A 57671-nucleotide genomic window follows, 5' to 3' on the forward strand; every position below is an offset into this window, starting at 1 on the left:
CGATGCCCCGGAGAGCGTGCGCCAAGTTGGTGCAGCATATCGATGGAGCCGGCATTGACCTCGATTTTGTCAGCGACCACCCGGTCCAATGTGCTGCGATCAAACACATCGGCGGTAAAGACGATCTCGGCAACACCGGAGGCCTGGCCGGTGACATAACCCGCTCTTCTGGCCCGCTCGATTTCACCCAGCGTCACCGCATCGACGACCACCCCGGCCTCACGCATCTGCCGCAGGATATGGGTATTTGAACAGGCTTTTTGGGCAAAGCGAATGACGTCGAAGGACGACAATTGTGCGATACGGGCGCGGATCGTGTCTGCGTCATAGACCCAGACCGGCGTTCCATAGGTTTGCGCAAGCGTGGTGAGTGTGTCGTTTGAAAGGCGTGTCATGGTGTATGGATCGATCCGGGTTCGAAAATCGGGCGGCACATTTGAGCGCGACATTGGGGGGCCTTGGGATAAAGGCAGGCAAACGATGGCGCGCGCGTGACATATGGCAAAAATACCGGCGAAGCGCTACAGGCGCGCCGCCGGTCATTTGGCAGTTTCAATCAATTAAGCGAGCAAGGGGAGGCGGCTTTTACCGTGCGGCTTGCGCGAGCGCCTGATCCAGATCGGCAATGATCGCCTTTGCCTCATGCAGTCCGACATTGAGGCGGATGGTTCGATCACTGACGCCGAAACGGGCAAAGACATTGGTTTCCGGCGAAATGCTGAGTGCCGCCTTGGCGGGAACGACAAGGCTTTCCGGCCCACCCCAGCTGACCCCGATCCGAACCAGTTGCAAGGCATCGACAAAAGTCGCGACATCGATGTCATCGGTGACTTCGAAGGAAAACAATCCGCCAAAGCCTGTCAATGTGGTGCGGCCTGGATGGTCGCTGAAGACCGGGTGCATGACCCGTCCTACGGCTTGGCTGGCTTTCAGCCAGTGTGCGACTTCGAGACCTGCCTCATGGTGATGGCGCATGCGGAAAGGGAGTGTTTCCAGATTGCGCAATACCAGCCAGGCCTCGAAAGGTGAAAGCTTGGCGCCGGTATAGGGAAAGATTTCGCCGTTGATCCGGGCGATGTGTTCCTTCGATCCGGTGACGAGACCGGCGACGGTATCGCTTTGGCCGCCCAGATATTTCGAAGCGGCATGGATGACAAGATCGATGCCTGCGGCAATTGGTTTCTGATAGAGCGGTGTTGCCCAGGAATTATCGACAATGGTCAAGACGCCATGACGGCGCGCCGCAGCGCCAACCGCGACCAGATCCTGAAGCTCGAACACCATCGAGGTCGGGCTTTCGAGATAGGCAATTTTTGCGCCCGGCAGGGCGGCAATCAGGCTTTCGGTATCCGTGCCATCGATATAATCGACGAGAACGCCGAAGCGCTTCAGCACTTTTTCGAAAAACCGGAACGCATCGCTATAGACATGCCGGACCGTGACAATCCGGTCGCCTGAATTGACGAAGGCGAGAATGGTCGCGGCAATCGCGCCCATGCCGCTGGAAAACGCCCGCGCGGCCTCCGCGCCTTCCATTTCGGCGATCCGGTGCTCGAGGATCTGGACGGTTGGATTATCGCCACGTGAATAGATTGGCTTGTGGGAGCGCCCGGCAAACACATCTTCCAACTCGGCATAGCTGTCGAACAGAAACAGCGATGTCTGATAGATCGGCGGCACGGCGGCATCGAAGGGGTCGTGACCGGTAAAACCGGCAGGAGGCGGAACCGGAATGGTTTTCGCGGCAGGGTCGAATCTGGGTGTCTCGTTCATGATAAACCTCTTGTCTCTGGATGGAGTGCGGACAGGCCGGGGAGTGGGCCGTCGCTGGAAGGAAGGTTGGAAGGGAGGATGGTCGCCCATTCGCGGCGGGCGACGACAATGCCGAGAGCGGCGGTCAGCACCGCAGCAGTGGCAGGCGCAATCGCAACGCCGGTAAAGCCGAGCCAGGCGGGCAAAAGCAAAAGAAGCGGGATCAGCATGTAACCATTCGGTGCCAGCCCGACGAGGGCCGACAGGCCAGCCCGTCCGCGTGATTGCAGCATGACCAGGAGCACCGATTGGAAGGCCGCCAGCGGAAAGACCGGAAACAGCAGACGAAGACAGGCAGCGGTTTGCTCGGCAACCTCAGGGCTTTGCGTGAACAGCCGGGCGATGGGACCTGCTGCGACCAGCAAGAGCGTGGAATAGCAGAGAGCAACGGGAATGGTGATCATCAGCATGAAGCGAATAGCAGCCTTGATGCGCTGGTCATCACCCAGCCCCACGGCATGGCTGACGACGCTTTGCGCGCCAAGGCAGAAGCCGAAGACCGGCAATTGCCCGAAGGCAATCAGCCGGATGGCAATGGCAATGGCGGCAACGCCGGCTTCACCGCCGCTTTGGCTTGCCTGGCGCAACAACACCATGAAGCCAAGGCCGGTGACGATGCTGGTGGCGCAGGCTGGGATGCCAATGCTGGAGATCGGTTTCAGCAGGCGCCAGCGGATCAGGCTCAGATCAATTCTGACATTGCCCTTCCTACGGTAGAAATAAACCGCATAGGCTAGGAGCGCAGCAACGGTCGATACCATGGTGGCAATCGCCGCGCCCGCTTCCCGAAAATCGAGCAGGAAAATGAACACCGGATCAAGCGCGATGTTGAGGGCAAAGCTGGCAATCAACACCGTCATCGAGAAGCGTGAATTGCCCTCGGCAATGGCAATAAAATCACAGATCGCCTGCAACATGCCGAGCGTCACGCCAAAGGCGATCAACCGTCCATAGATCAGGCCCGAGGCGAGAAGATCACCTTCACCGCCCACCGCCTGCACGAACGCTGGCAAGGCGAGATAAATGAGCGTGGACAGCACGATGCCCATCGGCACGGCAGCAACCAGGGCCGTCACCGCAACCGAGGATGCGGCCTTCACATCGCCCTGACCGAGTGAGCGCGCCAGAAGCGTGGCAAGGCCTATGCCCAAGCCTTCCGTTGCGGCGCTAACCAGCAGGAACAGCGGCAGCACGAGGCTGACGCCTGCCAGCGCCTGCGGCCCCAATGCGCCGATGAACATGGCGTTGACGGCGTGGTGGGCGGCGCTGGCTGTCAGCCCTGCCACGGCGGGCAGGGCAACCGTCATCACCAGCCGCTTGATGCGCGGATCGTTGAGATCGGCTGCCATTTTCGTCGTTGACGACGTCATTAAAGGCTGCCTCGCGCCAAGGAACCAGGAATGTTAAGGCCATCCTCATCGACCAGACCGGTCAGGTCGGGTGAAAGCAGCTGGTCGGCAAAGAACCGTTCGCGCAACAGCATGACCAGCAAAGCCTTTTTATGCGGAAATTGGACATGCTTGATCTTGGCGAAGCCGGAACGGTCGAGATTGCGGATCTGCTGGTGATGATGGTGGATGGGCTCGCCGACGATGCGGCGCGTGCGCGGGTCGGCGAGGAACATGTAGTGCATCAGCGAGGGCAGCCAGGCGCTGACATAGGGTTTGCCGCGAAATGTATCCTCGCCGATTGCCACATGCCAGCCGCGATCATGGCTGTCAGCATCGTAATGCGGGCCGAGCCGGTCTTCCTTGGCCCAGTACAGCTCAAAATAGCCGAAAGGCACGCCGTCGAACGTGCCGATCAGCGGCAAGGTGCGGGGGTCGGCAAGCCGGTTTTCGATAAAGTTGCGATGTTGGGAAAGCGTGCCGTTGTCTTCCCAGATCGCGGCCACGCGCGGATCGTTCATCCAACGGTGGAAATGCGGCAGATCCGCTTCTGGTGAGGCGACGTGAAAACCGAGAACCTTGTCCAGCCAGGGGATGAAGCGGCTATAGACCGGCCCAACCGGCTTTGGCGGTCGCATGGGATGCAAGGTGCCATTGGTCATCACCGGAATGTCGGGATAGGCAGGCGGTACTTGGCCGAGCCAGAGCGCCGATTGCTGAAAAAAGCCCTGGGCTTTTGCGATCCAGCCGCCCTCTGTGGGGAGCAGCATGCCGGAAGCGGCAAAGGGTGTGCCATCCACGCTGTCCGGCAGGTCCACGGCAAGCGTATGGATCTCCGGGTGGCAGGTCAGGATCGCCTCCAGCATGGCACCGAGTGTGGAGAAACTGCTGACTTGCTGGGAAACGACCGCCTCTATGGAGAGTGTTTCAACGATCAGCCGGGGCGTATCTGACCAGACGATATGGCCTCCGGCAATGACGGAACCGCTCTGCTCGATCCGCAAAGTATCATCATGCGCGATTACAATCAAAGATTGTAAATTGTTGAAGGAATAACTGCGGAAGCCGCCTGCTGGAAAGCGCAGGCTGGAGCAAGGCGTGCCGGTGTTTGCTTGCACGGTTGCGAGAGAGGCGTCCATATCTATGTCTCCGTTTGCATCGTGGCCAAACCTGCACGGACATGGATCATGCCCGCGATAAAATAGTGCCACTCCCAGCAGGACGAATGAGCGCTTCGCGAATTCACATGTATCGCGAAATTTAATTTCCGAAAATTTTCTTCTGAATTTTCCAACCTGTCATTCGTCATCAAGCCAATAGATTTGACGAGATCTGTTTCAGAAAATGAATAATAAAAAATCTGATTTTCTTTGGTGTTGCTTTAAAAATATATCAGAATTTTATTGAAGTAGAAAATTATAAATAAAAACTCAGATGAAAACTGCAAAAGCGCGAGGCTCTGGAAGCAATGACAATTCATGATCGGGCAACGACGGCCGCATCAATCGCCAAACCCGGATTCGATGAGGGGCGTGCATGGCCATTATCATCGCAGCAATCACGGATCTGGCTGTTGTCGCAGGCGGGCCATGAGGCGGTCTATGGACGTCAGTCGATCGGCTTTCGCTTCGCGTCCGTCGGGATTGGTCGTGCACACGCTGGAATTGAAGCGCTGATGCGTCGTCATCCCCTGTTAAATCGTCGCTTTGAGGTCCGGGCGGGTGGGATCGTTTATCAGTTGCTCGGCCAAAAAACCTTGCCTGTTGTTGAGTGTGTTCTGGCAAGGGATGAGGATCTGGAGGTAGCCTTAAAGCAGGCGTCCGCCGCTTATTCCGGAAGGGCGCTCGACCTGGAAAAGGATGCCGCCGGTCAATTGACGCTATTTACGGCTGGGGGGCAGGCGGTTGGTGTGCTGTTGTCCTTGCATCCTCTTATCGGCGACCGGTCGGCACTCGACCGGTTGGCGGTCGATTTTCTTGTTGGACTAGATCGGCAGGTTGATCTGGTGGGCGAAGAGGCGGGTTTGATCGAGGCCTCACATTGGTTGGCCCAGGGCGCAGCAATGCCCCAAACCTCAGATGCTGACGCCGATTTCTGGTTTCACCGGTTGGCTGCACAGGAGACGGTGGCGATGCTGCCAACCCAGGCTCCAGCGGTAGGCGTGACCAGTTCTGATCAGCAGGCATGGCGCGAAAAACGCGTCGAGGTCGCATGCTCTGCCTCCGCATCCATGGCCGATGTGACACATGACAGTCTGGCGGCGCTTTCCATTGTGCTTCGTCGCTATAGCGGCTGCGGTACCCAGCGGATCGGGCTGGTAACGCGGCAGGCTGATTGCCCGGTTGTGACCCGCACCGAAGATCTGTTGCTCGTCACCAGCGAGATCGACGGTCGTTTGGCTCTCAGCGCGGTGCGCGAACGGCTGGGCGAGGGGGTTGCCACCGCGCTGTCCCACCGCTTGCCGTTCGAAGCGCTGACGAATGCCCTGGCGCGGCGCGACGATGGATTCGAGGCAACCAGCCTGGTTGCAACGGTGCTGGATGTGCGGCCCGCCCTGCAGGTGGAGGCCCAGGTTTTGGCCGGTCAGCCGGTCGCCGTTCTGGTGGAGCCGCCTGCGCGGCGCGATGCAGGTCTGGTGGTTACCGTTTCCGGTCTGGGTACGCAGACATTGGCGATCCGGCTGGGCTATGATCCGCAGAGCCATAGTGATGCAATAATCGAGCGGTTCGCCCACGATCTCCGTCTGGCGTTCGAGGCTCTGCGGGGGCAGCCGGAGCAGCTGGTCAGAGCGATTGCCTTCATGCCGGCTGAAGAGCTGGATCGGCTGTCAGCACCCTATCCCGACCAGCCGGAGACTGATGATGGTACGCCGATCCATCAGGTGATTTCAGCGCAGGCGCAGCGCAGGCCAGACGCTTTCGCGGTGGCTCAGGGCGATACGTCAATTACCCATGGCGCGCTGGAGGCCGCCGCCAACCGGCTCGCCCATCGGCTGGTCGCCATGGGAATCGGCCCGGAAGACCGGGTCGCCGTGGCGCTGAACAAATCCATTGATGCGATTATCGCCATTTTGGCGGTGCTGAAAGCCGGTGGCGCTTTTACCCCGGTCGAGCCGGATCATCCCGAGGCCCGCAATCGCCATATCCTCAGCGCGCCGGGTCTGGCGCTGGTGATTTCGCGCAGCCGCTACATCACCGATCTGCCGCGTGACATCGGCACGCCGATCCTCAATCTCGACAAGCTCGATCTATCCTCGGAAAGCACCGAGCCGCCGGTCATCGCCATTGCACCGGCCCAGCTTGCCTATGTGATTTATACCTCCGGCTCCACCGGTATCCCCAAGGGGGTGGCCGTTGAGCATGGTCCGTTGGCGCATCATTGCAAGGCGACGCTGCGCATCTATGAAATGGATGAGACTTCCTGCGAATATCCGGTCTTGCCCTTCACCTCGGATGGCGGGCATGAACGCTGGATGGTGCCGCTGATGGCGGGTGGCGGTGTGGTGCTAACGGCGGATAAGCTGGCGACGCCGGAAGATGCTTTCGCGCTGATGCGCAGGCACGGCGTCAACAATGCCAGCCTGCCGACCAGCTATGTCAGGGGTCTTGCCGAATATGCGGCGGAAAAGGGCGGAATACCGCAGCTGCGGCTCTATTCCTTCGGCGGTGAAGCGCTATCCCAGGCGGTCTTCGATCTGCTGACCGACAATCTCAAGGCGCAGATGCTGATCAACGGATATGGGCCAACCGAAACCATCATGACGCCGATGGTGTGGAAAATCCCGGCGGGAACCCGGTTTGAGGGAACGGTTGCGCCGATTGGCCGGGGCGTCGGCGACCGTCGCATCTATGTGCTGGATAGCGATCTTGTGCCGGTGCCGGTCGGGGTGATCGGCGAGATCCATATCGGCGGCAGCGGCATTGCCCGCGGCTATCTCGGCCAGCCGGAGCTGACGGCGGAGCGTTTCATTGATGATCCGTTTTCCGCCAATAGTGGGCGGATGTACAAGTCCGGCGATCTGGGCCGCTGGCGCGAAGATGGCACGGTAGAATTTGCCGGTCGTGTCGATCACCAGATCAAATTGCGCGGCTATCGCATCGAGCCGGGCGAAATCGAGGCGGTGCTGCGGGCTGATCCGAATGTGTCGGAAGCCGTGGTGCTGCTGCATCAGGATAGCGGACGCAGCGCGCTGATCGCCTATGTGGTGGCTCGGGAAGACGAGGATGTGAACGTCAACGACCTTCGTCGCGCCGCCGTCACCGCCCTGCCGGATTACATGGTGCCACAGCATATCATGGTGCTCGATGCGTTGCCGATGGGGCCGAACAGCAAGCTTGACCGCAGCGCGCTGCCGCTGCCGAAGCTCCAACGTGATATCGTCCCCCCCGCCGACGACAAGGAAGCCGCCATTCTGGAGGTCTGGAAACAGATCCTTGATATCGCAGAACTCAGCGTCACCGAAAACTTCTTCGATGTCGGCGGCCAGTCGCTGGCGGCAGTGCGGATCGTTTCGCGGCTGAAAATGCAGCATCCGAAATGGCCGCTGACCATTGCCGACATGTTCAACTATCCGACCGTGCGGGATCTGGCACTGGCGATGGACGAAAACCGGCAGGAGGACAAGGTCGGGGCGATCTATCTGCGCCGCGACGGCGACCGTCCGGTGCTCTATTGCTTCCCGGGTCTTCTGGTCAGCACGCGGGAATATATGCGGTTGGTGGATTATCTCGGGCCGAACCAGCCGGCCACGGGCTTCGTCTGCTATTCGCTGACGGAAACGCCAGCGCTCAGCACCAGGGTCGAGGATATTACCGCCCGCTACGCCGAAGCGGTGCGCAGCCAGGCCAAGGGACGGCCTTGCGCCTTTCTTGGCTGGTCGTGGGGCGGGCTTCTCGCCTATGAGGCAGCGCAGCAGCTTGGCAATGACGTCGATCTTCGGATGATCGGCATGGTCGATGTCTGCGACATGGGCGATGAATTCGCCATTGGCGTCTGGCCGCATTTCGAGCCTGGGGTGCGTGAGCGCACCCATGACGCCGTGCAACGCTGGCTAAAGGTAGCGCCGATGCGCGAGGCCTGGTTGACGCTGATGGCGGCGATGGATGCGGAGGTTTACGAGCAATTCCTGCATCATATCGTTAAGCATAACGTGCCGCTGCCTGTCGATGGGCCGGATATCGGCTCAGAAGAGCATATTTTCTGGGTTCTGCTCGATAACGCGATGATTTTCCGCAATTATCAGCTGAAAGCCTCGGAGTTCCGCATCCATGCATTTTCCGCTGAAGATTCGGTGACGCGGGGCCTCAGCGTCATCGATTGGCGACGCTATTCGCCCAATGCGACGGCTTGCGAATTGGTGACTGGCACCAACCATCTGTCGATTATCGGCAAGTCCCGTTTCCATCAGCGTTTTGCCCAGCGGCTGGATCTGGCCATTCAAGTCAAGCCGTAATCCGGCTCTTTATTTTCCCTCCCTTTTGTTTTCAAACTCAGTCTGGAGTGCAATCATGACATCCCACGTGCTCGATCTGGCGGGAGCCGGAATTGGTCCGTTCAATCTCAGCCTTGCCGCGCAGCTGGATTCGATCCCAGCGGTCACGGCGCAATTTTTTGACAGCCGCCCGGCGTTTTCCTGGCATCCGGGCATGATGCTGCCGGGTGCCGATATGCAGACCTCCTTCCTGAAAGATCTGGTCACAGGCACCAACCCAACCAGCCCCTGGAGTTTCCTGTCCTATCTGGTGCGCCACAAGCGCTTCTACCAGTTTTTGAATGCCGAATATGAGGCGGTGCCGCGCAAGGAATTTGCCGATTATCTGGGCTGGGTGGCCCGTGGCCTGCCATCGCTGTCCTTCGATCAAACGGTGCGCCAGGTCGATGTGGCGGATCGGCTGTTGTCCATCGATGTCGATGGCACCCGCGTTCTGGCCCGCACCATGGCGGTTGGTATCGGCAAGAAACCATCCCTGCCAGATTGGGCCGAAGGCCTGCCAAAATCGATGATTTTCCACAGCAGCGAGGCCACAGAGCGGCTCGGCGGCATCAAGGCGCGCAGGGTGGCGGTGATTGGCGGCGGCCAGAGCGGCGCTGAAATCGTAGATGCGCTGCTTGACTTGAAAAGCGTGGCTTCGATCCAATGGATCAGCCGCAGGGCGAATTTTGAGCCGCTCGACGCGACGCCCTTCACCAATGAACTGTTCACCCCGGCCTATATGGATCGTTTCCATGGTCTGGCCGAGGACCTTCGCATTACCCATACCCGCCGCCAGCTTCTGGCCAGTGACGGCGTTTCGCCATCGACCCTGAAGAAGCTTTATCGCCGACTGTATGAGCGGCAACTGGAAACGGCAGGCAGGGATGACGGCATGATGCTGCGTCCGCATCGCGATGTGATCGCCGCCAAGCGCAATGGGGCGACAATCGAACTCACCATGCGCAATGGTTTTGACGACGCAATCGAAACGGTTGAGGTCGATATGATCGTCGCTGCCACCGGCTATCGCTTCGAATTACCGGAATTCCTGCGCTCGTTTGAAGATCGGATCGAGCACAACAGCCTTGGGGAACCTGTGCTCAATCGTGATTTTTCGCTCAAGTGGGATGGGCCGGAGGAAAACCGGATTTTTGTACTGAATGCCGGGCGTCATAGCCACGGGATTGCCGAGCCACAGCTCAGTCTGGCTGCCTGGAGAAGTGCCGTTATCGTCAATGCCATGCTTGGCTATGACTATTTCGATTTGGTGCAACCGCAACCTCTGGTGCAGTGGGAAAGCCAGGGGAGGGCATCCGAAATGTCTTCTCGTCTGGGGGAGGCTGCCGAATAAGGCATCCTACGAAAGAGTTGAGGCCGCTTTTCGGACCCTCCGATGAGAAAACAAAGTCCTATTGCATCGTACAGATTCCAACGTTCAGTACGATGCAATAGGCGGGGTCAATGCTGCCGCCGCACCGCAAGGAATAGTGGCGGGCAGGGCGTGGATTGCAACGATGCTAAGGCGTGTTTTGAGTACGCCACTCCTTTGTTTTTCGCATATTGTATATTCAATAAATATTGAAAATCAGTAGGTTGATATTGATCACAGAAATGGCAAGGGTCTCTCGATTTTATCTTGACTCATTAAATCATGTTTTCTAGTGTGCCCCGGAAATAAAGGGGGGAATTCCACGGTTTCAATCTGGGATTTCAAGGCGAGCCCGACATGATAGCCAATATTTCGCAATCGATATGTGACGAACAGATAAAAACTGCCCTGATGAACAAGTCGAAACTCCTGGGGGCCGCGCGGCGGATTACCGGTTGTGCCTCTTTGGCGGAAGACATCGTTCAGGAAGTGCTTTTGCAACTTGTTGCAAAGCCATTGCCGCCGGATATTGCGGTTCCAGCGTCCTATATGATGCGGATGGTGCGCAATCTCGCCACCGACCATATGCGTCGGCTGCGTTATGAGCGGGGCCTGTTTGCCGTTGAGGAGGAGGGCGATAGCACATCCGATTACGGCAGCCCCGAAGAGCATTTGCGCGAGGTGGAAGCCTATCAGGCCTTCTGCTGCACCATCGAGGCTATGCCGCCCCGGACGCGTAAATTCTACGAGGACCATTTTTTCGAAGGGGTGCCGCAAAATATTATCGCCAGGCAGGCAGGTGTCTCCTGCGCCTTGGTCTGCGGTTTGCTGCGTGATGCCCATGCGCAATGCCTGGCTGCCATCTGCCCGGATGGGGTAAAATGCCGAGCCTCGAGCCGCAAAGGTAAACGCGATGCGTTGCCGATGCCCCCTCTAAGCGAGGAGGTGCATCCGCTCTACTGCAATCGTTCGGCGGCTTGACGCCGGGAGACCTCGACCGGGTTTACGATTTTGCCGTTGCGGATTTCTGAAATGCGGGTGGCGTTATGCCTGCATTTTCTGTCTGAAACCGCAATGGCGCACCACGTTTTTACGATAAAAATAATTGAAAAGATGAGTGATTATTGTGCTTGTTATTATCGAATTGACCGCCGACAAGGGTGAAATCTGCCGCGAGATCATGTCGGAACTGTCCGACTGGTTTACGGAGCCTGCGGTGATCGATGCCTGCGCGAATGCAGCAGAGACCTTGCCGATGTTCGGCTGCCTTGACGGGAACACTGTGGCCGGATTTGTCATGCTGAAACCGCATCTGCCCGATGCCGTGGAAATCGTGGCGATCGGTACCCGCCGGGCCTATCACCGCAAGGGGGCAGGCAGGCTCCTGCTGTCAGTGGTGGAGGATTTTGCCCGCAAAGCCGGTTGCCGACTGGTGACGGTGAAGACCCTGGCACCACGTGGCAAACAGGAGCCGCAATACGAAGCCACGCGGGCCTTCTACGACCGGAATGGATTTATTCGCGCTGAGGTGTTTCCGACCCTCTGGCACGAAGATCATCCGTGTCTGATGCTTGTGAAGCCTTTGGCGGACGGGGAGTAATCGTCCCTAGCCGATGGGACTGTCCTGAATTCGCCTGAAATTGACAAACTCTAGCGACGGCCATCGGGCAGGGGGCAGAGGTCGCCACATCCGGGAACGCCCGGCAGGTTATAGCGCAGGCAGCAGACCTTGCGCTGGAAATGATCCATACCGCATTGGCGGCGGGCCAGCTTGATCATTCCAAACAATGGATTGCGACTGCCATCTGGCCAATGCTGGCCCGAGATGATCTCGATGGCTTCTTCCATCAGGTGCGGACCGGCCTGATTGCCGATTTCCTTGATGATCCAGTTGAGATAGACGGCGACATTGTTCCACATCAGCTTCGGCGCAACGCCGCAATGCCCGGCAATGAGGGTAATCAGTGGCGCGGCATGGTCGCGCAGGATCGCGTGGAGATCGTTTATCGCGGGGGCCTGGCCAGCGGGGCGGCCTGGACCTGACAGCAGGAACGCTTTTGGTTCGGCTGTCTGTGGATCGCAGACCAGCGATAGCTGGGAAAGCCCGAGTGATAATTGCCGCCGATGCACCAGACGGTGGACCGTAGGCGCAATGGTCAGGATGCTGAAATAATAGAGCGTCCACATCGAGATTACCGCACGCTTGTCAGCGCCGGGAAACTTGCAAGTGTAGCGGGCGATAATATCGGCAAACACATCCGGGTCGGAAAGCGAGGTGCAAGGGATAATCTCGGCATCCTCAGGCGGGTCCAGCAGCAGTTTGCCGCGGCAAAAGGCAAAGCGCTCGTCGCCCGGCATGTCGGGCGACCAGTCATCGTCGATGGTGGGTAGAACGCCACGCACCAACGGCCTGGACATCTGGATCGTTGAACCCATGGGTTTTTCCGCCGCTTGATCGATTGCTTGCTGCAACCGACCGCAGATTAGAATGGGGATTTCCAGGCGTCAAGAAAACATGATGATAATAATCATATTTAACATCGGCAAGGCGATTATGCGATTGACTGTGCCGCGGTGCCTTTCGCTCGCATCCGGCGGCGATATTGGACCGGTTTTTCCATGAACCGACGCTGGAAGGCCTCGTAAAAGGTCGAGAGCGAGCCAAAGCCTGACTCGTAGGCCACTTCAGTAATCGGCATATCGGAGGAAATCAGCAGGGATTGGGCGGTGTCCAGCCGGTGGCGGATGATCGCCTGGTTGATGGTGGTGCCCACCGCACGCTTGAACAGGCTCATGGCATAATTGGGATGCAGACCGGCGGCGCGGCCAACATCCTCGGCAGAAATCGTGTCAGGTGCGTGCTCGCCGATGAAGCGCAGCATTTTTTCCACATGCAGCATCCAGCCCGCATCGCGTTGACCGAGGCTTGCCAGCGCCGATCCCTGTTCGCGCAGGTCACGCCAGCCGTCCCGTTCGATCCGCATCAGGCGGGCGGTCAGTTCGCTGCGGACGATCTCGATATCGCCTTCATCGCCACCCAGCAATTCGTCACGCCAGCGCAGAAAGATTTCACGGTCCCAGGCCCGCAGGTGCAAAGCCTCGATGACGGCGCCGCGAAACACCGAGTCGCGAAACTGGCTGAGGCTGGCCAATCCCAGAAACACCGACATCGGCACATAAAGACAGATAAAGCGGGTGCCTTCCCGCCGGTCGATCACCTGATGGGGGATCATCCCCCAGAACAGGCAGAGCCGGCCTTCCGAAATCGTCAGCTCCCGGCCATCGAACCAATAGGTCATTGAGCCTTCCAGCACGAAATTCAGCTCGATTTGGCTGTGCATATGCGGCCCAGCCATCTTCTGGACATCCAGCAATTCTCCGGCGCAGAAGCGGTTATCGCCAAATACAACCAGGGGATGGGCGGGATCGCGCTCGGGGTGTACAGGTGTTGCACCAAGTCTGTTGATCAAGGGAGGACGTCGAGTCATTTCGCACCGAAAATCTTAGGATACCGGAATTTTAAGCCTGGATTTCGGAGGTAGATTGCGGCTTTCTGGCGCACGGTCAAGGCGCTTTTGCAGGAGGCAGACGCAAAGAAGCTGAGAGTTGCAGAGAGGGCAGGATGTCTTGGGGCCGTTCGGCTGAGGCAAGACATCATGCTGGAGATATAAAATGTGACAGCGACCTTGAATGCCTTCTGCAGGCGACGAGGTTACTGTCATACCGCAGACAATGATTCCGGGGAGGAATGTGATGATTTGCTTTAAAATGATGCCGAGCTTGGCGCTTGGCTATGCATTGACCATGTCAACGGCGTTTGCTGGTCAGATTGTGCTCAATTCCGATCAGTCGGACCCAACGCCGAAAAAGGCGATGGAAGAGCTGCTGAAGGATTTCCAGGCCGCCAATCCTGACGTGACCGTCAAATGGAATAATTTCGACCACGAGGGCTATAAATCCGCGATCCGCAACTTTCTGACAGCTGACGCGCCGGATGTCGTGTCCTGGTATTCTGGCAACCGCATGGCGCCCTTCGTCAAGGCTGGCCTGTTTGAGGATGTCAGCGATATCTGGGCCAAGGACGATCTCAACAATCAGTTGAAATCCGCCACCAAGTCGATGGAAATCGATGGCAAGAAATGGGGCATTCCCTATTCCACCTATCAATGGGGTATTTACTACCGCAAGGATATTTTTGCCGCTCAAGGTATCACGCCGCCCAAGACCTGGGCCGAGTTGCTGGCGGCCTGCGACAAGCTGAAAAAGGCCGGTATCACACCCTTTACCATCGGCACCAAGGCACTGTGGCCGACGGCAGGCTGGTTCGACTATCTCGACCTGCGCGTCAACGGTTATGAATTCCATATGGACCTGACGGCCGGAAAGGTGCCTTACACCGACCCGCGCGTCAAAGCCGTGTTTGCGAAATGGGATGAACTGATCAAGCCCGGCTATTTCATCGCCAACCATGCCGCACTTGATTGGCAGGATGCCATGCCGCAATTCGTGCAGGGCAAGGCGGCCATGTATTTGATGGGTAACTTTGCCGTGGCCCCGATGAAGGATGGCGGCTTGAAGGAAGAGCAGATCGGCTTCCTGCAATTCCCGGAAATCACCCCCGGCCTGCCGCGGGCGGAAGATGCGCCGACCGAATCCTTCCACATTCCCTCGGGCGCCAAGAACAAGACGGATGCGCGCAAATTCCTGGCTTATCTCGCGAAGCCGGAAACCCAGACCAAGATGAACGCCACCCTTGGCCAGCTGCCGATCAACAACAAGTCGGAAAAATCCAGCGATCCGTTCCTCAGCGCCGGTTTCGATATGTTGTCGAGCGCTTACGCATTGGCGCAGTTCTATGATCGTGACGCGCCTGCCGATATGGCCAAGGCCGGCATGGAAGGCTTCCAGGAGTTCATGGTCAAGCCTGACAAGGTCGATGCCATCCTGGCCCGTCTCGATAAGGTCCGTGCCCGCGTTTACAAATAATCGGTTCTCCCGACGGCCGGATGTCGCGCAAGTGGCATTCGGCCGATTTTCAGTCACAGAACGGCTAGGATGCTTCGCTATCCCTCAGCCCTTGCATTAACGGAGGTGCTGCCGTGAGCACTGCTGCTCCTGTTTCATCCGGATTTTGGAAACGTCACCAGCAACGCATTGCCCCCTGGCTGTTTTTAGCGCCCGGATTGGTGATGTTCGTCATCTATGTCGTTTTACCGATTTTCCAGTCTGTCTGGATCAGCTTTCACGATTGGGACGGTATCGGTGAAAAAGTCTGGATCGGGCTTGGAAACTATCAGGAATTGCTGGGCGACGAGGCCTTTTATACCTCGCTGCAAAACAACCTGATCTGGTTGGTGCTCTACCTTCTGGCCATTCCCGGCGGATTGGCAGTAGCACTGTTTCTCAATCAGACTGTGACCGGCATCCGGCTTTACAAATCGTTGTTTTTCTTCCCCTTCGTTATCAGCCAGGTCGTGGTCGGCCTGATGTTTACCTGGTTCTATGCACCGAATTTCGGATTGTTTTCCGTGCTGATCAAGCATCTGACCGGAATGGATTTCGCGGTTCTGGCCGACGAGCGTTTCGTTACCTATGGCATCATCGTTGCCGGTCTCTGGCCGCAGACCGCCTATTGCATGATCCTGTATCTGACCGGTCTCAACAATATCAATCCTGAGCAGGTGGAAGCCGCCCGCATGGATGGGGCCAAGGGCTGGTCACTGCTCAAAAACATCATCCTGCCGCAACTGGCGCCTGCCACCTTCATCGCCATGGTCGTCACCGTCATCGGCGCGCTACGCTCCTTCGACCTGGTGTCGATCATGACGGCTGGTGGCCCTTACGGCTCCAGCCGGGTGCTGTCCTATTACATGTATGAGGAAGCGCTGTCGGAATACGGGTTCCGCATGGGTTATGGCGCGGCCATCGCCGTCGTCCTGTTCCTGATCATGATGGTGTTCATCACGCTGTTCGTCGTGCGGATGATTGGCCAGGAAAGGAATACCTGATGTTTCCGACCCCGATCCAGAAAGCTTCGCCGATTGTTCGGTATGGCTATAATCTTGTTCTGCCTGTCGCGCTGGTTCTCTGGCTGCTGCCTTTGTTGGGCGTGGCGCTGACCTCGGTGCGTCCTGCGGGCGATCTGGCCGCTGGCAATTATTTCGGCATTCCCTCCGGCTTTGCCGGTGTTGAGAACTATTCCGCGGTGTTTCAGAATTCGCCGCTGGGCTGGTACATCCTCAATTCCTTCAAGATCACCATTCCAACCGTGATCGGTGCTGTGGCGCTGTCCTGCCTGACCGGGTTTGCACTGGCGACCTATAAGTTCAAGGGCAATATCGTCCTGTTCTGCCTGTTCGTTGCTGGCAATTTCATTCCCTTCCAAATCCTCATGGTGCCGGTGCGTGACATGACGCTGAAAATGGGGCTGTATGATACGGTCACCGGCTTGGTGCTGTTTCATGTCGCTTTCCAGACCGGCTTCTGTACGCTGTTCATGCGCAATTTCATCAAGGGCCTGCCATTTGCGCTGATCGAATCCGCCCGGGTCGAGGGCGTGTCGGAATGGCGGATCTTTCGCTATATCGTGCTGCCGCTGATGCGGCCCGCCATTGCGGCGCTGTCAGTGCTGGTCTTCACCTTTGTTTGGAACGATTATTTCTGGGCCACGGTTCTCGTCCAGAGCCAGGCTGCCATGCCTGTCACGGCGGGGCTTTATTCGCTGAACGGTCAGTGGGTCGCCGCCTGGAACCTGGTTTCTGCCGGGTCGATCGTCGCGGCCTTGCCACCGGTCGCCATGTTTTTCCTGATGCAGCGGCATTTCATTGCCGGGCTGACACTTGGAGCAACCAAGGGATGAATGATATTGTAAAGATTGGCGCGGACGGGCTCGTCTTGAGCCTGCGGATGCCAGAGATCGGCATGCCGGAAATCATCGGCTTTGGTGAGACGCCTGTTGCTGACTCGGCTTTGTCCGAGGTCGAACGCTCCAGCCGTATCAACGGCATGGATGAGGCCGTGCCTTCGGCGGTGCTGCTGCCGGTGGGTGGCATGGGCTTTTTCGGCTGGCCTGCCATTTCAGGGCATCGATCCGGCCGCGACTTCATCCTGCAATTTGCCGATTGGACGGTGGAAAAGACCGGGCGGATCACGCTGCTTTGCGCTCAGGATGCCGTGGCGGGCATGGCGATCACGCTGCGTTTCGAGACTTTTCCGTCGGGCGTGATCGGTGTCTCCACCGATCTTAAGAATATCGACGGTGAGGATTACATCCTGGACCGCTGCATGGCAGCGAGCTTCCTTGCTCCTGCTGGACAGGTCGATGTGGTCAGCTTTACCGGCATGTGGGGCCGTGAATTCCAGACCTGGCGTGAGACGTTGGGAACCGGCCTCTGGGCACAGGAAAGCCGCCGGGGCCGCACCTCCCATGACCGGTTTCCGATGCTGACAATCGAAGGCGAGGGGCAGAGCTTCGGTGTAACGCTGGGCTGGAGCGGCAACCACCAGACCGTCATCGACCGGCTGGACGATGGCCGTCGCCTCGTGCATCTCGGCGAACTGTTTGAGCCGGGCGAGACGATCCTTGCGCCGGGCGAGAACTATCGCAGCCCGGTTGCCTATGCCGGTGCGGACCGGGCGGCGTTCCATGCCTTTGTTCGCAATGACCTGATGCATTGGCCTGATGGTGCGATGTCGCCGCGTCCGGTGACATTGAATACCTGGGAGGGCAATTATTTCGACCACCAGATGGGATCGCTCAAGGCGCAGGCGACCTCCGCTGCCGAACTTGGCATTGAGCGTTTCGTTCTGGATGACGGCTGGTTTGGCAAGCGGGATGACGACACGACCAGCCTTGGCGATTGGGATATCGATGCCCGCAAATATCCCGACGGCCTGTCGCCGCTGGTCGATCACGTCACCGGCCTTGGCATGCAGTTCGGCATCTGGTTCGAGCCGGAAATGATCAACCCGGTCTCCACCCTCTATGAACTGCATCCCGACTGGGTCTTGCAGGTCAAGGGGCGCCCGCTTCTTACATCGCGCAACCAGCTGGTGCTGGATCTGACACGACCGGAGGTCAGCGACTATCTATTTGAGAAGATCGACGCGGTGCTGGCCAATCATGCTGTCTCCTATGTCAAATGGGACATGAACCGCGACCTGACCCATGCAGGTGGGCGCGATGGGCGGGCGAAAATTTCAGCCCAGACCCGCGCCGTCTACGCATTGATGGACCGGGTGCGGGCAGCCCATCCGCAGGTGGAGATCGAAAGCTGTGCGTCCGGCGGTGGCCGGATTGATTATGGTGCGCTTGCCCGCACCCACCGGGTCTGGACCTCCGATTGCACTGATGCGCTGGAGCGGCTGGAAATTCAGCGCGGCGCCTCGGTTTTCGTGCCACCGGAAGTGCTTGGCAGCCATATTTCGGCCTCGCCAAACCACCAGACGGAGCGCCGCCATACGCTGGCCTTCCGGGCGCTGGTGGCACTGGCCTATCACCTTGGCGTCGAGTTGAACCCGCTGGAACTGGAAGGCGAGGAACGCGCTGAGCTGAAGACCTGGATTGCCATCCACAAGCGGCTGCGGCCTTTGCTGCATGCGCCAAGCGCCAATTTTTCCAAGGAGCCGCGCGATGGGCGCTATGTCTGGGGTGCGGCGGACAGCAAGCGCATCGCCGTCTTCGTTGCTCAAGGCCCGCAGATGGGGGGCGAACAGCCTGAGCCGCTGACCCTGCCTGATGGTGTGACCCGCATCGGCGGACGTTGGAAAATTGCCGCCACGCATCCGGCTCAGCCGAATTTCATTCGTATATCCGAAGGGCAGAAGCGCCTGTTGGCTGGCAAGGTCACGTTTGAGCTTGCAGATCTCAAGCTTGGCGGCTTGCCGCTGCCGATGCTGCGGCCGGAAAGCGCAATCCTGCTGGAACTGGAACCTGTTGAGGGAGGAGACCACCATGGCTGATGTAAGCCTGCGGGGCGTCAAGAAACAATTCGGCGCGCTGAGCGTCATCAAGGGTGTCGATCTCGACGTCAAGGACGGCGAATTCTGCGTGTTCGTCGGCCCATCCGGCTGCGGCAAATCCACCCTGCTGCGGATGATTGCCGGGTTGGAGGATATTACCTCCGGTGGGCTGACGATTGGCGGCAAGGATATGACCCGGATCGGCCCGTCTGAGCGCGGTGTTGCCATGGTTTTCCAGTCCTATGCGCTTTACCCACATATGACGGTGCGCGACAATATCGGCTTTGGTCTGAAAATGACCGGCCATCCCAAGCCGATGATTGAGGCACGGACCAAAAAAGCAGCCGAATTGCTGCAACTGGATGCGCTGATGGAGCGCAAACCGGGCCAATTATCCGGTGGTCAGCGCCAGCGTGTCGCCATTGGCCGCGCCATCGTGCGGGAACCGGAGGTCTTCCTGTTCGATGAGCCGCTGTCCAATCTGGATGCCGCCCTTCGGGTGCAGATGCGCACGGAATTGTCCAAGCTGCATCAGGATTTGAAGGCGACGATGATCTACGTCACCCATGACCAGGTGGAAGCCATGACCATGGCCGACAAGATCGTCGTGCTATCGGCTGGCCTGATCGAACAGGTCGGCACGCCGCTGGAGCTTTATCATCGCCCCAATAACCTGTTTGTCGCAGGCTTTATCGGCTCGCCGAAAATGAATGTTCTGCCTGTGACCGTCGCGCCCGCCGACGGCGGCAAAGTGGTGGTGACGCTGGCCGATGGCGCGGCAATCACGCTAGATGCGCAGGGCAAGGCAATCAGCCCGGGCAAGATGACTTTAGGCATTCGCCCCGAACATATCGATGCGACGGGCAAGGGGGACCTTGTTCTGTCGCGGCCCGTTCGGTTGGCCGAATATCTCGGCTCCGAAACGCTGTTTTTCGTCACTCTGGCCGATGGGACCGAATTATCCGTCAAGGCGGATGGACTGGCGACGGCCAAGCCGGGTGAAACCCTGTCTATCGGCATTCCCGCCGCCGCGTGTCATTTGTTTGACGAGGCCGGCAAGGCGGTGATCAACGGGGACCTGACACGATAATGCTGGGCGTTTGCTATTATCCCGAACATTGGCCGGAGAGCCAATGGCATATCGATGCGCAAAACATGCGCAAGCTTGGCATTTCCTATGTGCGCATCGGCGAATTCGCCTGGTCGCGGCTGGAGGCGAGGCGGGGTCAGTTCACCTTCGAATGGCTGGACCGGGCCATCGATATTCTGCATGAGGCGGGCCTGAAGGTGGTGCTTGGCACCCCGACCGCCACACCGCCGAAATGGCTGATGGACGAGCATCCCGACATTGCGCCCTATGATGCCGACGGGAATGTGCGCGGCTTCGGCTCGCGTCGCCATTATAGTTTTTCGAGCGAAATCTGGTGGGCCGAAAGCGCTCGAATCGTTGAAGTCATCGCCAAGCGCTACGGCACCCATCCGGGCATTGCTGGCTGGCAGACCGATAACGAATACGGCTGCCATGACACCACCGTATCTTGGGGGCCTGAAGACCTGAAGGCCTTCCGCCGCTGGTTGCGGATGCGGTATCAGACCACCGACCAGCTCAATGAGGCCTGGGGCTCGGTGTTCTGGTCGATGGAGGTCAACAGTTTTGATGAGGTCGAGCTACCCACCCGCACCGTGACCGAGCCGAACCCGGCGCAGCGGCTGGATTTCTGGCGCTTCTCCTCCGATCAGGTGGCCGCCTATGATAAAATGCAGGTGGACATCATCCGCAAGCATTCACCGGGCCGCTGGATTACCCATAACTTCATGGGTTTCATCAATGATTTCGATCATTTCCAGGTGGGCGACAATCTCGATCTCGCCAGCTGGGATAGCTATCCGATCGGCTTCGTCGAAAAATTCCCGTTTACCGAAGACGAGCGCAATCGTTGGGCGGAAACCTCCCATCCCGACATCGCGCCCTTCCACCATGATCTCTACCGCGGTGTTGGCCGTGGCCGGTTCTGGGTGATGGAGCAGCAGCCCGGTCCGGTCAATTGGGCACCGTGGAACCCGGTTCCCAAGCCCGGCATGGTCAGGCTGTGGACCTGGGAAGCGCTGGCGCATGGGGCAGAGGTGGTCAGCTATTTCCGCTGGCGCCAGGCACCGTTTGCGCAGGAGCAGATGCATGCAGGCCTCAATCTGCCGGGGCTTGATGAATGGTCGGTGGGCGGGTTGGAAGCGCATGCCGTTGCTGGCGAACTGGCAGCGCTTGGCGATCTGCCAGAGAGCGTTCAGGCACCCGTGGCGCTGGTCTATGACTATGCCAGCTATTGGGCGACAACCATCCAGCCGCAGGGCCGGGATTTCCGCTACGAGGAATTGGCGTTTCGCTGGTACGAAGCAGCCCGCCGCCTGGGGCTGGACGTGGATTTTGTGCGCCCCGGTGCTGATCTGTCCGGTTATAAACTGGTGCTCGTTCCCTGCCTGATGCAGGTGAACGAGGCGGCGCTTGCGGCCTTTAAAAACACCGATGCCGTCGTGCTGTACGGTCCGCGCACCGGTTCACGCGACGAGAAATTCCGTATTCCGGAAAACCTGCCGCCCGGTCCGCTGGCTCCTTTGACCGATACGCGCCAAACGCAAGTCGCCTCACTGCGGCCCCGTCTTGGTGATAGCGTTTCAGGCTCAGTTTCGGGCCGGGCCATCCGCTGGCGGGAATATCTGGAAACCACGGCAACCGTCATCGCCACATTCGAAAACGGCGATCCGGCCCTGACGAGCCAGAACGACCACCATTATCTGGCCTGCTGGCCCGACGAGGCTTTGCTGTCTTCAACGCTGGCGGTGCTGGCGGAAAAGGCTGGTCTCGAAACCCTTGTTTTACCAGAGCATATCCGCATCCGCCGCCGTGGCAACCTCACATTCGCCTTCAATTATGGGGCTGAGGACTGGACCATTCCGGTATCCGGCGAGTTTGTCTTAGGCGGACAAGTGCTTAAGCCGCAGCAATTGGCGGTATGGGTTTGATTTTCAGGGCTTGATTGCTGATATTGTCGAGAAAATGCGTCTCCTTTGCAAGGAGGCGCATTCTCGATGCGTCGCTCTTAGATTTTTCTGGCACGTTTACTCCTCGGAAGAAGTTTGAGCAGAACGGAGCAGACAGCGGTATCGGTTTCGATAAATTACGTCGCTATTCTTGAAACTCCCGCGCCATCCCCGCAAGCTCGTCCCAGAGGCTCTCAGCAAAGCCGCGCAACACCAGAAGCTCGAACTGGTCCTCACCCGTACGGCAGAGATTGACGGAGATGTGGCCGATCAACGTCGTCGTAGCACTACCGATTGCGAATTGATCGGGGTGAAGATCAAGCGCGGTGCCTTTTGCCAGAACGTTGCGCACTGGCGCGCCACTGATGCGGATCAGTGTGCGGCCATGGCTTTGATCGACAAGAAAGGCGGTTGGGCCAAAGGTAGCCGCAGCGTGATCGGCACTTGCATGTCCGACGGCAAACCATTGGCCGGGTCCGGCATTGCGCAGATCAAAGCCTTGCGGTGGCATTGGTGCAACATCGCCAGGCTTGCCCAGCACATGCAGAATGGTTGCGTCGAACACGGTTTCCAGCGTTAGCACACCAAACCGCTCCACCGCCTTGGTGGCGAGTGCTGGACGGCGAACAAGGTGGAAATCGGCCAGGACAGAGTCAGGCAGGGCGTTCTCAGACATGAAGCTTCTCATTGTTGGGATCAACAAAAACCGGGCTGACCAGCTTGGCGGGCGTAAACTCGTTGCGAAGACCATTCCAGACCAGCACCTCCTCACCATGGCGAGCGGCACCGCCCTTCACCAGCGCAAGGCCAATGGTGCAGCCAACATGCGGTGAGAAGCAGGATGAGGTGACATAGCCCTGATCATTCTCAAGCGTTGGATCGGCATTCTTGTTCAGAATATGCGCGCCCGTTTTGAAGCTTGTTTTAGCATCCAGAGGCACAACGCCGACCAGTTGTGGGCGATCCGGGGCCGTCAGGCCTTCGCGGTTGAGCATATGCTTGCCGATAAAATCAGGCTTTGCGGCACTGACCATTTTGCCGAAGCCGAGATCGGCAGGCACCACCGTGCCATTGATTTCATTGTGGGTCACATGGCCTTTTTCGATGCGCAGCACTGACAAGGCTTCGATGCCATAGGGCTGAATGCCATGTTCCTTGCCCGCCAGCATCACTGCATCGGCAATGCTTTCGCCAAAATCGGCAGGAACGGCCAGCTCAAACGCCAGTTCGCCTGAGAAGGAAATACGAAACAGCCGCCCCTTCAATCGACCACCCAAGAGGGACACATCCTTGGCGGCAAGATAGGGAAAGGCCTCGTTGGAAATATCCTCATCAACCAGTTTTTGCAGAATGGCGCGGGATTTTGGCCCAGCCACTGCCATTTGCGCCCACTGATCGGTCACAGACGCCAGCCGCACATCCAGCTCTGGCCAATGCACTTGGGCGCAGAATTCCAGATGGTTCATCACGCCCGCCGCATAGGCCGTGGTGGTGGTCATGAAGTAGCGGTTTTCGTCCATGCGGCTGGTGGTGCCATCGTCATAGATAAAGCCATCTTCGCGCAGCATCAGCCCATAGCGGGCCTTGCCCACGGGCAGTTTCAAAAAGGCGTTGCAATAGACACGGTTCAAGAACTCCGCCGCATCCGGCCCGCAAATCTCGATTTTGCCCAGCATGGAAACATCGCAAATCCCGGCGTTGGTCCGGACGTTTTTGACCTCGCGGTCCACGCTTTTGCGCCAGCCGTTTTCCCCGGATTGTGGGAACCATGCCGAGCGATACCACAGTCCGGTTTCCACAAAGGTGGCACCGTTCTTTGCGGCCCAATCATGCAAGGGTGATTTCCGCACCGGCTGAAAATGTTTGCCATGCGATGTGCCAGCCAGCGCGCCAAAGGACACCGGGGTGTAGAAGGGCCGAAACGTCGTGGTACCAACCTCTGCCGGAGATACGCGCCGGGCTTCCGCCAACAACCCGATGGCATTGACATTGGAGAGCTTGCCCTGATCGGTTGCCATGCCATTGGTGGTGTAGCGCTTGGCAAGCTCTACATGGCCATAGCCTTCCTGCACTGCAAGGCCGAGATCCTTGGTATGGACGTCGTTTTGGAAATCCACGAAGGCCTTGGTTTTGATGCCGGGAATGGACCAGACTGGCTTGGCTGGAGTGGGGATAATGTCACCCTCAACACTCGGCATATCCAGCGTTTGAATCGTGAAACCCAGAGCCGTCAATGCTTGTTTTGCCTGCTCAAAACCAGACGCCATTGAGGCCACAATCCCGAAGACACCAGACGCAGAACCCGCCAAAACCAGATTGTTCAAACCCTCCGGAGCCAAAAAGGCCGAATGCTCATCTGACCAACGCGGCTTACCACCCCGATGGCAAGCCAGATGAATGATCGGCGAGAAGCCGCCCGACATGGCAAGACTATCCACCTCAAGCCGTTCCAACTGCCCTTCGCGCCAGAGATCAAGCCCCTCAACGGATTTCCCGCCGTAAACATTGCTGACCAAACCACCACGCACCAATCGCGCCTTGCCCTGATAAGCGATCGTTGCATCACGGCGACTATCGATCAGGGCTGTGACTCTAACGCCTGCGGCTTCAAGGTCTGCCGCCAGTGCATAGCCGCTGTCATTGGTGGTGAAGATGGCCGTCTTCTTGCCCAGCGCGACGCCATAGTGGTTGAGATAGCGGCGCATGGCGCCTGCCATCATCACACCCGGAATATCATTGCCGCCGAACACCAGCGGGCGCTCCTCGGCACCCGTGGCCAAAATGGCTTTCTTCGTCGCAATGCGCCAAAGCCGCTCCACCGGGCGGTTGGCAGCAGGGACAGCGATGTGTTTTTGCACCCGCTCCACCGCGCCAAACACATTGCCATCATACCAGCCGAAAGCGGTGGTGCGGGCAAGGATTTGCACATTGGGCAGGCTTTGCAGCTCTGCCTGTGTGGTGGCGACAAAATCAGAGGCGGCAACACCATTAATCAATGATGTTTCAGCCAAAAGCCCGCCGCCGATTTGCGCCTGCTCATCCAGCAGAATAACCCGCGCACCGGCACGCCCGGCAGTCAGAGCCGCCATCAAGCCCGCAGCACCCGCACCAATCACCAATAGGTCACAATGCGCCCAGCATTTCTCATAGGCATCGGGATCGGCTTCATAACTTGCCTTGCCGAGGCCAGCGGCCTTGCGGATTACCGGCTCATAGAGCTTTTCCCAGAACTTTGCTGGCCACATGAAGGTTTTATAGTAGAAACCAGCGCTAAGGAACGGCGACAGCAGGCTGTTAACTGCGCCAATATCATTCTCAAGGCTTGGCCAGCGGTTTTGGCTGTTGGCTTCCAGCCCGGCGTAAAGCTCCTGCATGGTGGCGCGGGTGTTTGGCTCCGTGCGCCCACCTCGGCCAATGGTCATCAGCGCATTCGGCTCGGCGGCACCCGCCGTCAGAATGCCGCGTGGGCGGTGATATTTAAAACTGCGGCCCACCAATTGCTGGCCATTGGCCAAAAGCGCAGACGCCAGTGTATCGCCAGCAAAACCGTTCATGGCTTTGCCATCAAAGGTGAAGGCAAGCGCGGTTGTGCGATCCACCAGACCGCCGCTTTTGAGACGATAGGATGTCATGCGCTCACCCCTTTGCGTGTTGATGCATCAAAGCTTGCGGAAATTTCGTGGGTGGCGGTGTCGCGGCACACCACAATCCAGCGACGGCAACCGGAGGTGTGGTGCCAATATTCCTCATAGGCTCCACGCGGGTTATCGCGCAAGTAAACGTAATCATGCCAGACATCAGGACCAGCATCGGGCGCTGGACGTGCAAGAGCGGCACCCTTGATGGTATATTCTTCTTTGGGTCGTGGCCCGCAATGGGGGCAGGGAATAAGGCTCGCCATAATCAGAATCCTTAGTGAAGGTTCGGCTGGGCACCCTGGCCCTTTTCATCGATGATGTGGCCGCGTTCAAACCGATCCAGCCGGAAGGCACGCGCCGTTTCGTGGCTCTCGCCCTTGGCGATGAGATGGGCAAAGCAATAGCCCGAGGCAGGCGTGGCTTTGAAGCCGCCATAGCACCAGCCGGAATTGAGATAGAGATTGTCCAGATGCACCTTGTCGATAATCGGCGAGCCATCCATGCTCATGTCCATCACACCGCCCCAGCTGCGCAGTACGCGGATGCGCGACAGCGCCGGAATCATCGCCTTGCCCGCTTCCGCCACATGCTCAACGGTGGCGAGATTGCCGCGCTGGGCGTAAGAATTATAGCCATCAATATCGCCGCCAAACACCAGCCCGCCCTTATCCGATTGTGATACGTAGAAATGGCCCGCGCCAAAGGTGACGACGCAATCGATAAAGGGTTTTAGCCCCTCCGAGACAAAGGCTTGCAGCACATGGCTTTCCATCGGCAATTTCAACCCCGCCATTTCCGCCACGCCGGATGAATTGCCCGCAGCCGCCAGCGCCAGCTTGCCGCAACCGATGAAGCCACGTGTGGTTTCCACCCCCACCGCCTTACCATTTTCGCGGCGAATTCCAGTGACTTCGCAGTTTTGAAGAATGTCTACCCCGTGAGTATCCGCACCCCGAGCATAGCCCCAAGCCACGGCATCATGGCGCACCGTGCCACCGCGCCGCTGCATCAAACCGCCTTGAATGGGAAAGCGAGCATTGTCGTAATCCAGAAACGGCAGCATGGCCTTGATGGCGTCGCGGTCCAGCAATTCGGCATCCACGCCATGCAGGCGCATGGCATTGCCGCGCCTTGTATAGGCATCACGCTGGGCATCAGAATGGTAGAGATTGACCACACCGCGCTGCGACACCATGGCATTGAAATTGAAATCCTGCTCCAGCCCTTCCCATAGTTTCATGGAGAATTCGTAGAAGGGATTGTTGCCCGGCAACAGATAATTGGAGCGGATGATAGTGGTGTTGCGCCCGACATTGCCGGAACCGATATAGCCCTTTTCCACCACGGCGATGTTTTTGATGCCGAAGGTTTTGGAAAGGTAATAGGCGGTGGCCAGCCCATGGCCACCGCCGCCAACAATCACCACATCATAATGGGGCTTTGGCTCCGGCTGTCGCCAATGGGCGGCCCAGTTTTTATTGCCACGAAGACCGTTCAGAAAAATCGACAAAGCCGAATAGCGCATGATGCCCGCTCGTTTCAGGATTTGGTGGACGGGGGATGGTTGGTGACCACCGCATATTGCTTCGAAGACTAGGCCGTCACACGCAAATCACATTGCACAAAAAAGACATTTAAAGATATAAAAAGGACATGAGCGAAAACTCCAGCACCCAGACCTATGGCTTCGTCCTGACGCCGAATTTTGCGCTGATGTCCTTCTCATCCGCCACCGAGCCGCTGCGCGCCGCCAATCTGTTGGCGCAAACACCGCTTTATGCCATCAGGCCGCTTTCCCTCCGAGGACAAGCGGTGCGCTGTTCGGCAGGCTTTGATATTACCTGCGGTGATCTGGCCGCAGAAGGCCCGGCCTGCCACACGCTGTTTGTGGTAGCGGGCGGCAATCCGATAGACTGGATTCATACCAGTGACATGCACGCAACTTTGCGCAAACTCTCCCGACAAGGGGTGCGCATTGGCGGCATTTCCAGCGGGGCCTATGTTTTGGCGCAAGCGGGCCTGTTGCAGGAGCGGGATTTTACCATTCATTGGGAACACGCTCCTGCCCTTCGGGAAGCCTTTCCCGACCTTGCCCCGCGCCAAGCCCGCTACGTGCTGGATGGTGATCGGCTGACCTGCGGCGGTGGCGTTGCCCCTCTCGATATGATGCATGCTTTGATTGGCGAGCGGATGGGGCCGGAATTTGCCCGCCGAGTCAGCGATTGGTATCTGCACACGGCCGTCACAGAAGCGAGCGCGCCGCAGCGCGGCTCATCGGTGGAGCGTTTTGGCACCCATCACCCGGCACTGGTGACGGCATTGGAAAAAATGGAAGCCACATTGGAAAATCCGCTGGATCGGCAGACGATTGCGCGGCTAGTGGGCATTACGCCCCGGCATCTGGATCGGCTGTTCGCTAGCCATATGGAGGCGAGTTTTCACGACACCTATCGCCACATGCGGCTTGCCCATGCGCGCAAACTTTTGGAGCAAAGTCCGCTGTCGCTGTCAGAAATTGCCTTTGCCACCGGCTTTTCCAGCGCCTCGCATTTTTCACGGGCGTTCAAACAGCAGTTTGGCATTCAGCCAAAATCGGTTAGATCGTAAGATCACAAATATTGAGTGTAGATAGGATTCAGGGGCAGGCATGGCCAAGAGTGAGACAAAGGCAGCAAAGGCGGCCAAGGCAATATTGGCGCAAGACCCCCATGCTGTGCGCGAACCACGGGCCAATAATCTGGAAATGGCCATTGGCCATGAGGTGCGGACTTTTCGCAAAAAACTCGGCATCACGGTGGCCGATCTGGCAACGGCCACGGGCATGTCTGTCGGCATGTTGTCCAAGATTGAAAACGGCAATATTTCCGCCTCGCTCGGGACGTTGCAATCGCTCTCCAAGGCGCTGGGCGTGCCGATGACTGCCTTTTTCAAAGGTTATGAAGAGCCGCGTAGTGCAAGCTTCGTCAAGGCAGGTGAAGGCGTGCATCTGGAGCGGCGAGGCACCCGTGCTGGTCATCATTACAGCTTGCTGGGCCACATCGAAAACAACACCTCCGGCGTGGTGGTGGAGCCTTACTTGATCACGCTCAACACCGAATCCGATGTGTTTCCCACCTTTCAGCATGAGGGGATGGAGTTTCTCTACATGCTCGAAGGCGAGGTGGTCTATCGCCATGGCGAGAGCCTCTATCGGATGCAGCCGGGAGACAGCTTGTTTTTTGATGCCGATGCCCCGCATGGCCCCGAAGAACTGGTGGCGCTGCCTGCCCGTTATCTCTCCATCATTTCCTACCCGCATCAAAAATAATTGCCTTAAAGGAAAATTTTATTCTTTAGGATTGATTTTATCAAACGCGCCTGTTAGCCATTGTCCAACGACAAATGGAGAGGCTGACCATGTGCGGCATTGTTGGATTGTTCCTGAAAGACAAGAGCCTTGAACCTCAGCTGGGAGCCATGCTCTCGGATATGCTGATCACCATGACCGATCGCGGCCCGGATTCTGCGGGCATTGCGATTTACGGCGCAGGTGAAAAGGGCAAGGCGAAAATTACCATTCAATCACCGGAACCCTCGGTGGATTTTGCTGGTCTCGATGCTGATCTCACCAAGGCTGGCATTCCAGCGCAGGTGACGGTGAAAAGCACCCATGCGGTGATTGATATTGATGCAGCAAAGCTTGGCGACATACGTGGCGTTTTGAGCGAGATTCGCCCGAATGTCCGCATCATGGGTTCTGGTGAAAGTGTCGAGATTTTCAAGGAAATCGGTCTGCCGAAGGATGTTGTGGCCCGCTTTGATGTGCGCTCGATGGGCGGCAGCCACGGCATTGGCCACACCCGTATGGCCACAGAGAGTGCGGTGACCACGCTGGGCGCACATCCGTTTTCCACGGGGGCCGATCAATGCCTTGTGCACAATGGTTCCCTCTCCAACCACAACAATTTGCGCCGTGAATTGATCCGCGAAGGCATCAAATTTGAAACCCAGAACGACTCCGAAGTGGCCGCCGCTTACCTCACGGCTGAAATGGCCAAGGGTAAGGATCTTGGGCAGGCGCTGACGGGTGCGCTGGATGATCTCGATGGCTTTTTCACCTTCGTGGTTGGCACCAAATCCGGCTTTGGCGTGGTGCGCGATCCCATCGCCTGCAAGCCTGCGGTGATGGCCGAGACGGACCAATATGTGGCTTTTGGCTCTGAGTATCGCGCGCTGGTCAATCTGCCGGGCATCGATACCGCCCGCATCTGGGAGCCGGAACCCGCCACCGTTTATTTCTGGGACCACGAAAAAGCAGCTTGAGGGACGTGTAATGCCAATCTTTGATCTTTCCCAAACCCCGCTGCGCGAATTGAACAGCGCTTTGCATGCTGTGACATCCGGGGCCAATGACACCAACTTTGAAATTATCAATCCACGCGGCCATCATGCGGTGGCGGTTGGCATTGATAGTCCAGTCACTGTCGAGGTGAAGGGCTCGGTTGGCTATTATTGCGCTGGCATGAATGATGGCGGCACCGTCACCGTGCATGGTTCTGCCGGTCCCGGTGTTGCTGAAAACATGATGTCCGGCACGGTGATTATTGAAGGCGACGCCAGCCAATATGCCGGGGCCACGGGCCAAGGTGGCCTGCTGGTGATCAAGGGCAATGCGGCCTCGCGTTGCGGCATTTCCATGAAGGGTATTGATATTGTCGTACAGGGCAATATCGGCCACATGTCCGCCTTTATGGGTCAATCTGGCCATCTGGTGGTGCTGGGTGATGCGGGTGAAGCGCTTGGCGACTCACTCTACGAGGCCAAGCTGTTTGTGCGTGGCACGGTGAAAAGCCTTGGTGCCGATTGCATCGAAAAAGCGATGAAGCCCAAGCATCTGGAAAAGCTGGCGGAGCTTCTGACGAAAGCAGGCATCACCGATGTGAAGCCGGAAGAATTCAAGCGTTACGGCTCTGCCCGCAAGCTTTACAATTTCAACATTGACAACGCAGACGCCTATTAAAGCAATTCCAGGAAAAGTGTGCTGCGGTTTTCCGTCCGGAATTGCGAGCGCAAAAAAGTGGGGTCCTGACCCCAGGAGATCGCTATGAGCTACCATAATCCCAACACTCCGCCGCGCAAATCCGCGACCTTTGATGATTACACGCTGGCGGAAATCCGCCGCGCGGCTGCCACTGGTATCTATGACATTCGTGGTGCAGGCACCAAGCGCAAGGTGCCGCATTTTGATGATCTGCTGTTTCTTGGGGCTTCCATTTCGCGCTATCCGCTGGAAGGCTACCGCGAGAAATGCGACACATCGGTGGTGCTTGGCACGCGCTTTGCCAAAAAGCCAATTCATCTCAAAACGCCGATTACCATTGCGGGCATGAGCTTCGGTGCACTGTCGGGCAATGCCAAGGAAGCCCTTGGCCGTGGTGCGACCATTGCCGGAACCTCCACCACGACAGGTGATGGCGGCATGACCGATGAAGAGCGCGGCCATTCGCAAACCCTCGTCTATCAATATCTTCCCTCCCGCTATGGCATGAACCCGAAGGACTTGCGCCGCGCCGATGCCATTGAAGTGGTGGTTGGCCAAGGGGCCAAGCCCGGCGGCGGTGGCATGTTGCTGGGCCAGAAGATTTCTGACCGTGTGGCCAATATGCGCAACCTGCCCAAGGGTATCGATCAGCGCTCGGCCTGCCGTCACCCGGACTGGACGGGGCCGGATGATCTGGAAATCAAAATTCTGGAGCTTCGCGAAATCACCAATTGGGAAAAGCCAATCTATATCAAGGTTGGCGGTGCGCGGCCGTATTATGACACAGCACTGGCGGTAAAAGCCGGAGCCGATGTGGTGGTGCTAGACGGCATGCAGGGCGGCACGGCGGCGACGCAGGATGTGTTTATCGAAAATGTCGGCATGCCGACACTGGCCTGTATTCGCCCCGCCGTTCAGGCACTTCAAGACCTTGGTATGCATCGCAAAGTGCAGCTGATCATCTCTGGCGGCATTCGCTCTGGTGCAGATGTCGCCAAAGCCTTGGCGCTAGGCGCGGATGCTGTGGCGATTGGCACAGCAGCACTGGTGGCGATTGGCGACAATGACCCGAAGTGGGAAGAGGAATATCAAAAACTCGGCACCACCGCCGGCGCTTATGATGACTGGCATGAGGGCAAAGACCCGGCAGGCATTACAACACAAGACCCGGAACTGATGAAGCGGCTCGATCCGGTTCTGGCGGGTCGCCGTCTGGCCAATTACCTCAAGGTGATGACGCTGGAAGCCCAGACCATTGCCCGCGCCTGCGGCCATAACCGCCTGCATAATCTGGAGCCGGAAGATTTGGTGGCTCTGACCATGGAAGCCGCCGCGATGGCGCAAGTGCCTTTGGCTGGCACCAACTGGTATCCCGGCAAAGCCGGATTTTAACATCCATGGCCGCGCAAACCTCCCAAGGGCGCGGCCTTTCCTTTCAACATGTGTCTCAATCCATAAAAACAGGGGAACGACGTGACACAGGATCTTGCACAATTCGCCGCTGAACGCGGCATTAAATATTTCATGATCAGCTATACCGACCTGTTTGGTGCGCAACGCGCCAAGCTGGTGCCCGCCCAAGCCATTGCCGACATGCAAAAGGATGGCGCTGGCTTTGCAGGCTTTGCCACTTGGCTGGACCTCACCCCCGCCCATCCCGATCTCTTCGCTGTTCCAGACGCCTCTTCCGTGATCCAATTGCCATGGAAAAAAGACGTGGCATGGGTTGCCGCCGATTGCGTGATGGACGACAAGCCGGTGGAGCAAGCGCCGCGTGTGATGCTCAAAAAGCTGGTAGATGAAGCAGCAAGCATGGGCCTTCGGGTCAAGACCGGGGTGGAACCGGAATTCTTCCTTATCTCTGCCGACGGCAAGACCATTTCCGATGAATTCGACACCGCCGAAAAGCCCTGCTACGACCAACAGGCCTTGATGCGCCGTTATGATGTGATTGCCGAAATCTGCGATCACATGCTGGAATTGGGCTGGAAGCCCTATCAAAACGACCATGAAGACGCCAACGGCCAGTTTGAGATGAACTGGGAATATGACGACGCGCTGAAAACCGCCGACAAGCATTCCTTCTTCAAATTCATGGTCAAATCGGTGGCTGAAAAGCATGGGCTTCGTGCCACCTTCATGCCAAAGCCCTTCAAGGGCCTCACGGGCAATGGTTGCCATGCCCATATCTCGGTGTGGGATAATGACGGCAAGGTCAATGCCTTTGCCGACAAGGCCATGCCCTTTGGCCTGTCTGCCAAGGGCAAAACCTTCCTTGGCGGAATTATGAAACATGCATCCGCTCTGGCTGCCGTCACCAACCCCACGGTCAACTCTTACAAGCGTATCAATGCGCCGCGCACGGTGTCTGGTGCCACATGGGCACCCAACACCGTGACATGGACCGGCAATAATCGCACCCATATGGTGCGTGTGCCGGGTCCAGGCCGGTTTGAGCTGCGCCTGCCCGATGGTGCCGTGAACCCTTATCTGCTTCAGGCCATCATCATTGCAGCGGGCCTGTCGGGTCTGAAAACCAATGCCGATCCCGGCCCGCATTACGACATCGATATGTACCGCGAAGGTCATACGGTGACCGACGCCCCGAAACTGCCGCTGAACCTTCTGGATGCGTTGCGCGCCTATGAAGCCGACACAGAGCTGCAACAGGCCTTGGGAGAGGAGTTCTCTGCCGCCTATCTCAAGCTCAAGCATGGCGAGTGGACAAGCTATTGCTCACAATTCACCCCATGGGAGCACCAGACAACACTGGACATTTGACCGGATGTGAAGCCGGGGGCAGCGTCGCCCCCGGCATTCGAATTAAAGCGTTGCTGTTGTCTGGCGGCTTGCCAGTTCCTCGATCCCAGCCTTCGCCTCTATCCCATCGCCTTTCAGCGTCAGATAGACGCCAAGCACAAAGGCGAGGGCGGCGATGAACAGCAGATAATAGGCATGTGCCATCGGGTTGATTGGCAGCAGGCTGGCGACCGCAATCGGTGTCAATCCGCCGAAAATCGCGTAGGAGACATTGTAGGAAAATGACAGACCGGTGAAGCGCACAGGTGCGGGAAAGGCGCGCACCATCACGTAAGGCACGGCCCCGACAATGCCCACGGAAAGGCCCATTACGGCATAGAGCACAAACAGGACCGGAACCGAAACGCTTGCATAGGTGTAGAAAGCAAAGGTTGCTGCTGCCAAAAATACGCTCCCAACCATTAAAAACCGCCCGGAGCCGACCTTATCGACAATCGCGCCTGATGCAGCGGTGCTGAAAATCAGGAACAATGTGCCAAAGCTGGTGGCGGACAGCGCGATCTGGGCGCTGTAGCCATAGAGTTTTTGCAGGAGCGTGGCAGTCATCAGCGTGGTGACGACGAGGCAGGCGGCAAGCACCCACGTCAAAGCCATGGAAATGATGACAGCAGCGGGATAATCGCGCAGCACGGTTTTCAGCGGCAGTTCCATCACTGTCGTTCGCGCCTGACGCATCTCAGCAAAAACAGGGGTTTCCTGAAGCCAGCGGCGCAGGTAGACGGCGACAAGGCCGAAGAAACCACCGAGGAAGAACGGGATGCGCCAGGCATAGGCGGCAACATCTTCCGGCGTGAACATCGAATTGATGACGGTTGCGATCAACGAACCCAGCAGAATGCCGAGTGTCAGGCCAGAGCAGAGAAAACCGCAGGCAAAGCCGACCCGGCGAAATGGCACATGTTCCGAGACGAAGGTCCAGGCACCCGGCACTTCTCCGCCGATGGCAACGCCCTGCAACAGCCGCATGATAATCAGCAACACGGGTGCGGCTATGCCAATGGAGGCATAGGTCGGCATCGCAGCCATGCCAAGGGTAGACAGCGCCATCAACAGGATGGAAAAGGCAAAGACTTTCTTGCGGCCAAACACATCACCGAAATGGGCCAGGATTAACCCGCCCAGGGGCCGCACCAGATAGCCTGCAGCAAAAATTCCGAAGGTCTGGATCGTCACCAGCCAGTCCGGCATGTTGGCCGGGAAAAACAGCTTGCCGATTACACCCGCGAAAAACACGAAGATGATGAAATCGTAGAATTCCAAGGCCCCGCCCAGGGCTGAAAGCCCAAGCGTGCGAAAATCGGCCCGGTTAAGCTGACGGGGAGGCGATGCCGGAGTGCTGATGGGGGACATGATCCTGCCTTGCGAAAAAACTATCCAGTTTGGTCGCTGATTATGGGGCGGATTTCAAGGTGTAGAACAGGATTTACCCGGCAAGGGTGAGAGAATTGGTTCAGCAAGGTCCCGCAGCGAAGGGATTGCCCATCAGGATCGAGGCGTTCACCTCCGAAATCAGCCGCTTGCCGCACAGTGCCATGCTGATATCAAGCTCCCTGGCGATGATCTCCAATGCGCGCTGCACACCAGCTCGCCCATCCGCGCCAAGCCCGTAGAGAAACGGTCGGCCGATATAGGTCCCCTTGGCACCCAAGGCCAGGGCCTTCAACACGTCCTGACCCGAGCGGATACCGCCATCGATATGCACTTCGATCCGGTCTCCCACCGCCTCGACAATCGAGGCCAGCATGGAGATGGACGACGGCGCGCCATCCAGTTGGCGACCGCCATGGTTGGACACGATAATCGCATCCGCCCCGCTATCGGCGGCGGCGCGGGCGTCCTCCACATCGAGAATGCCCTTCAGGATCAATTTGCCACCCCAGCGCTCCTTGATCCAGGCAACATCGCTCCACGACAGTTTCGGATCGAACTGTTCCGCCGTCCAGGCCGAGAGCGAAGACAGGCTGGAGACGTTCTTGGCATGGCCGACGATATTGCCGAAATGACGCCGCCGCGTATTGGCCATGCCGATGCACCATTGTGGCTTGGTCGCCATCTGCCAGAGATGTTTCGGGGTGAATTTTGGCGGCGCCGACAGGCCGTTGCGCAGGTCCTTGTGGCGCTGTCCAAGGATTTGCAGATCGAGCGTCAACACCAGTGCTGAGCAATGGGCAGCCTTGGCACGGTCGATCAGGCTGTTGACGAAATCGCGGTCCTTCATGACGTAAAGCTGGAACCAGAAGGGGCGGCGCGTATGAAGCGCGACATCTTCAATCGAGCAGATGCTCATGGTGGACAGCGTGAAGGGCACGCCGTAAGCTTCAGCTGCTTCCGCCGCGAGAATTTCCCCATCGGCATGCTGCATGCCGGTCATTCCGGTCGGGGCGAGCGCCACCGGCATGGTCACAGGCTCTCCGATCATCGTGCTTGCCAGCGACCGTTCTGTCATATCGACCAGAACCCGCTGACGCAGCTTGATGCGGGAAAAATCACTCTCGTTGGCGTGGTAAGTGCTCTCGCTCAAGGATCCACTATCGGCATAGTCGAAGAACATTTTCGGGACACGGCGCTTTGCTTGACGTTTCAGGTCATCGATTGTCAATGCAATGGGCATGGCACCTTGTCCTTTCAAATCGGCACATCGTTTTGGACATGGTGTGCGGCCAAATTTCGGCGGTTGCAAGGGAAGAGTAGCCATTCACAAAGAGGACCGCCCAGATTGCTGGACGGCCTTTAAACTGTGTCGCGCCTAACGTCTCACTTCGTCGCCGTTGCCACGTTGATCTTGTCGATATCGGCGGCCAGGGCGTCATAGGTTTGTTGCAACGTCAATTCGCCGACGATCAACTGGCTCATGCGCTGGACGATCTGCTGGTAAAGCGCCGAGCCGCCTTTTTTCTTTTCAAAAATCCGCGCTTCCTGCGGCACGTTCTTTTCGTTGTCGTTGAAGACGGCCATGGACGCCTTGGCATTGTCGTCCGTCAGCTTGTATTGCGGCTTGTCGATTTCGGCACCCGTCAGGATCACGTAGTTTTCGGCAATCTCGCGTTGGACTTTCTCTGAGCCGAGAAATTCGATGAATTGGGCGACAGCTTCCGGGTATTTGGTGCGTTTGAAGCCGACAATCCCGGTGGCACCCGGCATGGCATAGCAGCCAGCGGTGCCGCAGGGCGCGTTGATTGCCGTCCATTCGAAGGCGTCGCCGATCTTCTTCTGGAACGGATTGACCATCCAGTTGCCGGCCAGATAGGTCACGACATTGCCGTTGACGAATTCATCGCCCATGTTCTTATATTGCGAGCCGCCGGCAGCGCCCCACATTTCCTTGGGAAAGCTGCCATCCTTCGTCCAGTTGTAGAGATCGGCAATATAGGTCTTGGCGGCCTCGTCGGGAAAGCTGAACTTGCCGTCTTTCACATAGGACGAGCCATAGGAAAAGGCCGCGCCGGAAAACCGATGGCCGGAACGGTCCATGGTGAAGGGGATCTGCACGCCGGTCTTTTTCGCCACCCGGGCGGAAGCCTCGACAATGTCTTTCAGCGTCGCTTTCGGGCCGGGCAGCGGCTCTTCCGCCTGCTCAAACAATGTCTTGTTGACGAAGGGCAGGTTCAGGGTCTGCGAGGCGACATAGCCATTGATCGATTTCGGGTCGTTGACGCCGGGCAGGCGCAATTGGTTGAGGCTTTCGCCATGGAGCTTGGCGTAACCATCCGGGTCCTTCATATAGGGCCGCATGTCGAGATAGAAGGGTGCCAATTGCCAATCGGTGATCTTGGCCAGATCCGGGCCTTCGCCCACAGCAAGCTGCACCGGCAATTGTTTGGCGACGGCATCATAGCCTGAAGATACGAAATTGACCTTCACGTCAGGATGAGCAGCTTCGAACTGTTTGCTCAGCGCCGCCATATGCTCGACATAGGACTGATCGTCATCGGTGAACAGAAAGGTGATGGTTTTGGTTTCGGCAAAGGCCGGATGGCTGAGCGCAAGCGCCGACAAGACGATGGCGCTGACGCCTGACAGAATTTTTGACATGAGTCCCTCCCGTAAAAATATTTTCATAAATGGCATAACACTCCTCAATGTCATGCTCCTCCTCAACCTTTTTGAGACTTGACAAACCTGTCGTCAAGCTGTTTCGTTGACGAAAATTCGGCGATGCATGATTTTTCTATCGAAATTTGACCGAATAAAAAATATTTTCATGATCGCAGGGAGGCGAGACATGAACAATCATTGTGTGCCAGCAGCAAAAGACCCGGTTTATGAAGTTCGCACTGGCGAGACGATCACGTCCTGGTTGGTCTCGCCGCTCACTGCCAGTGTGTTTGCAGGTATTGCGGCACCCGCCGAGGACCGCGTCGATTACCGCTTCATCAACGGTTTCGTCGATGTCGGCGATCTGCCGTGTCGCAAGGCGTTCTGGGCGACGATGGTCGGGCGAGATCTGGCACCGGAGCGCGACTGGGAGCCTGATCACCTCAACCTACCGGGTGCCAATCGGCGGGTGGAATTCACCCATTTCTGGCATGTTCCGACTCATGTCCGCCGCTGGCTGCGTGGCACGTTCCGGGCCGAGGCGGCCAGAAGCCTCACGCTGCGGCTGAAGACCTGCGGCGGGGTGCGGATCTGGGTGAATGGCGCGGAGCAGGTTCGCTTCGAACCGTTCCGGCGTAATTTTGAATCCATGTCGGATGTCACCCTGCAACTTTCCGAGGGCGATAATGATATTCTGGTTCACACCGAAGACCTGGCGGAGCGCGACACGGTCTGGTTTGTCGAGCTGGAAGTGACGGATGCAGAGCCAATCGCCGTGCTTTTGCCTGCGGTTCTGGATGGGGCGATGGTTGCGCGGCTGGAACGGTTGATCCGCAGCGTGCGCCCGTCCCGCGACGTGTTTAGCGGTCAACCGCTGGAATTGCTGTTCGACGACGCGCCGAGGACTGATGTTCCCGTCGAGATCACCGTCTACAGCCATGGTCATGAGCGTGCCGTGCTGGCAAAGGCGCAGGCGGTGCTGCGCGCCGGGGACAGAACCCTTGTCGTTCAGGAAACACTCGGTATTGCCGATGGCTATCACGGCGTGCGGCTGCGCATGGGCGAGGGTGCCAGTGTGGCGAGCCGGGTGATTGATGCTGCTTTTCTCACCCGCGTGCAGCCGGAGATTTCGCATGACAGCCTTAGGGAGCGCAAACAGCATGCGCTTGTCTATTCGGCCCGCCATGGTGCGCCGCGCATCGGCCGGGTGCTGGCCATGGCGGCCTGCGGGCAGGTGGATGACGCAGTGCTGGAGAAACTCCTGAGCGATACACTCGCCGCCATCGACCGGCGGGAGGATTGCTCGGATTTCGTCCTTGTTCCGCTATTGTGGCTGCTCGGCGCTTACCCTGATGTTCTGACCCCGGACCAGCGCGAGCGGGTGCGCCAATCGGTACTCGATTATCGTTATTGGGTGGATGAGCCGGGCAATGACACGATGTGGTTTTGGAGCGAGAACCATGTTCTCTGCTTCCACACCAGCCAGCTACTGGCCGGTCAGTTGATGCCGGATGCGGTGTTTTCCGCGTCTGGCCGCACGGGAGAACAGCAGGCGGCGCTGGCCCGTCAGCGTCTGCATCGCTGGTTCGACAGCGTCGAGGCGCATGGGCTGGCCGAATGGAATTCTGCTGCCTATTACCCGATTGATTTCATTGGTCTGCTGGCGCTGGAGCATTGGGCGGAACCTGACATTGCCACCCGCGCCCGCCAGCAGTTGGACCTGATCTTCCGGATGATCGCCTTGCATACACTGGCGGGGGTGCCTGCGGGATCACAGGGCCGCGCCTATGACAAGGAATTGCGGGCCGGGCCGCTGACGGAACTCGCGCCTTTCGCCTGGGTGGCGTTTGGAGAGGGCTGGCGGAATGGTGGTGTCGCCTCGCTACCAATGTTCTGCGCCAGCGACTACCAGCCGCCGGAGGATCTGGCTCCACTGGCGATGCTGAAGCACGGACGCAGCATTGAGGCGCGATATGCGCAGGGGCTGGAGAGCGGCAAGCTCGTGGTGTTCAAGACCCACGCCTCGCAGCTTTCGACAGTGGTCGATCACAAGACTGGCCGCAAAGGCCATCAACAGCATGTGCTGGATATCAGGCTGGCTGGCCATCCGATGGCGCGGCTCTGGATCAATCATCCCGGCGAAGACGATCCATGGGGGTCGCAGCGGCCCTCCTATTGGGCAGGAAGCGGCATCCTGCCCCGCGTCGCGCAACATGGCGATACCGCCCTGCTGATTGCCGATACGCAAGGCGGACGCTTGCCGTTCACACACGCCTATCTGGGCATTGACGGTTTGGACGAGGTGATCATTGAGGAAAACTGGGTGTTTACCCGCTCGGGCCAAGGGTTTGCCGCCCTTTACAACAGCCACGGACTGGAGCCGATGGACGCAGGCGCGACGGCAGGCCGTGAATTGCGGGCGTTGGCACCGATTTCGGGCTGGGTGGCCATTGTCGGAGCCGGGGACGCGCCGGCTTTCGAGATTTTCTGCTTGAAAGCACGAGCAACCAGCATCGACTTCGACCCGCTGGCGAGAACTCTTCGGGTTCGTCCGCCGGGCCGTGAGGTGCTGTTTTTGAATTATGACGGCGACTTTCGGCTGGGGACACGTCCGCTGCCCTTCAGCCATGAACAGCCGCAACCGGTGCTGACCTATGACAGCGCCCAACCGGATCGGGGTGAAATCACCCCTCTTTATCAGTAGATGGATCAGACCATGCATCAGCCAGAGACCGGCCATCCGGCCCTCCAAAAGACAATCGACAAAGTGGCGGTGGCTTTCAGCCGCCTCAAGGGGATCAAGGAAGGCTTGAGCGGGGAAGGCAGCGCAAGCGGCATTCAGTTTGACGAATGGGATTGGGAAGTAGGCGTCGGCCTTTACGGCTTCCTGCGCCGCGCCATCGCCAGTGGAGACAGGAAGGCAATCCATGATCTCGTTGATTGGTATGCGATGCAGATTGGTCGCGGCTTGCCGCCACGCCAGATCAACAGCACGGCACCAATGCTGCCGCTGGCAATCCTGATCGGTCATGTGGACCGGCCCGATTTCAACGCGCTGGTCGAGGATTGGGCCGAATGGCTGGTGAAAAACCTGCCGAAAACCGAGGATGGCGGCTTCCAGCATGTGGTCAAGGAACGCCTGAACGAAGGTGAGCTTTGGGATGATACCCTGTTCATGGCCGGGCTGTTTCTGGCGCAAGCCGGCGTTCATTTTGGCCGCAAGGACTGGATCGATGAAGCCGTCTATCAGTTCATGATCCATGCCCGTTATCTCTCGGACCCGGTCTCCGGTCTCTGGTATCACGGCTGGACCTTTATCGGTCGTCATAACTTTGCCCGCGCCTTCTGGGCGCGGGGCAATGCCTGGATCACCGTGGCGATCCCGGAACTGTTCTTCCTGGTGCCTGATATAGACGAAAAAGACCGCCGCTTTCTGGCCAATGTGCTGAAAAGCCAGTTGCGCTCGCTGAAAGCCTTCCAGCGCGAGGACGGCATGTTCCATACGCTGCTCGATGATCCGACCTCGCCGTTGGAAACCTCCGCCACCGCCGGGATTGCCTATGGCATATTGCGCGGCATCGAGGCGGGCATTCTGCCGGTGGAGGATAAGCTCCATGCCGACCGCGCCCTTGCCGCCGTGCTCCGCCATATCGATGATGAGGGCGTGGTGCTGGGTGTCTCCGATGGGACGCCGATGGGGCATGATCTGGATTTCTACCGTCGTATCCCCAACTTGCCGACCCCTTACGGCCAAGCGCTGGCTCTATTGCTGTTGACCGATGTGGCAATGTCATCGGAGACAACCGCATGACCCAGACGCTGGAGATTGTCATCGATCATCAGGACGGCGACCGCACGCAAGCCATTCAGGCGGCAATGGACCATGTGTCTGCCTCTGGCGGCGGCAGGGTTTCGCTCAAAGCTGGATCGCATCAGGTTGGCGGGCTGACGCTTCGCTCCGGTGTCGAGCTGCATCTGGGGGAGGGAGCAGTCTTGCGGCCCGTGCCGGATTATCAGGCCTATGGCGACAATATCGTCTCGGTCATTGCCGAAAAATCCAACCGGGCCATGCTGGTGGCACGCGGTGCGGACACGATCGCGCTGACCGGGTCGGGCCGTATTGATGCTGGCGGAGACGCATTCATTGCCGGTGACGATGTCAGTGTCGGCGTATTCATTCCGGCGGAATTTCGTCCCCGTGTTCTGGTGCTGGAGGGGTGCCGGGGCGTTCGTCTCGACCATATTAAGGTCGAGAACTCGCCAATGTGGACGCTGCATTTCGTCAATTGTGAGGATGTCAGCCTCGCCAATGTGGCGATCCGCAACAATTGCCGCCTGCCCAATACCGATGGCATCGTGCTGGACGCCTGCCGCCGGGTGTTGATTGAGGATTGCACGATCTCCACCGCCGATGATGGTATCTGCCTGAAAACCAGCGTCGGGCCGGATGGAAAGGCGATTGGCACCTGCGAGGATGTGCTGGTGCGCCGCTGCACCGTTTCCAGCCAGAGCTGCGCGCTGAAGCTGGGAACTGAAAGTTTCGGCGATTTCTCCCGCGTGGTGTTTGAGGATTGCCGGGTTGAACAATCCAACCGGGGCCTGGGGATTTTTTCCCGCGATGGCGGAAAGGTCTCCGATGTCAGGTTCTCCCGGATCAGCCTGGACTGCCGGGAGACGCCGGACGGGTTCTGGGGTTCCGGCGAGGCGCTGACGGTCACGGTGGTGGACCGGGTGCCGGAGCGCCCGGCGGGTGCGGTGCGAGGACTTGTTATTGAGGACATCACCGGGCGGATGGAAGGCACGGTCAACCTCGTCTCCATGGCCGGTGCCGGTATTCACGATGTGGCGTTGCATCGGGTGCATCTAGCCCAGCAAACCGGGGTACTTGGCACCGCGTTGCGCTATGATATGCGTCCGACCAATGCCGATCTGGCACCTTCGCCCGAGGCTCATGGCCGGGCCAATGCCTGGACGCGTGGGGCTGACGGACGCATCGTGGGGCTCATCGACTATCCGGGCGGAATGCCGGGCGTGTTTGCCCTTGGGGTGGACGGGCTGACTATAGACGATCTCGTTATCGACAGGCCGCAGCCCCTGCCGGAGGGCTGGAACCCGCTGGATTTCGTCCAACAGTAAATTGATGCATCTGGGAGGATGATATGGGAGCGTTGCAACTCAAGGATCTCAACAAGTCCTACGGCGCGGTGAAGGTGCTGCATGACATAGACCTGACCATCGAAGACGGCGAATTCGTCGTCTTCGTGGGGCCGTCGGGCTGCGGAAAATCCACCCTGCTGCGGATCATCGCCGGATTGGAGGATGTGACGACAGGTGCGATCAATATTGATGGCCGCGATGTCTCTCAGCTGTCGCCTGCCGAGCGCAAGATCGCCATGGTGTTTCAGTCCTATGCGCTTTATCCGCATATGAGCGTGCGCAAGAACCTGGCCTTCGGGCTGGAAAACCTGAAATTCAAGCGGGCCGAAATCGAGGCGCGGATCGCCGAAGCCGCAAGGATGCTGGCCATCGAGCCTTATCTGGACCGCAAGCCGCGCCAGCTCTCGGGCGGTCAGCGCCAGCGGGTGGCGATTGGCCGGGCGATTGTGCGCGAACCCGAAATCTTCCTGTTTGATGAGCCGCTCTCCAATCTGGATGCGGCCCTGCGGGTCCAGACACGGGCGGAAATTACCCGCCTGCACCGCGATATCAAGACGACGATGATCTACGTGACCCATGACCAGATGGAGGCCATGACCATGGCCGACAAGATCGTCGTGTTGAAAGGTGGCCGGGTTGAGCAGGTGGGAACGCCGCTCGATCTGTTTAACAATCCTTGCAACCTGTTTGTGGCAGGCTTCCTCGGTTCGCCCCGGATGAACATGCTGAAAGGCCGGATCGTCGGCTTTCAGAAGGGCGAGGTGCTGATCGATGTCGGCTATCCACAGCATCTTACCGCTTCTGTCGATGAGGCGGCGGCAAAGCCGGGCCAGGAGGTGATGGTCGGTATTCGCCCCGCGCATTTCCAGCGGGTCGAGACGGGTGGCCTGCCATTCATTGTCGGCTATTGTGAAAGTCTTGGGACTGAGACCTATCTTTATGGCCGGATGGAAGGGCAGGAAGAACAGGTCATCCTGCATCAGCCCGGCCATTTCGTTGCCCCGGAGGATAGCCGCTTGGCGGTCGCGCCCTTGGCTGGCACGGTGCATGTGTTCGATCCGGTTTCCGGCCTGACGCTGACCCGACACCGCCAACAGGTCAGCGGAGGCCTTGCTGCATGAGCCAGTTTGCCGATATCGCTGACCGAGTTCTGAACCGCGTCATGCTGGTGGTGGAAGCGCCGCTGAACGGGCTGGAGCGGCTGTTTGGCCGCAAGCGCATGCCGTATTTCTTCCTGGCGCCCAATCTGGTGCTGTTTGGCATTTTCACCTTTTTGCCGATTGCCATTTCCATCGGCTATGCCTTTACCGGTGGCACCAATCTGTTCGTTTCCGAGCGTCCCTATGTCGGGCTCGACAATTTTCGCCAATTGCTGACCTGCGGCGATTATATGCAGCCGGGAACCTGCACGGAATCGCTGTTCTGGACGGCGATCTGGAACACGCTGTGGTTTGTCGGCTTCAACGTTGTGGCGACCTTGCTGGTCTCGCTGATCACGGCGCTGATCCTCAACCGCGCCATGGTGGCGCGTGGATTTTTCCGGGCGATGTTCTTTTATCCGGTGCTACTGTCACCTGTGGTGATCGGCCTGATCTGGAAATGGTTCCTGGACCGCAACGGCTTGCTCAACGCCTTCCTGCAAATGCTCGGCGTGCCGCCGGAAATCTTTCTGCTGGAGGTCGGCTGGTCACGGTTTTTCGTTGTCGTGGTCTCCGTCTGGTTCCACATGGGTTTCTACACGCTGATCCTGCTGGCCGGATTGCAGGCCATTCCCAAAGATCTCTATGAGGCGGCGGCCATCGATGCGGCCACCCCGCGCCGGGTGCTGTTTCGCATCACCCTGCCACTGCTCGCGCCCAACCTGCTGGTGGTGTTGATCTTGTTGATGATCCGGTCTGTGCAGATTTTCGATGAGGCCTGGGTGCTGACCAATGGCGGCGGGCCGGGGACGGCCAACAGTTTCATCGTGCAATATATCTACCAGATGGCGTTCGGCAGCGATCTTCGGCTGTTTGGTCTTGCCTCGGCGGCGGCAACCCTGATGGGCTGCGTTCTGCTGGTGCTGACCCTGCTGCAACTTGGCCTCTCCAAGAAAATGGAGCAGTGATATGAGCCTCAATCCCATAACGTTCCTGACCCGCACCCGCCGCCAAGGTCGCATTGGCGTGACCGATGTGCTGGCCTGGCTCTGGCTGATCCTTGGCACGCTGGCAGTGCTGGTGCCGGTGGTCTGGGCAGGCCTGTCCTCGATGAAACCGGCTGCCGAAATCACCCGCTTTCCGCCGACGCTTCTGCCGCACGACGCGGTGGAGGTGACGGTCAAGGGCTATGACAAGCCGCTCAGCCTTTGGCAGGTCAGCATCGACGGCACGACCCGGCAGATGGCCATGGTGCGGCGCATCGGCCTGAAGGCGCAGATGGTCGATCCCGAAAACCCGCAGACCCCGGTCAGCGTCGATACCCGCACGATCACGCCGGTCCAGAGCCTGACGATTGCCACGGAAAACTACACGGACCCGTTGACCCGGTTTGCCTTCCTGACCTTCCTCAAAAATTCGGTCTTCGTCACCGTGGTGGCGACGGCTCTCACGCTGATCGTTAATGCCTTGGCGGCCTTTGCCCTGTCAAAATACCGGTTTCGGGGCGATAAGGCGGTGTTTGTGCTGATTATCTCGACCTTGATGATCCCGCTCACCGTTGTCATGGTGCCTGCCTATCTGGTCATTGTCGGGGTCGGGTTGGTGGATAATCTCTGGGGCGTCATCATCCCGACCATTGCTTCGCCGACCGGGGTGTTTCTGCTGCGGCAATATATGCTGACCATTCCCGACGAGTTGATCGAGGCGGCAAGGGTGGATGCGGCCAGCGAATTCAGGATCTTCTGGCGGATCGTCCTGCCGTTGACAGCGCCTGCGCTGGCGGTGTTGGCGATTTTCTCGGTACTCTGGCGCTGGAACGACTTTCTCTGGCCGCTAATCGTCCTCAGCAGTCGCGAGAATTTCACCCTACAGGTCGGGCTCAATGCTTTTCAGGGCGAGTTTTCGGTGCAGTGGAATTACATCCTCGCCATGACCTTCCTCAGCCTGATGCCGGTGACGCTGGTCTTCCTGTTCCTGCAAAAATACATCACGACAGGCATTGCCGGGACGGGGATGAAATAAGTCCCCGAACGTTATCAACATCGCGGCGGTGCGATGCTGCCGCGCAGCACCAGACGGCAGCCTAGTTCCAGCCGATGGGCGGGCCGGAGCGGATCGATGGACACCAGCCGCTGCTCGATCAGGCTGAGAGCCGCAGCCCCAAGCCGGGCGCTGGGCAGTTGAATGGTTGAGAGCGGCGGAGTGCTGAATTCGCCCGGCAGAATGTCATCGCAGCCCAGCACGGATATGTCTTCGGGAACCTTGATGCCTGCTTTGCTTAAGGTTTTCAGACAGCCAAGCGCCAGATTATCGGCGGCGCAAAAAATCGCGGTGGCCTGCTTCAATGATGGGTCGCGGGTCAACAATTCGCGCAACACTCTTTCACCCTCGGCTGGCTCATAGCTCTCAGCCTCGACCACCATATCGATTGGGGCTGGCAATCCTGCTGCCAGAAAGGCGTCAACATAGCCATCATAGCGGCGGCGGATGGTGGTGCGGCCCGGCCATGTCACATGCAGAATGCGACGGTGGCCAAGCGCCAGCAGATGCTCAATGGCCTGGCGTGCGCCGAAGCGGTTTCCGGCGGTGACCGTATCGATCCGCATCGACGGATCTTCGCCATTGATGATCACAGATGGCACCGCCAATTGCGCCAGCGCGCGGATAAAGTCTGCCCTGTCGTCATTGATGATAACGATGCCATCAACTTTTTCAGCAACAGCAATCCGCTTTACCTCATTGGCGTCGATCCGATTGCCCGGCGTGACGCAAGGGACAATGCGGATCGCCCGGCGCTCGCACTCCTCGCGCAGCCCATTCATCACCGTCCAACTGACCAGGTTGAGGTCGCTTTGCGGAGCGGCATCACCGGCAACCGCTAGAAGGATGCAACGCAGCGTGGCAATGGTCGCCTTGTTGCGCCGTTTTTCCAGATAGCCCAGCCGTTGGGCGGAGGCGATCACCCGGTCGCGCACCTCTGCCGTCAGCGGCGCTGTGCCGTTCAGCGCATGCGAGGCGGTGCTGATCGAGACGCCGGCGTCCAGCGCCACGTTTTTCAGGCTGATCTTTGCTGTCACGCTTTATCCTCAAAGATGCGTGGATATGAACGCAGCATAGTCCAGCAGAGCTGATAGGTCACGACCCGATACGACGACGTTCGCGGCTCAAATCGAAGATCTGAATGCCATCCCTTGGGCGGCCGCGGTTGCGCCATTTCGGATGTTTCAGCGTGTAGGTGGCGTCGTCGTATCCAGCCTGCCAATGTTCGTTGATGGAGGCGCGCGAAAATTCATAGTCCATCGAATGGGTGGCGTGGGCGGCGCGCCGGTGAATGAGGTGGACGATGGTGACGTCATATTCCTGGCCAATGGAGCGCAGCAGCTTGGCATCCTCGTCATCGCGAAATTCCGGTGGCAGCTTGTCCAGCAGGCGTTTGGCGGTGCGGCGGATCACCTGTTTGCGGGCGAATTCATCGGTATTCATACGGGTTCGGCTGGAAAACCGAATCTCCTTGGTGCGGCTTTCCACCTCGAACTGGTCCTTTGGCATGTCGCCGCGCGCGCTGAACAGATCGACCTGGAAAATGTCCAGATCTCTCTGGCTTTCATTGGTTTCCAGCACATGCTGCAAGGGTGTGTTCGAGACCAATCCACCATCCCAATAAAACCGGCCATCAATTTCAACCGGTGGGAAACCGGGCGGCAGCGCGCCGGAAGCAGCGATATGGCGGGCATCGAGCCTGGTGTGACGATTGTCGAAATAGGCGAAATTGCCGGAGAGAACGTCCACAGCGCCGAGGCTGAGACGTGTCGTGCCGTCATTCAGCAATTTGAAATCGATCAGATTGTTCAGCGTCTTGATCAGCGGTTCGGTGTCATAAACGCTGACGCGGTAATCAGGATTGAGCAACACTTGCTGCGGGGTGGGCAGACGCGGTGAAAAGAAGCCGGGAATGCCAAACATCATGCCGGTCAGCGCCGAGAGATCGTTGGTGGTGCGCCGCGACGCGGTGTCTTGATCGCCAAGGTTGAAATTCAGCTGTGAAGACACCATGTCCCAGAAGGCGCGCAGGTTTTCCACCCGTTTTTCCCTGGGGCTGCCAGCAATCAGCGCCGAGTTGATCGATCCGATGGAAATACCGGCCAGCCAATCCGGATCGACATCATGGGCGTGAAGAGCCTCATAAGCACCGGCCTGATAAGCACCCAAAGCCCCCCCACCCTGAAAGACAAAAATACGATCAGTGGCGGCATTGGTCTCGGACGACAGCATCGGCATTCACCATGGATTATTGCATTGCGGTGAAGATAGCCGTTTTTCCGCGCTATTCCAGTATCTTGCCGCCACACTTATCGTTTATGGCGAAATAATTTGCTCTGCTTCATTCATGAGATCCGTGCGCCGGTAAGGCGCACGGATCTGGTTATTATCAGGCGGCCAGATCAAGCACGATCCGTCCATCGATCTTGCCTTCGCGCATGCGGTCAAAAATCGCATTGATATTTTCCAGCTTGTCCCAGGAGAAATGGGCTGCGACCTTGCCTTCACCGGCAAATTGCAGCGATTCCTCAAGATCCTGCCGGGTGCCGACAATCGAGCCACGCACGGTGATGCGCTTCAGCACGGTTTCGAATACCGGCAGCGAAATGAAGCCCGGCGGCAGACCGACCAAGGCCATCGTGCCCTTGGAGCGCAGGAAGCCATAGGCCTGTTCCATCGCCTTGGGGGAAACGGCTGTCACCAGCGCGCCGTGAACGCCGCCGGTGGCCTTTTGCACCTGCTCGATAGCGTCGGCTGCCCGGCCATTGACGACCACATCGGCCCCCAGCTTCTTGGCCAGTTCCAGCTTGTCATCGAAAATATCGGCGGCAACCACATGCATGCCCATGGCCTTGGCATATTGCACGGCCATATGGCCAAGCCCGCCAATGCCAGAAATGACGACCCATTCGCCGGGCCGCACTTCGGTTTCCTTCAGGCCCTTATAGACGGTGACACCGGCGCAGAGAATGGGCGCGGCAGCGCCGAATTCCAGGTTATCAGGCAGGCGGCCAACATAATCGGGGTCGGCGAGTCCGTATTGGGCAAAGGTGCCGTTGACCGAATAGCCGGTATTCTGCTGGCTGCCGCACAGCGTTTCCCAGCCGGTGCGGCAGGGATTGCAGCAGCCGCAGGCGGTATGCAGCCACGGAACGCCAATCCGGTCGCCTTCCTTGATCCGGGTAACACCCGCGCCGAGCTTGGCGACAAAGCCAACGCCTTCGTGGCCGGGAATGAATGGTGGGTTGGGCTTGACCGGCCAGTCGCCGCTGATGGCGTGCAGGTCGGTATGGCAAACGCCGGTCGCCGCGTATTTGACCAAAATCTGGCCAGGACCGGGTTCGGGGATCGGCATTTCCTCAATGGTCAGCGGCTTGCCGAATTCGCGTGCAACAGCGGCTTTCATCATCGATGCCATGATTTCCTCCATAGAAATTGATGTTTTAAAATTCAACATCGTGTCCCGGCTCATGCTGAGACTATGGAGGACCCTAGTGCAGGGCGGGGCGATTGCTTTTGATTGATATCAATCCGCCCCGCTTTGTTGTGGCAGGTATTCCTATGCCAGGTTCTTTTTGAGAAAAGCTACGGTGCGCGACCAGGCAAGGTCTGCGGCCTCCTTGTTATAGCGGGCCGCCGACGTATCATTGTTGAAGGCATGATTGACGCCGTCATAGACGAAGATCTCGGCTTGCTTACCATTGGCATCAAGCGCTTTGCGATAGGCATCGATGCCGGCATTGATGCGCTCGTCAAGGCCAGCGTAATGCAGCATCAAGGGTGCGTTGATGGCCGGCACCTGATCGGCTGGCGGCTGGGCACCGTAATAGGCGACACCCGCCCCAAGCAGCGGTGAGGCGATGGCCAACCGGTTGACCATGCCACCGCCCCAGCAAAAGCCGATGGCGCCAACCTTGCCGTTGACGCCCTTCACGGCAGCGAGATAGGCGCGGCTGGCCTCCGCATTGTTCACCGTAGCGCCGAGGTCGAGCGTGGTGAACATGTCGCGGGCCTTGTCTTCGTCCTCCGGCGTGCCGCCCTGTGGCGACAGAAAATCCGGTGCAAGCGTAACGAAGCCTTCCAGCGCCAGCCGACGTGTCACATCCTGGATATGCGGATTAAGGCCACGGTTCTCGTGGATGACGATCACGCCGGGCAAGGCGGACTTGGCGTCTTTCGGGCTCACCAGATAGCCCTTCATTTCTCCGCTCGCACCGGGATAGGTGACCATTGTCGAAGTCAACCGTTCATCGTTTTCCGGCGTCAGCGCTGCATTGGCCTTGTTAGCGGCCAGCATCGGCATGATGGTTGCGGCAGCGGCACCCGAACCGGCAAGCTTCGTGAGTTTTTCCATGAAGCCCCGGCGGTCGAGGCTGAGATGGGTATAGTCATCATAGGCGTTGATCATCGCCTGGGTGATCGCTGGGGTAACGGCTGGCTTTTCCATCGGTGTCCTCCACAAGGTTGTCCAGTCTAAAAGATAGAAAACCCGAACCGGCATCCAATGTTCATGGGAGGCCAATCCGGGTTTTCATCAACACTTATTCGTGACCGCGACGTCTTTTATGCAGCGCCTGGATAGTTGGGGCTTTCGCGGGTGATGGTGACACCGTGCGGATGGCTTTCGCGCAGGCCCGCGCCGGAAATCCGCACAAAGGTGGCCTTTTCTTGGAAATCCTTGATGTCCTTGCCGCCGACATAGCCCATGGCGGCCTTGAGACCGCCCGCCAGCTGGTGCAGCACGGCAGAAACCGGACCCTTATACGGCACCTGGCCTTCGATACCTTCCGGCACCAGCTTCAGCGTATCGCGCACTTCCGCCTGGAAATAGCGGTCCGCCGAGCCGCGCGCCATGGCGCCGACCGAGCCCATGCCGCGATAGGCCTTGAAGGAACGGCCCTGATAGAGAAACACTTCGCCGGGGCTTTCATCCGTACCGGCCAGCAGCGAACCGACCATGACGGCGGATGCACCCGCAGCAATCGCCTTGGCCAGATCGCCGGAGAATTTCACGCCGCCATCGGCAATGACGGGAATATCCAGCTTATGAGCTGCTTCGACGGCTGCCATAATGGCGGCCAGTTGCGGCACGCCGACGCCTGCAACGATACGGGTCGTGCAGATCGAGCCAGGGCCGATACCGACCTTGACGCCATCGGCGCCTGCATCGATCAGGGCGCGGGTACCGTCGCCGGTCGCAACATTGCCGGCAATGATCCGCACCGAGTTCGACATTTTCTTCACGGCGGTTACGGCATCCAGCACCCGTTGTGAATGGCCGTGAGCAGTATCGACGACGATCACGTCGACGCCAGCCTCGATCAGCCGTTCGGCCCGTTCGCGTCCATCATCGCCGGTGGAGATAGCGGCGGCGACCCGCAGGCGACCTTGAAAATCCTTGGCGGCATGGGGGTTGAGCTGCGACTTTTCGATATCCTTGACGGTGATCAGGCCGACGCAGCGGCCTTCATTGTCCACCACCAGCAGCTTTTCGATCCGGTGGCTATGCAGGAGACGCTTGGCTTCCTGCTGCTCGACGCCATCCTTGACGGTGATCAGGTTATCGCGGGTCATCAATTCATGGATCTTCTGGGAATGATCCGAGGCAAAGCGCACGTCGCGATTGGTGAGAATGCCGACCAGGCGACCGGGACGGCCACCGTTTTCGACGACCGGAATGCCGGAAATACCGTGGGCCTTCATCAGGCCGAGTGCTTCGGCCAGCGTCGCATCCGGATGGATGGTGACAGGATTGATCACCATGCCGCTTTCGAATTTCTTGACCTGGCGAACCTCTTCGGCCTGTTCGGTTGGTGTCAAATTGCGGTGGATAACCCCAAGGCCGCCAGCCTGGGCCATGGCAATCGCCAGACGGCTCTCGGTGACCGTATCCATGGCGGAAGACAGGATGGGGAGCGAAAGATCGATATCCTTGGCGATCCGGGTGGAGATATTCGTCTGGCCCGGCATGACTTCCGAATGTCCGGGCTGGAGGAGAACATCGTCAAAGGTAAGCGCTTCTGCGCCGGTTGCCGAAATTACGATCCGTGCCATGCCAATATCCTTCATATGAATAGGCAGAGTCCTCCAGAAAAGCGATTTTCCTCTGGATTCCTTTGCATGTAATGCTTGGAGGTTGGCGAGGGCTGGTAACACGTTCATGACAGGAAGGGAATAGCAAAAGCATGGATTGTGGATGACGTCGGTCATCCCCCGTTTTAGAGATCCTGCCGCGGTTCCGAGGGTGTCGATTTTTCCCGTGCGCTGGCGGCAAGACCATCGGCCAGCGCTTCCATATCGGCTTGGCGGGCGCTGGATCGCCGCCAGATCAGGCCGATTTCGCGGTAGGGCGGCGGATCGGTAAAGGGAATGATGCGGATCTTGTTGCGGCTGGTTTCGGTCTCGATCGCCATTTCGGGGATCAGCGTCATGCCCATATCATGGGACACCATCTGGAGCAGTGTCGCCATCGAGGTTGCGCCGAAATTGACCATGCTGCGCCGGCTGGCGGTTTTGCAGACGGCCAGCGCCTGGTCGCGCAGGCAATGGCCTTCCTCCAGCAGCAGCAACCGGTCGGTGTCTACGTCCGCCTCCACCAGAGGCGATAGAAGCACGGCGTCGTCATTGCGGGCCACGGCCATGAAAAACCGATCGACGAGCAGGCTGCGGCAGACCAGAGCGTCCGCATCCACCGGTAGCGCCGCGACGACCGCATCCAGTTTGCCGTCATTCAAGTCGGACAGCAGTCGATCTGTGATCGCTTCTTTAAGCTCGATCTCGATCAGAGGATGATTTTGCCGCAGATAAGGCACCATGCGCGGCACCATATAGGGGGCGACGGTCGGAATGATGCCAATCCGCACCAGGCCTTCCAACATGCCGCCATTGTTTCGCGCCGCCTGTTCCAGCCGATCTATTCCCGCCAGCACTTCGCGCACATGGGTCAGGATTTCCAGTCCCTTGGTAGTCAGGATCGTGCTGGCGCGCGTGCGCTCGATCAGCATCACACCCAGATGTTTTTCCATTTCCATGATCTGCGCCGACAGTGCCGGTTGGCTGACATGGACAAGATCGGCAGCCCGGCCGAAATGGAGTGTGGTGGCAAGGGCATCGAAATAGCGCATTTGACGTATGGTCAGCATGATAGGATTTCCAAATCGTATTTAAAAATAAATACGATTGGAAATTATCGGCCGTCAATGGAACACTGCAGTCATTGAGACGAAACACTGTTTTAAAATCAATTTTGACGAAGACGGCCTTCCAAAGGAGGACGCCATGATGGATTTCACGGACAATAAAGACCACAGTCGGCATTCAGGTGCCGGAACCGATCATCGGGCATCAATTGGCGTATTTCAAACTGGTACATCCAGACGATGAAGCGGGTATTCATACGGTCTTAATGCAGTTTCCGGCTTCGAAGCAGATATGATCCCAGCATCGCCGCTGAAGAGCCCTACACGTATCTGTTTCGAAAGGGGGCGTCAGAAGCCGTTTTGATACGGTTTCTGACCCCCTGTTTTGTATGGGTTTACTAATTTGCATTAATCAAAACTGAACACCCTTCCAATAGAGCCCTTACCTGTGGTCCACATGATGTGGAAATTATCCTGGGACAGGACGGAATGGTGACGGCGATGAAAATGCCGATTGAAAGCTCGCGAATCAATCCACGTAAGCAGCCAAAACAGAAACGCAGTATCCAGCGTGTCGAAAATATTCTGAATTCGGCTGAGTTTCTTATTATCAAGCATGGGGTTTCCCAATTGCGCATGACGGATATTGCCGCCAATGCTGGCGTACCTGTGGGTTCCGTCTACCAATTCTTTCCGCAGAAAGCGGCTGTGCTTAAAGCCATCATGGATCTGCGCCTGACCAGCCTGGCCGAGGATATTACCACGCAGTTAACGGATGTGCGCGACGAAGCGGATGCGCGCGCGCGTTTGGTCGATCTGATCGAACGTGGTGCGCGCCTGCACCGTGACAATCCGCTGTGTCGCGAGTTCTGGATTGCAATGTCGACCGATCCCGATCTTGGCGCGATGCAATACAAGGCTCAGGAAGATATTGGCGCGTTGGCGATGAGATGGCTGGGGCCATTTGCCGGTGGCGGGGATGGACAGGGCAAACACAACCGCTTCCTGCTGGTGGCGGTGCTGAGCGGAGCGGTTTTCCGCGCCATCGCCGAGAAGCATGAGCGAGCCTGGGCGATGTTGGACGAGTGGAAAAAGGCTGCATGCGCCATGCTGTTTCAACCCGCTCAAAAGTGATTGTCTCGGGTCCTGAGGCAATACGAACGGTCATTTTCAATGAAACGTCGTATTACCAGCCGGGGATCATATGTCCCGCCCGCAGGCGCGGATAGTAACGGGAATAGGTTTTCGTTTCTCCGTCCATGTCGTCTTCGATGGCCGTCGGGTTGATATTGTCAAGGCAGGCGGCGATATGGTCGGTGATGGCGTTCATCAGCGAGGGTGACATTCCGGGTCGTTTCATGATGCCGATCTGCACGGGCGGCAGTGGCGGAAAGCCATCCAACTGGCCCAGCACTTTCATACCGGTTCGCAGCGCCGATTCCGGCAAAACAGAAACGGCCAAGCCAGCCAGCACTGCGGCGGCGACCACGGTCGATGACCAACTGGTGAACAGGATCTGATAGTCGCGCCCGTCGGCATCGAGCGCCGAACAGGCCAGTTGCCGCCAATTGCAATCGCGCCGTCCAACCGCAAGCGGTACAGGCGCATCATCGCGCAAGGGATGGTTGGCCGAAGCCACCCAGCAAAGCGGCTCGGTGCGCATCACGTCGGATTGTCTGGTCGCCGGGTTATGGGTCACAAGTGCGATGTCTAACTCACCTCTGGCCATTTTTTCGGCCAGGTCGGAGGATGGTTCGCAAACGATGTAAAGCTCTACATTGGGATGGGTCTTGGCGAAACGGCCAATAATTTCCGGCATGTAGCGGTCGGCATAATCATCCGGCGTGCCGATCCGCAACGTACCTTCCAACCGGTTGTCGTCGAAAGCCGCAATCGCCTCGCTGTTCAGCCGGACGATCCGCCGGGCATAGTTCAGCAGTTTTTCGCCTTCTGCGGTCAGCCGGTTGCCACGCCCGTCCTTGATGAACAATTGCTTGCCGATCCGCTCTTCCAGGCGGCGCATCTGCATGGAAACGGCTGATTGGGTCTTGAAGACCCGCCCTGCCGCCTTGGTAAAACTGCCGGTATCGACGATGGCGATGAAGGTTTGCAACTGGTCTGTATCGAGAGGTGCGGACATGGCGGACATTCCATCAGTTGGATTGATGATTACCATTAGAAACATTCACTGGACTGATCAATAGAAATTCGGCAAATCTTAAACTGCAAAGTGTCAATCGACGCCACGAGTGACCAACTGATGTTCAGTTATCGCGGTGTCCTCCAACCCCTTCACGGCGTCCCTCCGGCTTGGTTTTCCAAGCGCGGCCGCCCCTTCTCGTGCCGAATTCGAAAGGACTATTGTCATGCGCACGACCAGACAGATCACCGTAACGGCTTTTCCTCACGCAGAGGGCGCGGTCATCGCAGCCCTTCGCGCCATTGTCTTGACGGTGAATTCTGTGCTGCGCACGCTCACCAACCGCCGCGCGGCTCTTAAGCTCGCGGATCTCGACGACTACCTTCTGCATGATGTCGGTTTGACCCGCGCTGAGCTGGAGGCTGAATTGTCGAAGTCCGGGCCACTTGAAGATCCGTCGGCAAAGCTTGCAGGTCTCGCGCGCGCCAGGATTCGCAAACAGGTGAGCACGCTTTCGCTCGGCTGAAAGATCCCCTTTCCATCCGCCATCCCCGCAGGGCGAAAAGCCAATCGGCCCTGCTTTTGCCCGGCAACAGTTCACTGTTGCCGGGTCTTTTTTTGTGTGCCGACCAATGTTTGGCGGGCCGTTATTGCGTTTTAGTCAGTGCTTGGAATGAGTGGCGCCTTCGTCCGATTCGGCACGAGCATCCTTGCCCGGCGCCGTCACATAGGTCTCGAAGATCTGTTCCACGCTTTTCTGATAGCTTTTCTGCACGTTCAGACCACTATCGAACATCGTGTTGACGATATCCATCATCGATTTTCTGGCCTCGGCTTCCGGGCTCGGCTTTGGTGGCTCTGCTTTCGCGGCTTGCCCCATCGAACCACTGACCATGTCTTGCCAGGCTTTGGTGAAGGGATTGTCCAGGAAAGGGTTCGTTTCGGTCTTGGGGGCTGCCTTGGCCGCGCTTATGCCCATCATTTGCTGCCAGGCGGCAATGAAGGGATTGTCGAAGGGACCGGGCGATGTCGGTTGAGCTTTCGGTGAAAATCCCGTTGCCTGAAGCCATTCCTGGATCATCCCAGCCATTGGGCCAGCCATCGGGTTGTTGGCGAAGGGGTTGCTGGCCTGCTGCATCTGTCCAAGGCTCTGCTTGAACAATCCGCCCATGATCGTATCGGCCATAGCCGGTAGCATGCGTTTCAGAATGTCCTGGCCGATGCCAGTGATCTGGGCCGCCTGGGCGGCGACAGCGCGCGACACCTCCTTGGAGCCGAACAATTGTTGCAGAACCTGATTGCCGTCGGCAATGCCCTGAGGCGTAAAGGCCTTGCCCATATCTTCGAAATACTGGGCATAATTGCCGGACGATAAAGCAGTAAACAGGCTGGACAGATCATAGGGATTGGCGGCGGTGCGCTTGAACCCGGAGGAAAAGGCCGGCGTCAATGCGGCAAGCGCCTGCGCTACCTGTTCTTGGGCAAGCCCGAACTGCTTTGCCATGGCGTCCATGGCCGCGCCATTCTGTGCTCTCAACAGCATATCAAACAGTGGCAACATTTGCATTCGCTCCCCGGCACATAGCCTTTTTATACGGTATTCATGCGTTGGCGATAGTCCGCATGGTGAGCCGGTGGCTCCAAAACGCCATATGCTTGATCGCCCCGAGCCTTATGCTCCTGTTTTTCAGCATGGTTCATGACATTGCACCCGCCAATTCCCATCAGCTTGATTCAAGGAGAAAATCATACGAGAGCCACTATAGCGGGAAATATCCCGCTGCAAATCGTTTTTTTAAGCAAGCACAAGGGTTTGGGGGTGGGGTGCCGACCTCAATATTGATAGGCGGAAAATACAGGTTCTACCTGGCCATCCCACGGGCCATGATAGAGATCCAGCATGTCCTGCGCCAGGGAATGGCCTCGTTCCACGATACTGTCCAGCGGTTGCAGATAGATCGATTCGTCTTGGCCCTCCGCATTCAGCCGGGCGCGCGCCACAAGACCAGCCCTCGACAAGGCCAGCAACTCGCGGCTCACATCCAGAACGGAGCGGCCCTCTACGGTGGCATCGAAGCCGAGCGTTGGAACGGTATCACGAAGTGCTGTTACCGTTGCCAAATCCCAACCAGACGTCAGATTGTCAGCCGCCGCAAGCGCGGTATCGTCATACAGCAGCCCGACCCAGAAAGCCGAAAGCGCCGTGATATGGCTTTGCGGGCCGCCATCGGCCAATCGCATTTCCAGGAATCGTTTCAGGCGGACATCGGGAAACAGCGTTCCCAGATGATTGGTCCAGTCTCCCATCGTCGGCTGCCAGGCGGCGATTTCGCCCTTCAAACCGCCGGCCATGAATTGGCGGAAAGTGATATGGGTACAGTCGTGATAACGGCCATCCCGCATGACAAAATACATCGGCACATCAAGCGCCCATTCGACATAATCAATAAAACCGAAATCCGGTTTGAACACGAAGGGCAGCAGGCCGGAGCGGCGATTGTCTG

Annotated in this window: 46 protein-coding genes (2 of these 46 cut by a window edge); 24 read left to right on the plus strand and 22 right to left on the minus strand. The window is 58.1% G+C overall.

Features of this window, described 5'->3' with window-relative positions:
- The 4 genes from lysA to AVI_RS20465 all read right to left on the minus strand — a co-directional run.
- A protein-coding gene (gene lysA, locus AVI_RS20450) for a diaminopimelate decarboxylase (RefSeq protein ID WP_234895224.1) crosses the window boundary here: on the minus strand, positions 1-449 show its beginning. Its footprint begins 856 nt before the window's first position; 449 of the gene's 1305 nt are visible here — the first part of the coding sequence; it begins with the start codon at positions 447-449; its stop codon lies beyond the left edge, outside the window.
- A 136-nt stretch (positions 450-585) separates the two neighbouring features.
- Positions 586-1773 carry a PLP-dependent transferase gene (locus tag AVI_RS20455; RefSeq protein WP_012654044.1) on the minus strand — a complete coding sequence of 396 codons (1188 nt, stop codon included), beginning with the start codon at positions 1771-1773 and terminating at the stop codon, positions 586-588.
- Positions 1770-3182, minus strand: a complete 1413-nt coding sequence (locus tag AVI_RS20460; protein ID WP_012654045.1) for an MATE family efflux transporter — start codon at positions 3180-3182, stop codon at positions 1770-1772. The genes AVI_RS20455 and AVI_RS20460 overlap by 4 nt, the downstream gene beginning before the upstream one ends.
- On the minus strand, positions 3182-4231 hold the full coding sequence (locus tag AVI_RS20465; RefSeq protein WP_012654046.1) for a GNAT family N-acetyltransferase: 1050 nt from the start codon (positions 4229-4231) through the stop codon (positions 3182-3184). Before AVI_RS20465 ends, AVI_RS20460 begins: the two co-directional genes overlap by 1 nt.
- Before the next feature lie 437 nt (positions 4232-4668).
- On the opposite strand from AVI_RS20465, the gene AVI_RS20470 reads away from it, so the two are divergent.
- From AVI_RS20470 to AVI_RS20485, 4 genes are all read left to right on the plus strand, one after another.
- Positions 4669-8652 (plus strand): non-ribosomal peptide synthetase, encoded by a 3984-nt coding sequence (locus AVI_RS20470; protein ID WP_012654047.1) that lies wholly within the window; start codon positions 4669-4671, stop codon positions 8650-8652.
- A 55-nt stretch (positions 8653-8707) separates the two neighbouring features.
- Positions 8708-10024, plus strand: a complete 1317-nt coding sequence (locus AVI_RS20475) for a lysine N(6)-hydroxylase/L-ornithine N(5)-oxygenase family protein (protein ID WP_012654048.1) — start codon at positions 8708-8710, stop codon at positions 10022-10024.
- A gap of 375 nt (positions 10025-10399) precedes the next feature.
- Positions 10400-11023 carry a sigma-70 family RNA polymerase sigma factor gene (locus AVI_RS20480; protein WP_012654049.1) on the plus strand — a complete coding sequence of 208 codons (624 nt, stop codon included), beginning with the start codon at positions 10400-10402 and terminating at the stop codon, positions 11021-11023.
- Between the two features lie 199 nt (positions 11024-11222).
- A complete protein-coding gene (locus AVI_RS20485; protein ID WP_080517052.1) occupies positions 11223-11642 on the plus strand; it encodes a GNAT family N-acetyltransferase in 420 nt (139 codons plus the stop codon).
- 50 nt (positions 11643-11692) lie between these two features.
- On the opposite strand, the gene fhuF is transcribed toward AVI_RS20485, so the two are convergent.
- Together fhuF and AVI_RS20495 are read right to left on the minus strand one after the other, a co-directional pair.
- Positions 11693-12478 carry a siderophore-iron reductase FhuF gene (fhuF, locus tag AVI_RS20490; RefSeq protein WP_012654051.1) on the minus strand — a complete coding sequence of 262 codons (786 nt, stop codon included), beginning with the start codon at positions 12476-12478 and terminating at the stop codon, positions 11693-11695.
- A 116-nt stretch (positions 12479-12594) separates the two neighbouring features.
- Positions 12595-13530 (minus strand): helix-turn-helix domain-containing protein, encoded by a 936-nt coding sequence (locus AVI_RS20495; protein ID WP_012654052.1) that lies wholly within the window; start codon positions 13528-13530, stop codon positions 12595-12597.
- Positions 13531-13795: 265 nt separating this feature from the next.
- Between AVI_RS20495 and AVI_RS20500 the strand changes: the two genes are divergently transcribed.
- The 6 genes from AVI_RS20500 (at position 13796) to AVI_RS20525 (ending at position 22021) form a co-directional block, all read left to right on the plus strand.
- On the plus strand, positions 13796-15028 hold the full coding sequence (locus AVI_RS20500) for an ABC transporter substrate-binding protein (protein ID WP_012654053.1): 1233 nt from the start codon (positions 13796-13798) through the stop codon (positions 15026-15028).
- A gap of 113 nt (positions 15029-15141) precedes the next feature.
- The gene (locus AVI_RS20505; protein WP_012654054.1) at positions 15142-16050 is read left to right on the plus strand and encodes a carbohydrate ABC transporter permease; all 909 of its coding nucleotides are present in this window, start codon (positions 15142-15144) and stop codon (positions 16048-16050) included.
- Positions 16050-16901, plus strand: coding sequence for a carbohydrate ABC transporter permease (locus tag AVI_RS20510; RefSeq protein ID WP_041698573.1), 852 nt, complete (start codon positions 16050-16052; stop codon positions 16899-16901). The genes AVI_RS20505 and AVI_RS20510 overlap by 1 nt, the downstream gene beginning before the upstream one ends.
- Positions 16898-19003: an alpha-galactosidase gene (locus tag AVI_RS20515; protein WP_012654056.1), complete on the plus strand. Its 2106-nt coding sequence runs from the start codon at positions 16898-16900 to the stop codon at positions 19001-19003. The genes AVI_RS20510 and AVI_RS20515 overlap by 4 nt, the downstream gene beginning before the upstream one ends.
- The gene (locus AVI_RS20520) at positions 18996-20093 is read left to right on the plus strand and encodes an ABC transporter ATP-binding protein (protein WP_012654057.1); all 1098 of its coding nucleotides are present in this window, start codon (positions 18996-18998) and stop codon (positions 20091-20093) included. The genes AVI_RS20515 and AVI_RS20520 overlap by 8 nt, the downstream gene beginning before the upstream one ends.
- Positions 20093-22021 carry a beta-galactosidase gene (locus tag AVI_RS20525; RefSeq protein ID WP_012654058.1) on the plus strand — a complete coding sequence of 643 codons (1929 nt, stop codon included), beginning with the start codon at positions 20093-20095 and terminating at the stop codon, positions 22019-22021. Before AVI_RS20520 ends, AVI_RS20525 begins: the two co-directional genes overlap by 1 nt.
- 163 nt (positions 22022-22184) lie before the next feature.
- Here the strand turns inward: AVI_RS20525 and AVI_RS20530 are convergent, their stop codons facing one another.
- Genes AVI_RS20530 through AVI_RS20540 form a run of 4 tightly spaced genes read right to left on the minus strand, consistent with a single transcriptional unit; the run spans position 22185 to position 27202 of the window.
- Positions 22185-22715 carry a sarcosine oxidase subunit gamma gene (locus tag AVI_RS20530; RefSeq protein ID WP_012654059.1) on the minus strand — a complete coding sequence of 177 codons (531 nt, stop codon included), beginning with the start codon at positions 22713-22715 and terminating at the stop codon, positions 22185-22187.
- The gene (locus AVI_RS20535; RefSeq protein ID WP_012654060.1) at positions 22708-25671 is read right to left on the minus strand and encodes a sarcosine oxidase subunit alpha; all 2964 of its coding nucleotides are present in this window, start codon (positions 25669-25671) and stop codon (positions 22708-22710) included. The genes AVI_RS20530 and AVI_RS20535 overlap by 8 nt, the downstream gene beginning before the upstream one ends.
- On the minus strand, positions 25668-25940 hold the full coding sequence (locus tag AVI_RS29735; RefSeq protein WP_012654061.1) for a sarcosine oxidase subunit delta: 273 nt from the start codon (positions 25938-25940) through the stop codon (positions 25668-25670). The genes AVI_RS20535 and AVI_RS29735 overlap by 4 nt, the downstream gene beginning before the upstream one ends.
- Before the next feature lie 11 nt (positions 25941-25951).
- Entirely contained in the window at positions 25952-27202 is a 1251-nt protein-coding gene (locus tag AVI_RS20540; RefSeq protein ID WP_012654062.1) for a sarcosine oxidase subunit beta family protein, read from the minus strand.
- A 128-nt stretch (positions 27203-27330) separates the two neighbouring features.
- Between AVI_RS20540 and AVI_RS20545 the strand changes: the two genes are divergently transcribed.
- The 6 genes from AVI_RS20545 to glnT all read left to right on the plus strand — a co-directional run bounded on the left by AVI_RS20545 (position 27331) and on the right by glnT (position 33478).
- Complete coding sequence (locus tag AVI_RS20545; RefSeq protein ID WP_012654063.1) at positions 27331-28284, plus strand: GlxA family transcriptional regulator; 954 nt, start codon at positions 27331-27333, stop codon at positions 28282-28284.
- Positions 28285-28324: 40 nt separating this feature from the next.
- Entirely contained in the window at positions 28325-28984 is a 660-nt protein-coding gene (locus tag AVI_RS20550; protein WP_012654064.1) for a helix-turn-helix domain-containing protein, read from the plus strand.
- A gap of 89 nt (positions 28985-29073) precedes the next feature.
- Positions 29074-29979, plus strand: a complete 906-nt coding sequence (locus tag AVI_RS20555; protein WP_012654065.1) for a class II glutamine amidotransferase — start codon at positions 29074-29076, stop codon at positions 29977-29979.
- Between the two features lie 10 nt (positions 29980-29989).
- Positions 29990-30676, plus strand: coding sequence for a GltB/FmdC/FwdC-like GXGXG domain-containing protein (locus AVI_RS20560; protein WP_012654066.1), 687 nt, complete (start codon positions 29990-29992; stop codon positions 30674-30676).
- Between the two features lie 84 nt (positions 30677-30760).
- The gene (locus tag AVI_RS20565) at positions 30761-32089 is read left to right on the plus strand and encodes an FMN-binding glutamate synthase family protein (RefSeq protein ID WP_012654067.1); all 1329 of its coding nucleotides are present in this window, start codon (positions 30761-30763) and stop codon (positions 32087-32089) included.
- A gap of 81 nt (positions 32090-32170) precedes the next feature.
- On the plus strand, positions 32171-33478 hold the full coding sequence (gene glnT / locus AVI_RS20570) for a type III glutamate--ammonia ligase (RefSeq protein WP_012654068.1): 1308 nt from the start codon (positions 32171-32173) through the stop codon (positions 33476-33478).
- A 42-nt stretch (positions 33479-33520) separates the two neighbouring features.
- Here glnT and AVI_RS20575 read toward each other — a convergent pair whose 3' ends face one another.
- The 3 genes from AVI_RS20575 to AVI_RS20585 all read right to left on the minus strand — a co-directional run bounded on the left by AVI_RS20575 (position 33521) and on the right by AVI_RS20585 (position 37549).
- On the minus strand, positions 33521-34867 hold the full coding sequence (locus AVI_RS20575; protein ID WP_012654069.1) for an MFS transporter: 1347 nt from the start codon (positions 34865-34867) through the stop codon (positions 33521-33523).
- 100 nt (positions 34868-34967) lie between these two features.
- Positions 34968-36128, minus strand: coding sequence for an alpha-hydroxy acid oxidase (locus AVI_RS20580; protein WP_012654070.1), 1161 nt, complete (start codon positions 36126-36128; stop codon positions 34968-34970).
- A gap of 143 nt (positions 36129-36271) precedes the next feature.
- Positions 36272-37549 (minus strand): ABC transporter substrate-binding protein, encoded by a 1278-nt coding sequence (locus AVI_RS20585; RefSeq protein WP_012654071.1) that lies wholly within the window; start codon positions 37547-37549, stop codon positions 36272-36274.
- A gap of 190 nt (positions 37550-37739) precedes the next feature.
- Between AVI_RS20585 and AVI_RS20590 the strand changes: the two genes are divergently transcribed.
- From AVI_RS20590 to AVI_RS20615, 6 genes are read left to right on the plus strand one after another with little or no spacing between them, the layout of a single operon-like run.
- Complete coding sequence (locus AVI_RS20590; RefSeq protein ID WP_012654072.1) at positions 37740-40256, plus strand: hypothetical protein; 2517 nt, start codon at positions 37740-37742, stop codon at positions 40254-40256.
- Positions 40257-40268: 12 nt separating this feature from the next.
- Complete coding sequence (gene bglB / locus AVI_RS20595; protein WP_012654073.1) at positions 40269-41363, plus strand: beta-galactosidase BglB; 1095 nt, start codon at positions 40269-40271, stop codon at positions 41361-41363.
- The gene (pglB, locus tag AVI_RS20600) at positions 41360-42688 is read left to right on the plus strand and encodes a polygalacturonase PglB (RefSeq protein WP_041698575.1); all 1329 of its coding nucleotides are present in this window, start codon (positions 41360-41362) and stop codon (positions 42686-42688) included. Before bglB ends, pglB begins: the two co-directional genes overlap by 4 nt.
- 23 nt (positions 42689-42711) lie before the next feature.
- The gene (locus AVI_RS20605) at positions 42712-43830 is read left to right on the plus strand and encodes an ABC transporter ATP-binding protein (protein WP_012654075.1); all 1119 of its coding nucleotides are present in this window, start codon (positions 42712-42714) and stop codon (positions 43828-43830) included.
- Complete coding sequence (locus AVI_RS20610; protein ID WP_041698578.1) at positions 43827-44816, plus strand: carbohydrate ABC transporter permease; 990 nt, start codon at positions 43827-43829, stop codon at positions 44814-44816. The genes AVI_RS20605 and AVI_RS20610 overlap by 4 nt, the downstream gene beginning before the upstream one ends.
- 1 nt (position 44817) lies before the next feature.
- A complete protein-coding gene (locus AVI_RS20615; protein ID WP_012654077.1) occupies positions 44818-45870 on the plus strand; it encodes a carbohydrate ABC transporter permease in 1053 nt (350 codons plus the stop codon).
- A 14-nt stretch (positions 45871-45884) separates the two neighbouring features.
- Here the strand turns inward: AVI_RS20615 and AVI_RS20620 are convergent, their stop codons facing one another.
- The 6 genes from AVI_RS20620 to AVI_RS20645 form a co-directional block, all read right to left on the minus strand.
- The gene (locus AVI_RS20620) at positions 45885-46925 is read right to left on the minus strand and encodes a LacI family DNA-binding transcriptional regulator (protein ID WP_041698579.1); all 1041 of its coding nucleotides are present in this window, start codon (positions 46923-46925) and stop codon (positions 45885-45887) included.
- Positions 46926-46983: 58 nt separating this feature from the next.
- Positions 46984-48120, minus strand: coding sequence for a DUF3734 domain-containing protein (locus tag AVI_RS20625; RefSeq protein WP_012654079.1), 1137 nt, complete (start codon positions 48118-48120; stop codon positions 46984-46986).
- Positions 48121-48277: 157 nt separating this feature from the next.
- Positions 48278-49306, minus strand: coding sequence for an alcohol dehydrogenase AdhP (gene adhP / locus AVI_RS20630; RefSeq protein WP_012654080.1), 1029 nt, complete (start codon positions 49304-49306; stop codon positions 48278-48280).
- Positions 49307-49447: 141 nt separating this feature from the next.
- Positions 49448-50335, minus strand: a complete 888-nt coding sequence (locus AVI_RS20635; protein WP_012654081.1) for a dienelactone hydrolase family protein — start codon at positions 50333-50335, stop codon at positions 49448-49450.
- A 116-nt stretch (positions 50336-50451) separates the two neighbouring features.
- Positions 50452-51942, minus strand: a complete 1491-nt coding sequence (gene guaB, locus AVI_RS20640; protein WP_041698961.1) for an IMP dehydrogenase — start codon at positions 51940-51942, stop codon at positions 50452-50454.
- A 164-nt stretch (positions 51943-52106) separates the two neighbouring features.
- A complete protein-coding gene (locus AVI_RS20645; protein ID WP_012654083.1) occupies positions 52107-53030 on the minus strand; it encodes a hydrogen peroxide-inducible genes activator in 924 nt (307 codons plus the stop codon).
- 486 nt (positions 53031-53516) lie between these two features.
- Here AVI_RS20645 and AVI_RS29245 point away from each other — a divergent pair, with 486 nt between their 5' ends.
- Positions 53517-54161: a TetR family transcriptional regulator gene (locus AVI_RS29245; RefSeq protein WP_049777355.1), complete on the plus strand. Its 645-nt coding sequence runs from the start codon at positions 53517-53519 to the stop codon at positions 54159-54161.
- 52 nt (positions 54162-54213) lie between these two features.
- Here AVI_RS29245 and AVI_RS20655 read toward each other — a convergent pair whose 3' ends face one another.
- Entirely contained in the window at positions 54214-55167 is a 954-nt protein-coding gene (locus AVI_RS20655) for a LysR substrate-binding domain-containing protein (RefSeq protein ID WP_041698964.1), read from the minus strand.
- Between the two features lie 226 nt (positions 55168-55393).
- Here AVI_RS20655 and AVI_RS20660 point away from each other — a divergent pair, with 226 nt between their 5' ends.
- Positions 55394-55693, plus strand: coding sequence for a DUF1127 domain-containing protein (locus AVI_RS20660; protein ID WP_012654086.1), 300 nt, complete (start codon positions 55394-55396; stop codon positions 55691-55693).
- Positions 55694-55828: 135 nt separating this feature from the next.
- Here AVI_RS20660 and AVI_RS20665 read toward each other — a convergent pair whose 3' ends face one another.
- The gene (locus tag AVI_RS20665; protein WP_012654087.1) at positions 55829-56728 is read right to left on the minus strand and encodes a DUF937 domain-containing protein; all 900 of its coding nucleotides are present in this window, start codon (positions 56726-56728) and stop codon (positions 55829-55831) included.
- Between the two features lie 272 nt (positions 56729-57000).
- Positions 57001-57671 carry the 3' portion of a glutamate--cysteine ligase gene (locus tag AVI_RS20670; RefSeq protein WP_012654088.1) on the minus strand. The gene runs 703 nt beyond the window's last position, so only the last 671 of its 1374 coding nucleotides appear in the window; its start codon lies off the right edge, out of view; its stop codon occupies positions 57001-57003.

The sequence above is a fragment of the Allorhizobium ampelinum S4 genome (genome assembly GCF_000016285.1).
GTDB lineage: Bacteria > Pseudomonadota > Alphaproteobacteria > Rhizobiales > Rhizobiaceae > Allorhizobium > Allorhizobium ampelinum.

Bases quoted from the DNA above. Each gene is read 5' to 3' on its own strand.
- AVI_RS20455 (WP_012654044.1), bottom strand. From the start codon at position 1,773: ATGAACGAGACACCCAGATTCGACCCTGCCGCGAAAACCATTCCGGTT.
- AVI_RS20460 (WP_012654045.1), bottom strand. From the start codon at position 3,182: ATGACGTCGTCAACGACGAAAATGGCAGCCGATCTCAACGATCCGCGC.
- AVI_RS20470 (WP_012654047.1), top strand. From the start codon at position 4,669: ATGACAATTCATGATCGGGCAACGACGGCCGCATCAATCGCCAAACCC.
- AVI_RS20475 (WP_012654048.1), top strand. From the start codon at position 8,708: ATGACATCCCACGTGCTCGATCTGGCGGGAGCCGGAATTGGTCCGTTC.
- AVI_RS20480 (WP_012654049.1), top strand. From the start codon at position 10,400: ATGATAGCCAATATTTCGCAATCGATATGTGACGAACAGATAAAAACT.
- AVI_RS20485 (WP_080517052.1), top strand. From the start codon at position 11,223: ATGTCGGAACTGTCCGACTGGTTTACGGAGCCTGCGGTGATCGATGCC.
- fhuF (WP_012654051.1), bottom strand. From the start codon at position 12,478: ATGGGTTCAACGATCCAGATGTCCAGGCCGTTGGTGCGTGGCGTTCTA.
- AVI_RS20495 (WP_012654052.1), bottom strand. From the start codon at position 13,530: ATGACTCGACGTCCTCCCTTGATCAACAGACTTGGTGCAACACCTGTA.
- AVI_RS20500 (WP_012654053.1), top strand. From the start codon at position 13,796: ATGATTTGCTTTAAAATGATGCCGAGCTTGGCGCTTGGCTATGCATTG.
- AVI_RS20510 (WP_041698573.1), top strand. From the start codon at position 16,050: ATGTTTCCGACCCCGATCCAGAAAGCTTCGCCGATTGTTCGGTATGGC.
- AVI_RS20515 (WP_012654056.1), top strand. From the start codon at position 16,898: ATGAATGATATTGTAAAGATTGGCGCGGACGGGCTCGTCTTGAGCCTG.
- AVI_RS20520 (WP_012654057.1), top strand. From the start codon at position 18,996: ATGGCTGATGTAAGCCTGCGGGGCGTCAAGAAACAATTCGGCGCGCTG.
- AVI_RS20525 (WP_012654058.1), top strand. From the start codon at position 20,093: ATGCTGGGCGTTTGCTATTATCCCGAACATTGGCCGGAGAGCCAATGG.
- AVI_RS20530 (WP_012654059.1), bottom strand. From the start codon at position 22,715: ATGTCTGAGAACGCCCTGCCTGACTCTGTCCTGGCCGATTTCCACCTT.
- AVI_RS20535 (WP_012654060.1), bottom strand. From the start codon at position 25,671: ATGACATCCTATCGTCTCAAAAGCGGCGGTCTGGTGGATCGCACAACC.
- AVI_RS29735 (WP_012654061.1), bottom strand. From the start codon at position 25,940: ATGGCGAGCCTTATTCCCTGCCCCCATTGCGGGCCACGACCCAAAGAA.
- AVI_RS20540 (WP_012654062.1), bottom strand. From the start codon at position 27,202: ATGCGCTATTCGGCTTTGTCGATTTTTCTGAACGGTCTTCGTGGCAAT.
- AVI_RS20545 (WP_012654063.1), top strand. From the start codon at position 27,331: ATGAGCGAAAACTCCAGCACCCAGACCTATGGCTTCGTCCTGACGCCG.
- AVI_RS20550 (WP_012654064.1), top strand. From the start codon at position 28,325: ATGGCCAAGAGTGAGACAAAGGCAGCAAAGGCGGCCAAGGCAATATTG.
- AVI_RS20555 (WP_012654065.1), top strand. From the start codon at position 29,074: ATGTGCGGCATTGTTGGATTGTTCCTGAAAGACAAGAGCCTTGAACCT.
- AVI_RS20560 (WP_012654066.1), top strand. From the start codon at position 29,990: ATGCCAATCTTTGATCTTTCCCAAACCCCGCTGCGCGAATTGAACAGC.
- AVI_RS20565 (WP_012654067.1), top strand. From the start codon at position 30,761: ATGAGCTACCATAATCCCAACACTCCGCCGCGCAAATCCGCGACCTTT.
- AVI_RS20575 (WP_012654069.1), bottom strand. From the start codon at position 34,867: ATGTCCCCCATCAGCACTCCGGCATCGCCTCCCCGTCAGCTTAACCGG.
- AVI_RS20580 (WP_012654070.1), bottom strand. From the start codon at position 36,128: ATGCCCATTGCATTGACAATCGATGACCTGAAACGTCAAGCAAAGCGC.
- AVI_RS20585 (WP_012654071.1), bottom strand. From the start codon at position 37,549: ATGTCAAAAATTCTGTCAGGCGTCAGCGCCATCGTCTTGTCGGCGCTT.
- AVI_RS20590 (WP_012654072.1), top strand. From the start codon at position 37,740: ATGAACAATCATTGTGTGCCAGCAGCAAAAGACCCGGTTTATGAAGTT.
- bglB (WP_012654073.1), top strand. From the start codon at position 40,269: ATGCATCAGCCAGAGACCGGCCATCCGGCCCTCCAAAAGACAATCGAC.
- pglB (WP_041698575.1), top strand. From the start codon at position 41,360: ATGACCCAGACGCTGGAGATTGTCATCGATCATCAGGACGGCGACCGC.
- AVI_RS20605 (WP_012654075.1), top strand. From the start codon at position 42,712: ATGGGAGCGTTGCAACTCAAGGATCTCAACAAGTCCTACGGCGCGGTG.
- AVI_RS20610 (WP_041698578.1), top strand. From the start codon at position 43,827: ATGAGCCAGTTTGCCGATATCGCTGACCGAGTTCTGAACCGCGTCATG.
- AVI_RS20615 (WP_012654077.1), top strand. From the start codon at position 44,818: ATGAGCCTCAATCCCATAACGTTCCTGACCCGCACCCGCCGCCAAGGT.
- AVI_RS20625 (WP_012654079.1), bottom strand. From the start codon at position 48,120: ATGCTGTCGTCCGAGACCAATGCCGCCACTGATCGTATTTTTGTCTTT.
- adhP (WP_012654080.1), bottom strand. From the start codon at position 49,306: ATGGCATCGATGATGAAAGCCGCTGTTGCACGCGAATTCGGCAAGCCG.
- AVI_RS20635 (WP_012654081.1), bottom strand. From the start codon at position 50,335: ATGGAAAAGCCAGCCGTTACCCCAGCGATCACCCAGGCGATGATCAAC.
- guaB (WP_041698961.1), bottom strand. From the start codon at position 51,942: ATGGCACGGATCGTAATTTCGGCAACCGGCGCAGAAGCGCTTACCTTT.
- AVI_RS20645 (WP_012654083.1), bottom strand. From the start codon at position 53,030: ATGCTGACCATACGTCAAATGCGCTATTTCGATGCCCTTGCCACCACA.
- AVI_RS29245 (WP_049777355.1), top strand. From the start codon at position 53,517: ATGGTGACGGCGATGAAAATGCCGATTGAAAGCTCGCGAATCAATCCA.
- AVI_RS20655 (WP_041698964.1), bottom strand. From the start codon at position 55,167: ATGTCCGCACCTCTCGATACAGACCAGTTGCAAACCTTCATCGCCATC.
- AVI_RS20660 (WP_012654086.1), top strand. From the start codon at position 55,394: ATGCGCACGACCAGACAGATCACCGTAACGGCTTTTCCTCACGCAGAG.
- AVI_RS20665 (WP_012654087.1), bottom strand. From the start codon at position 56,728: ATGTTGCCACTGTTTGATATGCTGTTGAGAGCACAGAATGGCGCGGCC.